Raw genomic sequence first — 57,671 nt, 5'->3', positions numbered from 1 at the left:
CGCGCAATGGAGTGATCCAACGGGTCGTCATGGTTGCGGTACTCCGGTCGGCCTCAGCACTTGGGCTATGACACCATTGCCCAGGAATTCACGCAGCAGCGTAGCGGCAGTTTGGGCGGCCTGGTCTTCGCCCACCACCGTAGCCAGTTGCTCGCACAACGCGCCAAAACCCAGGCCATTTTGCAAGCCCCGAACAAAGGCGGCTTCGGCGGCGCTCAAGGACTTCCACTGCGTCTTCAGTCCCCGGCGCCACACCAGCAAGGTATGGTCCAAGGGGTCTGGGGCCGGCACCTCTTGTTCATCATCCCCGTCCTCTTGCTCGGCCTGCATCGCATGCCAGACCGGGCCTATCGCCCATTGCATGTCTAACAACTGCACGGCCGGGTGCAGGCCAAAGCGCAATTCCAGCCATTCTGCGGGCGCCACGCCGGCCAGGGCATCAGGGGGCAGCGGGTCCACACTGGGCGCATCGAAGGCTGTGCGCAGCGCCCACTCCATGCACGCCAGGTCCAACATCGCCGGGTGGGGGACTAAGTCCTCTTGCTCGGCCATGAAGGTGCTCAGCGCATGGCCAAACCAGCGCAACGAATAATGGGCCGAAGGATGGGCGTCTATGTAGGCATTGGCCAGGGTGTCAAAGTCATCGTCGCCCATCACACGGGACAGCACTTCGAAGTTGTCGCGCAGCGCCCCACGCAGACGGGCGCGGTATGCATGGCGGTAGACATCAAACCGGGCCTCTGCAAAAGGCTTGAGCAGGCCGGCCTGCGCGGGCCGGTCTTGCAGCACGGCGGCTTGAAACGGGTCTTGCAGAGACTGCACGGCGTTGTTGTTGGCGTTCATGCTGCGCAGGCCTCCGCAGCCAGAGCCTGGGCGTGGATGCGCCGGGCCTGGTCCAGTTCGTCGAGCAACTCACCCAACTCAGGGATGTTGTCATCCCGCTCAATCATCGTGGGCACAGAGCCGCAGCGCTGCAGCGTGTAGCCATAGAGCTGCCAAACCGCCTCGCACACCGGGTGGTCGTGGGTGTCAATCAGGAAACCGTCGTCCTGCACCTCGTGCCCAGCCAGGTGAATCTGCCGTACCCGGTCCAGCGGCATGGCGTTGATATAGGTGTGCGGGTCAAAACCGTGGTTGATGCTGCTGACATAGACGTTGTTGACGTCCAGCAGCAGCTCACAATCGGTGCGGCGCGCCATCTCGGCGATGAAGGTCCACTCGGGCATTTCATCGGCGGCAAACGCCACGTAGGTCGATGGGTTTTCCAGGACCAGGCGCCGGCCCAAAAAGTCTTGCACGCGCTGGATGCGCTCGCACACGTGGCGCAGCGTGGCCTCGGTGTAGGGCACGGGCAAGAGGTCGTGCAGGTTCAGCCCATTGATGCCGGTCCAGCACAGGTGGTCGGATACCCAGGCGGGCTCCACCCGCTGGACCAGTTGTTTGAGGTCGCGCAGGTACTGCAGGTCCAGCGCATCGGTGCCGCCGATATTGAGGGACACGCCATGCATGACCATGGGAAAGTCGCGGCGTATACGGTCCAGGTGCCACAGCGGTGCGCCACCGGGAACCATGTAATTCTCGGAAAGGATCTCCAGCCAATCGACCCGTGCTTGGGCCTGGGTTTCAAATGCTGCGTAGTGCTCGGTACGCAGTCCGACACCAAAGCCTTGGATGGATGTCATGGGGAAGAGTGAAAGAAAAAGGCAGTGCTGAAGTAAAACAGGCCCGCTGTGAACAACGGGCCTGTTGACTCTACGGAGTGATTACTTGACGACCGCACCGCCGGCGTCGGTGCAGGCCTTGGCAGAAGCCTTCTTGTTCCAGCCTTGGCCCTTGCAGCCGTTTTGGCCCTTGCACTCGCTCTTGGCGGTCTTGCAGTCGGATGTGCCCTTGCAGCTGTTCACACCACTGCACTTGACCGATGCGTCGTCCGCAGCTTGGACGGTAGTGACTGCACCGCCGATGGCGAAGAGAGCGGCTGCAGTGCTGGCCAATGCGATGGCGGATTTCAGTTTGGATTGCATGGTATTTCCTTTAAAAGTTGAAAACATTAAGAAGAAGTCAATGTGCAATAAAGGCTTTCGCCGAGGGCGCTTTGCTCCCGCTTGCCCCTATCAGTCGGGACAGGCCTCAATAGCTTACAGAGAACTGCAAAAAAAGACAGAAAAAAGTTTCCGACTACACAGGGCGTTACATTTTCGCGGGCAAACTCGCGGGAAAACCCTGATTCGGGTAGCTGACCGTTTGGTCACTCTCAACGGCTCAGTTGTTTCTCGATGGCATCCAAGCGTTTGCTGCGCTGCAACTCCAGATAGCCCGCATCAAAGGCATTCATGAGTTCCTGGGCGTTGGGGGCCTTTTTGGAAACCACGAAATAGATAGGCACCGTCCAAAAGGACTTCTCCTGTATCTGCAGCTGCGCCCAATCAGCCGGCACCAGCGTCTTCATGATCAGGTAGCGGGCCACCGACTCTTCCAGCGGGAACAGGTCGATCCGCTTGTTCAGCAGCTTCATTAGGTTGTTGGTGTCGCCCACAGCCTCTTCCGTGGTCAGCACCTTCTGGGTTTGAAGGTCGGCGAAAGCCTGTGAGTAAAAATTGCCACGGGTGATACCGATGCGCGCACCCGACAGGTCTGACAGCGTGGACCAGTCCCGCTTCTCACTCGCGCGCTGCACAAAGACCATGCGGTAGGTATAGATGGGCTTGCTGGAGAACAGCAGCGCATCGTCACGCTCGGGGCTGTGGGCCCAGCCAAAGCTGCCATCAAAACGGCCGGACATCACACCGACGATGGCGCGGTTGTTAGGCACCCAATCGATGGAGGCCAGCACCTGGCCGGCCTTCAGCGATTCGACGACGATCTCCGTCAACGCGCCGCCGTTGGGCTCGGCCTGGATCTTGAACGGTGGGTATTCGCCAATGCCGATGTGGGCCGTGGTGGCGGCATGCACACCCGGCAGGCAGCACGCCCATGCAAACAGCAGCCCCAGCATCAGACGCGCCATAGCCATCCCCCAGGATTCAGGCAAAGGCAACCACCTGGTTGCGCCCTGCCCCTTTGGCCTGGTAAAGGCCCTGATCGGCCGCAGCCACCAATTGCTGCGCCGACATGCCACTGTCCAACACCAGTGCAGCAACGCCCGCGCTGACGCTGACATGGGAGGCCGACTTGGATTGGGCATGTGCCATCTTAAGCTCAGCCACGGCCATTCGGGCCAGTTCTGCGACACGCATGGCCCCGGCCACGTCGGTATCGGGCAGGATCAGCGCAAACTCCTCACCCCCGTAGCGCGCCGCCATGTCGGCCGGGCGGTTGCTGCACGACTGCAGGGCGGCGGCCACTTGCTTCAGGCACTCGTCACCCGCCTGGTGGCCATAGTGGTCGTTGTAGGGCTTGAAGTAGTCCACGTCGAGCAGCACCAACGCCAGGGCACGCCGGTTGCGAACCGCCAGGGCGATCTGGTCAGACAGGTATTCGTCAAAGAAGCGCCGGTTGGCCAGCTCGGTCAGCCCATCATGGCGCGACAACTGGGCCAGCGCCTTGTTGGCGGTGCCCAAGTCGACCGACATCCGCACCAGGCGGGCGTATTGCCGGCCGTTTTCGACCAGCAGCACCATCAACAGGAAACTCGCCGCCAACAAGCCGTAGATGCGCCCCACATACCAGCCCAGGTCATAGCGGCCGGTGTTTAGCAATGCGGCCAGCGCAATGTCGAACAGCCACACCCCCATGACAACCAGCAGCCACAAGTCCAGCACCGTGTGCGGCTTGCGGCGCCACAGCATCCACAAGGCGGCGAGGCTCAGCAGCCAGATGCCGCACAGCACAGCGCGCCCGAGATCGGTGGTCTTGTTGCCCTGGATAAACGTGGGAACAAAGTCGTGACCCAGCGTAGCGAACATTGAAAACCCGGCCACCAGGATCAGCACCCCAGCCACCACGCAGAGGAGCGCCAGGCGGGTGTTGCCACGCAAACGCCCACCAGGCTTGGGCGTCACCAACGGTCCCGCAGACGTGAGCCCGGCGTAGGCCATGACAAACAACGGAAATCCGCTGTGCCAGAACATGTACATCGCCGAGCTGGTCTGTGGTCCCGGCACTGGCAGACCGGGCAGCGCGAGCAAGCCCGGAAAAAACAGGGCGTAAGCAAAGGTGGCGGTTGCACTGAACAGGTAGCCCGCCGCCAAGACCAGAAGCCGCAACGAGCGCAGCACAGTGAACTGACCAAACAGCAGCGCGGCGGTGATCAGGTCGCAGATCACCAGCGAGGCGACGTACATCGGGATAAAGGCCGGCACCTGCAACAGCGGTGTCTTGGCAAAGGGTGCGGCCGCCAAAAAGACCAGCACGGAAACGACCACGGCACTCAGTGCAAAGCGCATCTCGCGGCGCCCGGCAGGCTCGGTCGAAACGAACGCCCAGCGCTCGCGTGTCAAATCGACGACGTTCATATCTCTATTCTCTTATCCAGCCTTCTTGCGGCTGTTCCAACGTTTCACGCCATGGTAGTACGTCTGGCGGCGGTCGTCCAATCACTATTAGCTATCATTTTAGTAGCAATCAAGCTATCGACACCCCACTCACCCCCCAGCCAGCAACCCTGCCCCATGCATGATGGCATTCACCCGGGGCACGATGTCGTTCAGCGCCTGGGCCGCCGGCTTGGTGCCAGTGATGCCTTGGTGGATGGCGGCGCCCAGCGGGCCTTGGTTGATATCGTCCCAGGGGGCGATGATGGGGCGCCAATCGGGGTCCGCGTAGCGCAGTTGCTCCTTAAGCGTGATGTATTCGGGGTACTGGCGCACGAGGTCTACATCCGACAGCGTGGACAGGCGTGTGGGCGCGCCGCCCAGGCGGCTGACGGCCTTGTCTTGCGCCTCGGAGGTCAGCCACTGCATCAGCAAAAACGCGGCATCGGCGTTGCGCGCATTGCGCGGGATGGCCAGGCCCAGGCCACCGGATTGGGACGAGTGGCGCACGCCCTTGGGGTGCAACACATAGCTGACCTTGCCCTCCACCTTGGACGAGGCGCCTTTGACCGGGCCAAACACCACGGTGGAGTCCAAGTACATCGCGGCTTCGCCTTGCAGAAACGTCTTGATCATCTCGCCCTGGTTCATGCTGGCTGCGCCTGCGGGCCCTGTGTCGACAATCTCCTTCAGCAGCTTCAGGGCCTGCACACCCGCCGCGTTATGGAACGTGGGCCGCCAGTGGTTGTCAAACACCCGCCCGCCCAGCGGGTTCAGGTGCAACAGCCAGGCGTGTACGCACTGGTGGCCCGTCTCGCTGCGCGTGGCGAGTGCGCCCATGCCGGCCTTGTCGCGCAAGACCGGTAGCAGCGCCCGCAGCTCTGCATAGGTGGAAGGCGGCTGCAGGTTGAGCTTGGCAAACACGTCGCGCCGGTAGGCCAGTACCGAGGTCTCGGCCCCATAGGGCAGGCCATACAACTGGGCACCAGGCCCTGGCAAATAGCCCTTGGGGCCGCCGACCAAGCCCAGGTTGGCCAAGTAGCCGGGCACGATGTCGTGCATCTTGTAATTGGGGTCAGCCAGCGCCGGGTTGGCAAAGAACGGCGACAGCGGCCGCAACAGGCTTTTGCTGACGTATTCGGTCTTCCACATGACCACATAACAAATCAGATCCAGCTGCCCCTGGGGGTTGGCCAGCTCGCGCAGTTGGATATGCTTCATGCGCAGGATGGGGTCTTTCATGACCTCGACCTTGATGCCGGTGGCCAGCGTGAACGCGGGCAGCAGTTGCTGCATGGCGGCGTAGTGCGGGTGGTCGGGGATGCTGATGACCACGGTCTGCCCACGGTACGGCGCAAACCGGTCCGCATCGGGCCGGGCCGCCAGCGGCAGGCCGGCGCCAAACACCGCACAGGCGGCTTGGTTGAGCAGGCTTCGGCGGGATGTCATAGGTGTCAACCAGTCAGTTGACGCAGTATCGGCCTGCGCCAACTAGCTTGCAAGCCGTGACTGCAACACGGCCTGGGCCAGCGCGAAGTCTTGCGGGTAAGTGACCTTGAAATTCTGCGCGCTGCCTTCGACCAACAACGGCGCCTTACCTGCAAACTCCAGTGCGCTGGCTTCGTCGGTCACCGCATCGCCTGCGGCTTGCAAAGCCTGTTGCAGCTCGGCAATGCGAAACATCTGCGGCGTCTGGGCCAGCCATTTGTCGGCACGCTCCACGGTCTGGGCGACACGTCCGCCGACCTCGCGCTTCAGCGTATCGGGCAGCTTCAGCGCCAGCAGGCCACCGACCGCGTCGTGCAGGCAGGCGTCGATCAGTGCGTTGATCTGCTCGGGGGTGATCAGGCAGCGAGCGGCGTCGTGCACCAGCACCCAGTCGCTGGGAGCGGCACCTTGCTCCAGCAGCGCAGACAATCCGTTAAAAACGCTGCCAGCCCTCGTCAAACCTCCGCAGTCAGCTACCAAAACAGTAGCACTTTGGGTATCGAAGAAGCGATCCCCTTCCGACACCACCACCAGCACCCCGCTCAAGCGTGGCACGGCGGCGAAGGCGGCCAGCGTGTGCAGCACCATGGGCTGGCCCGCCACCGGCTGGTATTGCTTGGGGCCATCGGACCCCGCGCGGGAGCCGGTGCCGGCACAGGGGATCAGCGCCCACAGGCGGGGGGCAGAAGGCGGTGCGGCGGTGGCCAGATCGGTCATAGCTGGGGTATTTGTTGGGGCGGTGGCCCAGTTGGGGTGCGACATTCTAGAATCGACGGCTCCGCCCCCCATTTTCTGCGCTTTGCCGTGTGACGCTGTCCCATGGAAAAGGCCGGCATTGCATTCACACTTTCCATGGATTTACCCAAACTAACGGTCGGCAAACGCTTCACCCTGCCCCGCCCCGCAGGCTCCGCCGACGCGATGCTGCTGGCCCGCCTGGGCGAGCGCGAAAAGGCGGCCGGCAAGCCCATGACCGTGGTCACGGCCAATGCCAATGACGCCCAGCGCCTGCTGGATGAGATCACGTTCTTCGCCCCCACGCTGCGCTGCGCGCTGTTCCCCGACTGGGAAACCCTGCCCTACGACACCTTCTCGCCGCACCAGGACCTGATCAGCGAGCGGCTGGCCACGCTGTGGCGCATCAGCCAGCGTGACAAGGACACGGGCGCCGATGTCGTCATCGTGCCGGCCACCACGGCGCTGTACCGTCTGGCGCCGCCCAGTTTCTTGGCCGGTTACACCTTTGAATTCAAGGTCAAGCAAAAACTCAACGAGGCCAAGCTCAAGGCCCAGCTCACGCTGGCCGGCTACAGCCATGTGACCCAGGTCGTCAGCCCCGGCGAATACGCGGTGCGCGGCGGCCTGATCGACCTGTTCCCCATGGGCAGCCTGGTGCCCTACCGCGTGGATCTGTTCGACGACGAGATCGACTCCATCCGCACCTTCGACCCCGACAGCCAGCGCAGCCTGTACCCCGTGCCCGAAGTACGCCTGCTGCCCGGGCGCGAGTTCCCGATGGACGACGACGCGCGCGCCCGCTTTCGCAGCCGCTGGCGCGAACTGCTGGAGGGCGACCCGACCAAGAGCCGCATCTACAAGGACATGGGCGCCGGTGTGGCCACGGCCGGTATCGAGTACTACCTGCCGCTGTTCTTTGAAGAAACCGCCACCGTGTTCGACTACCTGGGGCCGGACGCCACGGTGGTGCTGCACGGTGACCTGGAGCCCGCCTTCCAGCGCTTCTGGCAGGACACCAAGGACCGCTACCGCCTGGTGCAGGGCGACCCCGAGCGCCCGGCGCTGCCACCTGAGAGCCTGTTTCTGGGCACTGAGCAGTTTTATGCCCGGGCCAATGGCTACGCGCAGCTTGCTATCAAATCTGCAGCTACACCCGTAGATTCCACGAGGGCTACAGCCGAAATTGGCAATGACGTTCCGGCCTCGCCCTATACGGAACTGGACACCCTGCCCCCCATGGCCGCAGAACGCGGCAGCGAAGACCCGCTGGCCCGCCTGAAGGCCCATGCCCGAAACACCCAGCACCGCATCCTGGTGCTGGCCGAGAGTGATGGCCGCCGCGAAAGCCTGCTGGACTTCTTGCGCGCCAGCGGCATCAACCCGCCGGCCTTTGACTCGCTGCTGGAGTTCCAGACCAGCGACGAGAAATTCGGCATTGCCACCGCGCCCTTGAGCGTGGGCTTCAGCTGGCTGGAATACGGCATAGATCTCGTCACCGAGACCGAACTCTTCGCCAGCGCCCCCACCGCACGCCGGCGCAAGAAGCAGGAACAGGTCAGCGACGTTGAGGCCCTGATCAAGGACCTGAGTGAGCTGAACGTGGGCGACCCGGTCGTGCACTCGGCCCACGGCATCGGTCGTTACCGCGGCCTGATCAACCTCGACCTGGGCAACAAACTGGCCAATGGTGAACCGGAGATGCAGGAATTTCTGCACCTGGAATACGCCGACAAGGCCACGCTCTATGTGCCGGTCAGCCAGTTGCAGCTGATCAGCCGCTACACCGGCGTCAGCGCCGACGAAGCACCGCTGCACAAGCTGGGCAGCGGCCAGTGGGAAAAAGCCAAGCGCCGCGCCGCCGAGCAGGTGCGCGACTCGGCCGCCGAGCTGCTGAACATCTACGCCCGCCGCGCCGCGCGTGAAGGCCATGCCTTCCGCTACTCGGCCAACGACTACGAGACCTTTGCCAACGACTTTGGCTTTGAAGAAACCGCCGACCAGAAGGCCGCCATCCACTGCGTGATCCAGGACATGGTCAGCCCCCGGCCCATGGACCGCCTGGTCTGCGGCGACGTGGGCTTTGGCAAGACCGAGGTCGCGCTGCGCGCCGCCTTCATCGCGGTGACCGGTGGCAAGCAGGTCGCCATTCTTGCGCCCACCACGCTGCTGGCCGAGCAGCATTTCCAGACCATCTCCGACCGGTTCTCCAAATGGCCGGTCAAGGTGGCCGAGATGAGCCGCTTCCGGTCCACGAAGGAAATCAATGCTGCGCTGAAGGGCGTGGCCGATGGCACGGTGGACATCGTCGTCGGCACGCACAAGCTGCTGAGCCAGGACACGCATTTCAAGAATCTGGGCCTGCTCATCATTGACGAGGAACACCGCTTTGGTGTGCGCCACAAGGAGCAGATGAAAGCCCTGCGCGCCGAGGTCGATGTGCTGACGCTGACCGCCACACCCATCCCCCGCACCATGGGCATGGCGCTGGAAGGCCTGCGCGATCTGAGCGTGATCGCCACCGCGCCCCAGCGCCGCCTGGCCATCAAGACCTTTGTGCGCACCGAAGGCAATGGCGTGATCCGCGAGGCCGTGCTGCGCGAGTTGAAGCGTGGCGGCCAGGTCTACTTCTTGCACAACGAGGTGGAGACAATTGAAAACCGCCGCGCCAAGCTGGAAGAGCTGTTGCCCGAGGCCCGTATCGCCGTCGCCCACGGCCAGATGCCGGAGCGCGAGTTGGAGCGCGTGATGCGCGACTTCATCGCCCAGCGCTACAACCTGTTGCTGTGCTCCACCATCATCGAGACCGGCATCGACGTGCCCACCGCCAACACGATTGTGATGAGCCGTGCCGACAAGTTCGGCCTGGCCCAGTTGCACCAGTTGCGCGGCCGCGTGGGCCGTAGCCACCACCAGGCCTATGCGTATTTGATGGTGCCCGATATCGAAGGCCTGACCAAACAGGCCACGCAGCGGCTGGACGCCATCCAACAGATGGAGGAACTGGGCAGCGGCTTTTACCTGGCCATGCACGACCTGGAGATTCGCGGTGCGGGCGAGGTGCTGGGCGAGAACCAGAGCGGCAACATGCTGGAAGTGGGTTTCCAGCTCTACAACGAGATGCTGAGCGAGGCCGTGCGCTGCCTGAAGGAAGGCAAGGAGCCCGACCTGCTGAGCCCGCTGAACGTCACCACCGACATCAACCTGCACGCCCCGGCGCTATTGCCCGACGACTACTGCGGCGATGTGCACCTGCGCCTGTCGTTCTACAAAAAGCTGGCCACCGCCAAGACCACCGACCAGGTGGACACGCTCTTGGAAGAAATCGTCGACCGCTTCGGCAAGCTGCCCCACCAGGCGCAGACGCTGATCGACGTGCACCGCCTGCGTGTGCTGGCCAAGCCCTATGGCGTGACCAAGGTCGACGCCGCGCCGGGCATCATCAGCATCACCTTCCAGAAAAATCCGCCGATCGACCCGATGAAGATCATCCATCTGATCCAGAAGCACAAACACATCAAGCTGGCGGGAAATGAGAAGCTGCGGATTGAGCGGGAGCTGCCCGAGGCCAAGGACCGGGCGCAGATGGTGCGGGATATTTTGAAGTCGTTGGGGCAGCCGGTGGCTCAGTAACCAAACCTCATGCAGCTTACTTCTGCCGAAGCCTTATACGTTGCTCCCAGGAACGGGGCGCGGAGTGGGCGCTGCAGGGTTCTTCCGTGAGGGCCGTTGCTTGAGGCCGAGCTCCTTGAGGACGGTGTCTTCGTCCGTCTTCAGGAAGGGCCGCGCAGCACAGGCAGCAAGGTAGTCCGCCTCGGCGGCCTGCAGTTCTTCCGCAGAGGCATTGAGCGCATCGGAACGTTTGTTGTAGGCGTCGACCTCCAGGTTGCGTGCATCGTTGCGCTTGTTGTAGCCGTCGACGGCAGCCGCGTCGGCACTGTTCAGTGTGCGCAGAATCTGCGAGAGTTCGAGTGCCTCAGCAAGCAGTTTCGAGCCCGTAGGCCGATGGGCTTCCTGCGCTTCACGCAACACAACACTGCGCCGATCAAGGTCCATCTCTCGCAGGAAGCAAGCGCGCAACTCAGCGCGAGACAATAGTTGGCGAGGAGCCGGCTTGGCTGATTCCGCGGGCGCGGCCAGTGCTGCCTGAGCACAGAGGATGCAGACAAGTGCGAGGATGGATGCGCGCATGAAAAGAAAAGGAAAAGGAAATCGGTGGGCGAGAATACCCGAATCCAGACCGGGTAACACCGCCAGATAAATACAAGCATGTTGCACCTATTGGAAGCCACCCCCGCAGACCTGGACCGCATCATGGACCTGGAGCGCGAGGGCTTCGCCGCCGGGCACCAGGAGCTGGCCAGCGCCTATGGACAACGCATCGCCACCTTTCCCCAGGGCTCGCTGATGGCCTGGCAAGGCACAGAGTGTGTCGGTTGCATATTCACAGAAATCTGGCGTTTCCAGCCGCAGCCGGATGCGGCGCATTTCACCCTCGGGCATGACATCCGCGACCGGCACGACCCGGTGCTGGGCACCGAGCTCTACATCAGCTCCATGACCTTGTCCCACGCCGTGCGGGGCCAGGGCCTGGGTGGGCCGCTGCTGGCAGGTTGTTTGGAGCAGATCGCCAACGCCTTCCCGCAGTTGGAGTCTGCCCTGCTACTGGTCAATGCCACATGGCTGCCCGCCAGGCGCATTTATTCGACAGCCGGTTTCGAGCCAATCGCCAGTTTTGACCGGTTCTTCAATCCCCAGGAATCGGTGTACGAGGACGGCATTGTGATGCGGCGGCCTATCCACCTCAGGTGAGCGATTAAAATACCGAACCCGTCGTGGCGCCAATGCCATTGGCGAAATACGCACTTAGCCCTCGTAAATGCTGCATGAGCAGCTATACAAAGAATAGCAACCTTCCATGCAAGCCACAGAATTCTCCCCCGGCCTGGTCCTGCGCAACTTCGCGCCCGGCCAAAAAAAGCTGTCCGACTTCAAGCTGATTGCCTTTGACATGGACTCCACGCTGATCAACATCGAGTGCATCGACGAGATCGCAGATGCCGTGGGCCGCAAGGAAGAAGTGGCAGCCATCACCGAGGCCACGATGCGGGGCGAGATTGCCGATTTTCAGACCAGCCTGCGCCGGCGCGTGGCCCTGCTCAAGAGTGTCACCGTGGCCGATCTGGAGGCAGTGTATGTACAGCGCCTGCAGCTCAACCCGGGCGCGGCCGAGTTGGTGGCAGCCTGCAAGGCGGCAGGGCTCAAGGTGCTGCTGGTGTCGGGCGGTTTCACCTTCTTTGCCGACCGCGTCAAGGAGCGCTTGGGCATTGACTTTGCCCGCTCCAATCGGTTGGAAGTGCGCAGCGGCGCCAACTGCGGCGAATTGACTGGCGGCCTGGTCACCCAGGCCTGGGGCGAGATATGTGACGGCGCCGAGAAGCGCCGCACGCTGCTGGAAGTGGCCTCCCTGCTTGGCATAGAGCCCGAGCAATGCATTGCCATGGGTGACGGCGCCAACGACCTGCCCATGATGGGGGCCGCCGGTTTATCCGTGGCCTACCACGCCAAGCCCAAAGTCCGCGAGCAGGCCATGGTGTCCATCGAATCCGGTGGACTGGACCGGCTGCTGGAAGTCCTGCAGCCGGGCTAAAGTGCGGCTTACACCGCGGCTGCGATCTGCCGCAACGCCTGCTCAAACACCTCGGGCGGCTGGCCGCCAGAGATCAAATGGCGGTCGTTGATGACCACAGCCGGCACCGAGTTGATGCCCTGGCGCAGATAAAACTGCTCTTGCGCCCGCACCTCGGCCGCATAGGTGTCGCTGGCCAGGATGGCCTTGGCACGCTCTACGTCCAGCCCCACTTCACCCGCCACCCGCACCAACAGGTCATGGTTGCTGGGGTCCTGGCCATCGGTGAAGTAGGCCTTCAACAGCGCCTTTTTCAACACCACCTGGTAGTCGCCGCCTAGCTCATGCGCCCAGTGCAGCAGGCGGTGGGCATCGAAGGTGTTGTAGATGCGCGAGCGCTTGTCCATGCTGAAGGTAAAGCCCAGCTCGGCGCCGCGGGCGCGTATGGTCTCGCGGATGGCTGCTGCCTGTTCGGGCGTGGAGCCGTATTTGTTGTGCAGGTGCTCGGTGATGTCCTCACCCTCGGCCACCATCTTGGGGTTCAGCTCGAAGGGCTGGAAGGTGATGTCGGCCTTCACGCCCGGGCCCACGCGGTCCAGCGCGGTCTGCAGCGAGGCCAGTCCCACGGCGCACCAGGGGCAGGATACATCGGATACAAAGTCAATTTTCAGGTTTGTTGGGGTAGTCATGGTTGGTCTGTCCTGGAGGTCAAGGCCGGCAGTTTGGGGCAGTTGCCGAAATTGCATCAGCGACTAGAGCGATAACCCCATTTTTGTGGGGCCATGGCCCTGGATGGGCAGAGGTATCATCGAACGGACCATGACCAACGCCGCGCGCTTCCTGCAATCCGTCACACTGCCCGTGATGCCAGAGGTTGCCCAAGCCCTGATTCGCAGCCTCAACAACGAGGACGCCGACGTGCCCCTGGTCACAGCCATCATCGCCAAAGACCCGGGGCTGACCACGACGCTGATGCGTATGGCCAATAGCGCGATGTTCGGCTTGTCGCGCAGCGTCTACACCCTGGACAGTGCGGTCAGCGTGGTCGGCATGGCCCATATCCGAGCGCGGGCACTGTCTATCTGCATGGCCAACAGTTTTGTGTTCCCCGCTGGGTTAGACCGGCTGGATTTTTGGCGCCAAAGCATGGTCTGCGCGGGCTATGCCCGCTGGTTATCCGGCCAGATCGCCATGGACGAGCAGCAAGCCTGGCTGACGGGCATGATGCTGCGCCTGGGCGAGATCGTCATTGCCCAGCGCATGCCCGATACGCTGCCCCAAATCGAGGCCCAGCCCCGCGCGCCCGGTGAACGCTGGAAGCGTGAGCGGGACGCGGCTGGGTTTGACGAAGGCCAGATCGCCGCGGAGATCGCTCGCCGCTGGGATTTCCCCGAAGCCGTGGCCTTGGCACTGGAATGTGCGACCCAACCCCTGGCGCCGCAAGCACCACGCCTCAGCGGTATCGTGCATCTGGCCGCACTGCTCACCGACCAGGCCACCCCTGCTACCACGCCCCAACTCGCGGACCTGCCCTTCCCGGTACTGCAATCCCTGGGGCTCAATGCGCAGAAACTGGCGCCGCAAATGCCAGATCCGGAGTCTTTCAGCGATATTTCAATGCTGCAAGCCTGATACCGCCGGCAGGGGCGACAATACCGCCATGCCCTTTCTCTCTCTAGGATTGCAGCCCACGCTCGCGCAAGCCGCCCATGCGCTGGGGTTCACAGCCCCCACACCGATACAAAGCGAAGCCATTCCAGCGGTGCTGACCGGGGCCGATGTCCTGGCTTCGGCCCAAACCGGATCCGGCAAGACCGCCGCCTTCACCCTCCCCCTGCTGCAACGCCTGCAGGAACTGCCCGCTGAGAACCGCCACCAGTATGGCCGCGCCATTCGCGCGCTGGTCATCGTACCCACGCGCGAACTGGCCGCCCAGGTGGGCGACGTGGTACGCAGCCTGGTTGAGGCCTTGCCCCAGCGCCCTAAAGTGGTCGTGGCCACCGGTGGCGTGTCCATCAATCCGCAGATGATGGCCTTGCGCGGTGGGGCCGACATACTGGTGGCCACACCCGGCCGCCTGCTGGATCTGGCCCGGCAGAACGCGGTGCAGTTGGCCACCGTGCGCCTGCTGGTGCTCGACGAGGCCGACCGCCTGCTGGATCTGGGCTTTGCAGAAGAACTCTCCGAGCTGCTGACACTGCTGCCACCGCGCCGCCAAAGCCTGTTTTTTTCGGCAACCTTTCCACCCGATGTGCATGCACTAGCCCAGCGCATGCTGCACGATCCGGTGCAGATTGCAATTGCCTCCACCGAGCTGCCGCCCGCCGACATCACCCAACGCGCCATCCGCGTGGACACCGACAAGCGCACACCACTGCTGCGCCACCTGATCAGGGAGCAGGGCTGGAGCCGGGTATTGGTCTTTGTGGCCACCAAATACGCTGCCGAACTGGTGGCCGAAAAACTGTACAAGGCCAAGATCTATGCCACGGCCTTCCACGGCGACCTGAGCCAGGGCGCGCGCAAACAGGTGCTGGCCGAGTTCAAGGACGAGCAATGGGAGGTGGTCATCACCACCGACCTGGCCGCGCGCGGCATTGACATTGCCAAGTTGCCGGTGGTTGTGAATTACGACCTGCCTCGCTCCGCGGTGGACTATGTGCACCGCATTGGGCGCACGGGGCGCGCCGGAGAGCCTGGCTTGGCGGTGAGCTTTGTCAGCGCCGATACCGAAGCCCATTTCCATTTGATAGAAAAACGCCAAGGCCTGAAGTTACCGTTGGAAGAGATAGCAGGCTTTCTGCCCACCGAAATTGCCACACCGGTTACGCCCCGGGTCGCGGACGACCACGGCGGCATCAAAGGCAAACGCCCCAGCAAGAAAGACAAACTGCGCGCACTGGCCGCGCAAGGCAAACCGCCCCCGGCCTCCTGAGCGGGTGGGTGCGTAACCGTTGATTACTTAGCGGTCGCTGCCTTGCGGTCAGCCAGCACTTTTTGAACCGAAGGCCGCTCGCCCAGGAATTTGGCATAGGTCTTGTAATCCACACCACCGGCCAGCAGCAGGTCTTCACCATAAATGGCCTTGGTGGCCATGCCCACCAGCGGCAGGCTGGCAAAGGCCGCGCAATCGGCGATCGTGAAGGTATCGCCCGCGGCATAGGGGGCAAACTTCAGCAGCCGCTTGGCCGCCGCGATGTTCTTTTCGAGCTGCTTGCGGATACGGGCCTGGTTGCTCTCGCTGACCGTGCCGCCGAAGAAGGCTTGGTAGTACAACTCGCGAGCCACCAGTTCGATGTGCAGATCAATGTAAACGCAAAGTTCGCGCACCTTGGCCGCGGCAAACGGATCGGCGGGCAATAGCGGCGGGTTGGGATACGCCGCTTCTATGTACTCCACGATGGCCTCGCTCTCGCACAACGCGCCTTGGGGCGTGCGGATAAACGGGATTTTGGCCAGCGGCGATGCCGACAGTGTTTCCTCATCGGTGCGGCCGGTCATCACATGCTCTTCGACAAAGGGCACGTTCTTTTCCAACAACGCCAGTTTGACTTTGTTGTAGTAGTTGGAAGCGGGGAAACCACACAGCGTCAACATGAAACATTCTCCTGATCAAGCTTCAAAGCAAAATTACTCCAGTGGAGCAGCTCCCGCGGGCCGGGCCTGGCGCCGTCCATGCGATGCCAGAATTTCTACATAAAACTGGTCACCGCCCTCTTTGGCGATACCGTCGATGAGACCTGTGAGCGTAGCAAAGTGGACCACGACAGCCTGCGCTTCGGTGGCACCAAAGCGACAATCAAAGTCCCAGTAGTCCACGCCCTCGGGCAGTTCACGGCGACGTTCACGCTTGACGTATTTGCGGATCTCGTGTTTGACCGCATCCAACACGCGGTCACGGTTCTTGCCTTCGATATTCAGTTTGAATGTTTTTTTCATCCAGGGATTATGCTGCTCCCCTATGCACACCACCCACCCAACCCCCAGTAAGGAAGAAATTGCACTCCTGGAGCCCTTTGAGCGCCTCGGCCTGAACCGCATTGTGCTGGTGGCCACAGCCGAGCAGGCCGGCCGCGCCTGCGACGAACTGGCATCTGCCGAGGTGCTGGGCTTCGACACGGAATCCAAGCCCACCTTCTTCAAGGACCAGGTGTCCGACGGTCCGCACATCGTGCAACTGTCCACCGCCGACAAGGCCTGGGTCTTCCAGTTGCATGACCCGCAGTGCAGTGCCATGGTGGCGCAGTTGCTGGCGGACGCAGGTATTGTCAAAGCCGGCTTCGGCTTGGGTGATGACCGTAAACGCATCATTGCCAAACTGGGCGTTGAGCCCGGTGGGGTGGTGGAGCTCAATACCATCTTCCGTGAGCGCGGCTATCGCAAAGACATGGGTGTCAAAGGTGCGGTGGCGGTATTGTTCAATCGACGTTTTCTCAAATCCAAGAAGGCCGCCACCTCCAATTGGGCCAACCCACGGCTCACCGAGGCCCAACTGGTCTATGCCGCCAACGATGCCTATGCGGCGTTTCGGGTGTTCCAGGCGCTGAAGCTGAGCTAACCCCTACCTCAACTCGCAAGTCGGGTGGGCCGTGTGGCCCTATTCTCCGACCGTGCTGGGGACATACGCGCAGCGGCTCTTGGCCAAACCGGTGCCGCAGCACAATACCCCGATGATCCCGTTTTCCGTACTCGACCTCTCTCCCATCACCGAAGGCAGCAATGCCGCGCAATCGTTTCGCAATACGCTGGATTTAGCCCAGCATGCGGAGCGCCTGGGCTTCAATCGCTACTGGCTGGCCGAACACCATGGCATGCCAGGCATTGCCAGCGCGGCGACTGCGGTACTGATAGGCCATGTTGCCGGTGGCACCTCCAGCATCCGTGTAGGCGCCGGCGGCATCATGCTGCCCAACCACTCGCCGCTGGTCATTGCGGAGCAGTTTGGCACGCTGGAGTCGCTGTACCCCGGTCGTATCGACCTGGGCCTGGGCCGTGCGCCGGGCTCCGACCAGATGACGGCCCGCGCCTTGCGGCGCAACCTCAGTTCGGACGCCGACGAGTTTCCGCAGGATGTGGCTGAGTTGATGGACTTCATGTCGGACCAGCCCCAACAAAAAGTCCGCGCGGTACCCGGCGCCGGCTTGAAGGTGCCAGTGTGGATACTGGGCTCCAGTCTGTTTGGCGCCCAACTGGCGGCCCACATGGGCCTGCCCTATGCCTTTGCCTCGCACTTTGCACCGGCGCAGATGATGGACGCCATCGCCGTGTACCGCGCCCGGTTCCAGCCCTCGGCCCAGTTGGCCAGGCCCCATGTCATGCTGGGCTTCAATGTGTTTGCGGCCGATACCGACGAAGAGGCCCAGATACTGGCTACCTCCATGCAGCAGGCCTTCGTCAACCTGCGCAGCGGCCGCCCCGCCCGCCTGCCACCGCCCAAACCCGGCTACGCAGACCAGCTAGGACCTGCTGAACAGGCTTTGCTGCGCAGTGTGCTGTCGTGCACCACGATTGGCTCGGCCGCAACCATACGCAAAGGCCTACAGGATTTCATTGCCCGCACCGGTGCCGATGAACTGATGATCACATCGCAGATGTTTGACCACACCGCGCGCAAGCACTCTTACGCGCTGACGGCGGCTGCAATGCGGGACTGACTAACCCTTGCCCGGCAGGTGGAAATTCAGCAGCCGGGTGGCGATCAAGGTCTCGGCCAGGAAGCACAGCAAGGCCAGCAAAAAGCTCACTACGCCGGACAGGAAGCCGCCCACGGCCCAGCGGCTGATCTGAAAGCCGGTTGTCTCGCCGACAAACAGCACAATGATGGTGAGGCCAATCAAGAACGAGCAAAAGGTTAGCAAGGCAATGCCACCATTGGCCAGACGGCCGCGCAAGCGCAGCTCGGCGAGTTCCTTGAAGGCGCGTTGCAGGTATTCGGCGTCATCGGACTCGCGGGCACGGTCCTCCACCAAGCGAGCACGGTCAATGATGCGGGCCAGTCGGCCGGCAATGGCGCCGATCATGCCTGATACCGCGGTCAACAAAAACACCGGGGCCACGGCCAATTGGATGCCATGGGTCACTTCGTCTGCATTGAATGTCAGCATAGGGGTGTTGCTCCCAGCAAATCTTCATAGTAGTGAAACCCATGGCAACTGCTGGCCCAGTGGGTATTGGTGGTGCTGCGTGCGCCCAGGCCGACGATACGGCGACCGCTGGCCTTGATTTTCTGCGCCAATGGCATGAAGTCGCTGTCGCCACTCACCACGACGACCGTGCCAATGTGGCCGAAGCGTCCGAGGTCTTCCATGGCATCCAGGCTCAACCGAATGTCGGAGCCATTCTTGGCCCCGCCCCCTGGCGGAAACAGTTGGATCAGCTCGATAGCGTGCTGCAACAGCGCATCGCGGTAGCGGCCAAAATATTGCCAGTTGCAGTAGGCACGGTTGATGGCAAGGGGGCCTAGCGAGGCCGCCAATGCAACGATGGCCTGAACACTTACCAGCGGCTCTTGCACCTTGAAGCGGTTGTCCTGCTTGCCATACGAGCCCTCCAAACGGGCCTCGCACAAAGCTGCGTGCAGGTTTTCAAAATCCCAGTACAGGGCTACGGATGCAGAAGCGGTGCTGTCCATCAGAAAAAACAAAATGTCGGGCTACGGAGCACGAATCGTACCCGCTACCAGAGCGGACCTTAACCGCCGGCGCGTTTGACCGTATAGCCCTGCGTCTTCAGTATCTGCATCACACGCTCGATGTGATCGCCCTGAATCTCAATGACCCCGTCCTTGACGGTGCCTCCGGTGCCGCAGGCCGCCTTGAGCTGTTTACCCAAGTCCGCCAAAGCCACCGCATCCAAGAGTACGCCCTTGACCAGCATGACCGCCTTGCCGCCACGGCCCTTGGTCTCACGCGAAACCCGCACAATGCCGTCACCCGTGGGCGCCACCGGCTGCTTGCAAATGCATTGCGCCACCGGCTGGCGGCAATCGGGGCACATGCGCCCACTCTCGGTTGAATAGACAAGGCCGCCCAAGGCGGCGAGTCCAGAAGCTTTGCTGTTTTTCAGAAGGATTCCCAATCGTCGTCGCCACCCGCGGGCGTTGTCTTGGCCCGCACTGTAGCAGCAGGCTTGGGCAATGCGGATGCCACGGTGGATGGCCCGGTGGCGGGGGCCTTGGATGCCGTTGCCTTGAAGGGCTTGCGCGCTGCGCCAGTGCCTGCTGCGCCAATCGCACGGCGCTCGGCGCCCTGGAGTGCGGGGCTGGCCGCAGCAGAGCGGACCGAAGCAAAGGCGGGCTGCGTGTGGCCCATGTCTGCTTCGCTGAGCCGGAAGGCGGCCACCACATGCACCAAGTCCTGGGCTTGGGACTTCAGCCCGCTGGCGGCTGCGGCCATTTGCTCCACCAAGGCCGCGTTTTGTTGCGTGGCCTGATCCATGTGTGTAACGGCTTCGCCCACTTGCGACACACCCAGCGCCTGCTCGTTGCTGGCCGCACTGATCTCACCGACAATGTCAGTCACCCGCTGGATGCTGCTGACCACCTCGGTCATCGTGACGCCGGCCTGGTCTACCAGCGTCGTGCCACGCTCTACGCGCTCCACGCTGGCACCGATCAGGCTCTTGATCTCTTTGGCGGCCTCGGCCGAACGGCCCGCCAAGGACCGCACTTCGCTGGCCACCACGGCAAAGCCGCGGCCCTGCTCGCCGGCCCGCGCGGCTTCCACCGCAGCATTCAAGGCCAGGATATTGGTCTGGAAGGCAATGCCATCAATGACGCTGATGATGTCCGATATCTTGCGGCTGGACTCGTTGATACCCTTCATGGTCTCAACCACCTCGGCCACGACGTCGCCCCCCTTGATGGCTACGTTGGACGCATTCATGGCCAACTGGTTGGCTTGGCGGGCGTTGTCTGCGTTTTGGCGCACGGTAGAACCCAATTCTTCCATTGAAGATGCGGTTTGCTCCAGTGCGCTGGCCTGTTGCTCGGTGCGGGATGACAGGTCGTGGTTGCCCTGGGCGATCTCCGAACTGGCGGTAGCCACCCCTTCAGAGCCCTGGCGCACATTGGTCACCACCTTGGCCAGCGCCAAGCGCATGGACTCCAGCGCGTGCAGCAACTGGGCGGGCTCGTCACTGCCGCGGGGGTGCAGTGCATGGGTCAGGTTGCCACTGGCAAACTCCTTGGCGGCACCCACGGCAAACTCAATGGGCTTGGTAATGAGCCGGATGATCCACACCGCCATGACGGCAGCCAGGGCGACTGTGACGAAGAGCATCACCACCACACTCCACTTGGAACTGGCATAGGTCGCCTTGGCACCGTCATGGGCCACGTCGGCACCCTGCGCATTGTGCGTGTTCATGAACTCGATGTTCTTGAACAGGCTGCGAAATGCCGTGCGCGACTCGCCGTTCAGCAATTCGGTGGTGGCCAGGGCTTCGGCCGGTCCGATGTCGGACATGGTCAGCAGCTTGGTGCTGACAGCGTAGTAGGCGGTCAGCTCCTTGCCGTACTTTTCCCAGATCTGCTTTTCTTCTGCGGTGTCCATCAGGACTTCAAATTTCTTGCCGACCTCGCTGAGCTTGGCTTTGTCGGCATTGATGCGATCGGCCTCGACCTTTTTCTCTTCGGCGGTGACTGCCATGGCATGCTGGGTTTCAGCCTGACGCAGGTCGTTGAGCAAACCTTGAATCTCGCCTGCATAGCGGATGCTTGGCAGCCAGTTGCTAGCCATCTCTTCGGTACTGGCGTTGATACGGGCCAGTTGAACCAGGGCAAACAGGCCTATGACACCCGTCAGCAACACCATGAGCAAAAACGCGCCACTCAACTTGACGCTGATCTTGGTATTTGACAAATTCATGGTGCAAATTTCCCCAATAAAACGCCCTGAAGTCGGGCAGACCAGCCCAATTATGGGGCGACTATCTGCTCAATCTCGGTCAATATAGACCGATTCGCCCCGGTTTGGGAATCCATGTCGCCCCGGCGACAAAATGCACCGAAAAAGCCCACGCTAGGCGGCGTTGGGCTCAGCCGTGGTTTGCCTGCGCGGTGGGGATGTAGCGGGTCAATAGCGCCACCAACTGTGTCAAATCAAAAGGCTTCCCAATATGATCGTTCATGCCCGCAGCCAGACAGGCCTCGCGGTCCGATGGCATGGCATTGGCGGTCATTGCGATGATGGGCAGCTCGGTCAAGCCCAGTTGCTGGCGTATCAGTTGGGTCGCGCCATAGCCGTCCAGTACCGGCATCTGAATGTCCATCAACACGGCATCAAACGGCGGGTTCGCCGCAGCCACGGCATCCACACCCAATTGCCCGTTTGCGGCCAACGACACCTGGGCGCCCTCGGTCCGCAACAACTCCTGCGCGACCTGCTGGTTGATCAGGTTGTCCTCCACCACCAGCAGGCGTAGCCCCTGCAAACGGCGGGGCCTGCCTGAACGGCCCGGCTTGCGCAGACCGGTGCCGGCCGTATTCGTGTGCAAGGCCGCCCCATGCAGCATGGAGGCCGTAACGGGCCTGGCCAAAAAACCGTCGAGCATGTCCTGCTCTTGCGAGGGGCGTTGGGACAGGGCCGTACGGTTGTACGACGCAACCATCACCACCAAGGGTGGGTTGCCACCCAGACTTTCGCTGAGCAGACGAATCTGGGCCAGCGTCTCCCATCCATCCATGCCGGGCAAGCGCCAGTCCAGCAAGACCACCTGAAATGGAAAGCCACCAGCCTGCCCTTGGCTGCGTATCAGCTCCAATGCCTGCTCGCCACTGGTGGCGATCTGCGTCGGCCAGGCCCAGGCGCGCGTCATACCGGCCAGGTTTTCGGCCGCCAGCGCGTGGCTATCCACCACCAGCACCGTGCGGGGCGATCCGACTGGCGGGACCAATTGGCAACCCGCCCCTTCCGCAGCACCCAGCGCCACCGGCAAGTCCAGCACAAAGCTAAAACGGCTGCCTTGCCCCAGCACGCTGTGCAGTTGTAACTTGCCGCCCATGGCTTCGACCAGTCGCTGGCTGATGGCCAAGCCCAGACCACTACCGCCATAGCGCCGCGTCGTCGAGGCCTCAGCCTGCGAAAAGCCGGAGAAGATATGGCCCTGGTTTTCGGGGGCAATACCGATGCCGGAGTCCTGCACCGCGAACTCCAACGTGGCGATGCGCTCCTGCAGCTTGCGCAAGCGGATGGACAGCACGACCTGCCCCTGGGTCGTGAATTTGACGGCATTGCCGCCCAGGTTGACCAAGACTTGGTGCAGGCGCAGAGCGTCGCCCACCAGCATGGGTGGTACCTGCGCCTCCACATCAAACAACACGGCCATGTTCTTGGTGCCGACGTTGGCGGACAGCACCACAGACAAATCCCGCAGCAAGCGCTCGAGGCTAAACGGCTGCGGATCCATGGACATCTTGCCGGCATCGACCTTGGAGAAATCCAGGATGTCATTGAGCAGGCCCAGCAGCGACCGGGCCGCCCCCTCGGTTTTGCTGGTGTAGTCCTGCTGGCGGTTCGTCAGATCTGTGTTCTGCAGCAGGGACAGCATGCCCAAGATGGCATTCATCGGTGTACGGATTTCATGGCTCATATTGGCCAAAAACTGGCTCTTGGCCAGGCTATTGGCCTCGGCCATGTCGCGGGCCTGGGCCAAGTCATTTTGCAGGCGCGCACTGACCGTCAGCGTCACCATGATGGACAGCCACACATTGAACAGAATCGCCCAAAAATACGGCGCCACAAAGAGCGCACTGGGCGACTGCAAGTATGAGGTAGCGCCAGCGTTTTCTATGGCGGGAAAAACGCGCCCCACAAACAGGCCCACGCCGGCAAAGTAAATCAGGCTCGTGATGCGGTTGGCGATACGCAAAGGTGATGGCCCGGTATGGCGGTCATGGCGCCAGAATTCAAACCCCGTCAGGGCCAACAGTGGTGTCAGCACGGCCGACACGATCAGAATGCGTGCCAACAAATTGGCTTGCACCACGGTAAACCAGGTCAGCGCGGCGAAGGCAAACACACTGAGCAGCCAGATGCCGCGCCGGGGCTTTGGCAGGCGCACCATACCGCGGGAACCCATATACATGAATGTCATTCCCACCGTCAGCAGGGTATTGGCCACGGCTGCGGACACTACATCAGGAATGGTCCCCCGCAGGCCCACCAGCAGCGTGCTCAGCGCGGCCAGGCCGGAGCCCAACGCCCAATCCCTCAGATGCCGCTCCTTGGGCACCAAACGCGCAACCACGATCGACGAAAACGCGAACACCAGCGAACTGACGGCTGTGATGATCGACAGGGTCCGAATGTCAAAGTTCATAGGCCCAAGCCATGGGGTGAATCCGTATCATTGTCTCTGCCTGCATTGTGCTACGCGCAGCTCGATTTACACACCGACACATTGCACTTGCCGCAGTGCAGCGAACGGCTGCCAGAACCGGTGTAAAGTTCCGCCCACGTTCAACCCATAAGGCTCTCTTTTTATGTCTACGATCCGTATTCTGTCCGCCTCCCTGCTGGCCGCCTCCCTGTTGGTGCAGCCCGCCATGGCCCAAAACAAAGACAAGGCCGCTATCGGCAAATCCGTCGCCGAATTTCTGAAGGTGTCGCAAGACCTGGCAGCCGCCCTGACCGACCTGACCAAGCGCACAGGCACCGCATCCCCCAATGACAAGGAGATGCTCAAACTGGTGACCCACCAGCTCGGTCTGGTTGATGCGACCGCCGATGGCGTGGTTGCCCTGGGCGTGGTAGCCGCCGAAATGCGCGATGGCAACGACATGGCTGTGGCCAAGAAGCATTTGGCAACCCGCTGCACCGCGCTCAAATCACTGGCCGACGCCACCGGCAAATACGTAACCAGCGTGGCACCCAATATCGCCGCCGTGGCAACGGCCGCTGAGGTCAACAAGGCCCGCGACCTGGTGGTGGCAATGAGCCAGCACCCCCTGTGCGCCGGTGGAAAGTGATGCTGCAATGACGAAGCAATCCACTGTGCGGGCCATCCGCCTCTCCGCCCTGTTGGCATGCCTGCTGGCCGCCGCGCCCATGGCTTGGTCCCAGACTGCGGCGGCACCGGCTGCCGGGTCGTCTGCACCGGCCGTGCCCGGCATCCGAGCCGATCTGCGTACGCTGCTGCTGGACGCGCAAAACCTGATGGGCGAAAAGAAATTCCCGCAGGTCAAGGAAAAGCTCCAGCTCGCCAACGCGCTGGCCGACAAGACGCCTTATGAAACATACGTCACCTCCCGGGTGGCCCTGTCACTGGCCATTGCCGAAGACGACGCCCCGAATGCCAGCAAGATGCTGGAGCAGGTGCTGCAGCTCAACGCCACCGGCGCCTGGCTCAAACCCGAAGAAACCCTGCCACTGATGCAGGCCGTGGGCATCACCTACTACCGTGTCAAGGATTACGCCCAGTCCGCCGCCTGGATGGACCGCAACATCAAAGCCGGTGGCACCGACCAGGCTGTCAAGGACACCCGCGTGCAGGCCTACCTGCTGGCCGGCAACTTGGCGCGCGGCAGCGAGTTGATCAACGAAGAGATCGCTGCCAGCGAGCAGGCCAAGAAGGCGCCGCCCCAGGCCTACCTGGAAAACCTGGCGCAGGCCCGCAACAACCTCAAAGACACGGCCGGCTACACCCGCGCTCTGGAATTGCTGGTGCAGTACTACCCCAACAAGGACCACTGGCGCTCGTTGATCAACCGCCTGTGGGGGCGCTCGGATTTGGCCTCGCGCCTGCAGCTCGATGTGTTCCGCCTGGCGTTCTATACCGGCACCCCCGAAGAAGCCACGGACTACACCGAGTACATCGACTTTGCGTCCAAGGCCGGATTCTCTGGCGAGGCCCTGCGCGCCTACGACCAGGGCGCAGCCGCTGGACAACTGGGCAGCGCCGATGCGCACAAGAAGCTGCGCGCCAAGCTGGTCCAGGAGAACGAGCAGGACAAGAAGACCATGGCTGCCGACACGGCCGCTGCGCTGAAGAAGCCCGATGGCGTGGCTTTGTTCAACATCGGCCTGAACATGGTTGGCATGCAGCAGTTCGACAAAGGTCTGGAACTGATGGAAAAGGGCATTGCCAAGGGCATCGCGCGGCGTCCCGAAGACGCACGCCTGCGCCTGGGCGTGGCCTACATCCAGGCTGGCCAGAACGACAAGGCCCAGCAAACCCTGGCCACAGTGTCCGGCCCCGAAGGCCTGACCGAACTGGTGCGCTACTGGACCTTGGCCGCACGCAAGCCATAAGCGCAGTGCACTGAAAGGGGCTTTGGCACGTGCTGAAACGGCTGCTTGCCGCTGGGCTGGTGTTGTTGATGGGTGGCTGCGCCTCGCTGGTGCCGCCACCCGAGCCGGCCAAACCCCTGGACTCCGTCAATCCCAAATACGGTTATCGCTTCTCCAACCTCGCACCCGGGCCTGACAATAGCGACGGCCTCTTCATGGTCGTGGCATTCTCGGGCGGTGGCACACGCTCGGCCGCGCTGGCCTATGGCGTACTGGCGAAGCTACGTGATACACCCATACGCTGGAACGGCAAGCCGCGCCGCTTGCTGGACGAGATCGACGTCATCAACTCCGTCTCTGGCGGTAGCTATGCGGCAGCCTATTACGGCCTGTATGGCGATGCTTTTTTCAAGGATTTCCCCGAGCAGTTCTTGAACGCCGACTTCCAGACCGAGCTATGGGACCGCTATATCTCGGTCACCGGCATGACCCAGGTCATGGGCTGGTCCACCAATGACCGCGTGGATCTGCTCAGCGCCATTCTGGAGCGGCGCCTGTTCGCCCACAAAACCTTTGCCGACCTGCTAGCGCGCAAGACCCGCCCCCTGGTCGTGATCCATGCCACCGATCTGAACAGGGGCGCCGATTTCCAATTCACGCAGGACCAGTTCGACCCGCTGTGCACCGATCTGTCCACGCTGCCGCTGGCACGGGCCGTGGCGGCTTCCAGTGCAGTGCCCATCGTATTCGGACCGGTGGTGCTGAAGAACTACGGCGGCCGCTGCGGCTATAAGCGCCCGAGCTGGGTGCAGCCCGCATTGACTGGGCCGCAAGACCAGAGCTGGTCGCTGCGGGCGCAGCGCCATGCTGCCGATGTGGACTCCTACCTGGACTCGAGCCCCGAGACCGGCCGCCCTTGGGTCCACCTGATCGACGGTGGCATCTCTGACAACCTGGGCCTGCGTGGACCGTTGGAGTCCAGCCTGGCACGCGGCGGCTTTGCGCCCCTGCTCAAGCGCATGGGCGTGGGCGGCGTGCGCAAGGTGGTGTTCCTGGTGGTCAGCGCAGAGGTGTTGCCCGAATCGGGTATAGACCAATCCGGCGAGGCCCCCAGCATTCGCCAAATGGCATCGCGCGTGCTGGACGCGTTGATGAACAACATCTCGTTCGAAACCCAGACCTGGCTGCGCTCCAGCTTCCACTACTGGCGCGAAGAGGCCCGTACTCTGGTGGGTACGGCCGATAGCCCTTATGACGGCATGCCAGACTTCTACCTGATAGAAACCAGTCTGCGCGATATTGCCGACCCCGCCGAGCGCAAGACCATGATGGCCATCCCCACCACCTTCAAGCTGGCCCCCGAGCAAGTACAGTCGTTGGAACAAGCGGGGCGAACACTGCTGGAAAACGCACCGGAATTCAAGCGTCTGGTCAAAGACCTGCAATAGCCCCCTTCATACCCTCAACCGGAGACACCCATGAGAATGATGTTGATGAAAGCCCCCTCACTGAAACTGGCCTGGGCCAGCGCCGCTGTGGCCCTGTGCTGCTCTACCAGCCTGCACGCAGCCTCGGTCGCGCCCGTGGCAGCCGAGCATGGCATGGTGGTCAGCGCCCAGCACCTGGCCACCCAGGTCGGTGTCGACGTGCTCAAGAAAGGCGGCAATGCCGTAGATGCAGCCGTGGCCGTGGGTTATGCGCTGGCCGTGGTCTACCCGGCGGCCGGCAACCTGGGCGGCGGCGGCTTCATGACACTGCAACTGGCCGACGGCCGCAAGACATTCCTGGATTTCCGCGAAAAAGCCCCGCTGGCCGCCACACCCAATATGTACCTGGACGCCAATGGCAATGTGGTCAAGGGCCTGAGCACCCATGGCTACCTGGCCGTGGGGGTGCCCGGCTCGGTGGCCGGCTTTGAGATGGCCCGCACCAAGTACGGCAGCATGGGCCGTGCCGCATTGATCGCGCCCGCCATTGCCCTGGCCGACAAGGGCTTTGCGCTGGAACAAGGCGATGTAGACATGCTGCGCACCGCCACCAACGATTTCCGCAAAGACGCGCCTTCAGCCGCCATCTTCCTGAACAAAGGTGAGCCCTTCGCCCCCGGCCAGAAACTGGTGCAGAAAGACTTGGCCAAAACCCTGCGCCAGATCAGCCAGCGCGGGACAGACGGCTTCTACAAAGGCGCTGTCGGCAAAGCGCTGGTGACCGCCAGCACGGCTGGCAAGGGCATCTTGGCCCAGGCCGACCTGGACCAGTACACCGTGCGTGAAATGGCACCGGTGGAATGCGATTACCGGGGTTACCACGTCGTATCCGCCCCGCCCCCCAGCTCCGGCGGTGCCGTCATCTGCGAAATACTGAACATCGTCGAAGGCTACCCGTTGAAGGAACTGGGCTTTCGCTCGGCCCAGGCCGTGCACTACCAGATCGAAGCCATGCGCCACGCCTATGTGGACCGTAACAGCTACCTGGGTGACCCGGACTTTGTGAAGAACCCGCTGGACCGACTGCTCAGCAAGGCCTATGCCGCCAGCGTACGTTCCGCCATCGACCCAGCCAAGGCCGGCGTGTCGCAAGAGATCAAGCCCGGCGTGGCCCCCCATGAAGGCAGCAACACCACACACTACTCCATCGTGGACAAGGACGGCAATGCGGTGGCTGTCACCTACACGCTGAACGACTGGTTTGGCGCCAAGGTCACGGCGGCGGGCACCGGCGTGCTGCTCAACAACGAGATGGACGACTTCACGGTCAAGGTCGGTGTGCCCAATATGTATGGCTTGGTGCAGGGCGAGGCCAATGCCATTGCCCCCGGCAAACGCCCTTTGAGTTCCATGAGCCCCACCATCGTCAGCCGCGATGGCAAGCCCGTCATCGTGGTGGGTACGCCCGGCGGCAGCCGCATCATCACGGCCGTCACGCATACGCTGCTCAACATCATCGACTACGGCATGAACGTGCAAGAAGCTGTGGACGCTCCCCGCTTCCACCAACAATGGCTGCCCGACCTGACCAATGTGGACACCTTCGGCATCAGCCCTGATACCCGCAAGCTCCTGGAGGGCATGGGCCACAAGCTGGGCAACCCCCAACCCGCCAACCACCTGGCTGCCATCCTGGTGGGTGCGCCATCACTGGAGGGCAAGCCGGTCGGTAACAACCGCTTCTATGGTGCCAACGATCCGCGGCGCAATACGGGCTTGGCCAAAGGCTATTGAGCAAGCGCTGGCGTGGCGGCTACTGCCACGCCACGCCGGGACTTCTCAAGGTAGGCACTGACAACCAGCGCATAAAAAAGCGGAAAGGCCAACGACAGGTTGCGCAACTCGTCCCGGAAGCCGATGAACAGCAGCAGAAAGGACGATCCCAGCAAGGCGAAGCAGGCTGCAAAAGCGATGTGCCTGGGCGCGTATTTCCAGCCATAGACATAACCCAGGGCCAGCAGGGGCAACAAGGCCAGACGGGGGAAGAAGAAGCCCCTGCCAATATGGTCGCCCACCGCCCACCAGTTGCCCGTTGTAGACCAGAATTGCAAATTATCGAACAGGGCCAGGCCAATGGCGCTGCCCTGGTTGCCGGCATACCGGAATTGGATGGCCTGCGACAACAGCGCCAGCGAACACACCAGCGGAATACACCAGATTGCGGTTTTCTTCGTCCCCCACTGTTGGTGCCAGATAGGTAGCAAGAAGACGGCATATACCCAGGCAGTCTCCTTGTTGATGACTGCCAAGACCAAGACAACCACCAACACCACAAAGCGCTGGGACAGGCAGGCATAGAGCGCCAGACTCAGCAGCAGCAACTCCGAGAAGTCATAGAAATAGCCACCATTCAGAAAGCTCAACGGCAGGCACATGACCGCAAACACCGGTGCGCTTTCCCGCACCACGCTGACGGCACCATTCGCACCCTGCGCCAAATGCGATGCCACCATGCGTAGCACGTACAGGGAGAGCAACAAGCTGACCCAGCACAGGTAGTACATCAAGACGTAACCGACGCGATACTCCGGGTCCTCCCAGTCCACGCGGGCCTGCTGGGTCATGGCTGGCACCAGCTTTTCGTACTGCGCGATCAGTGGCTGTACGTAAAACCGATGAAACTGTGGCGCAATGGCTTCGCTGAGAAACTGCTTGGCCGTCGCCGGCAGCGCGGAGCGGACGGCATTGACCGTTTCCGGCATCAAACGCCTGAAGACGACCGGCTTGTGGGCCGTGCCGTCCAGCGCAACCCGCAGGCTGTTCCAATTCGTGCCGTCCAGGAAGCTCCAGTTCATCAAGAAGGTGCTCAACAGCATGGTGGTCACCACCACGTAGAGCAAGAAACGAGAAAAGTGCTGAATGATTTTGTCGGCCATGCGATCGTCCGCGCTGAGGTTGGAGGCGGCCCGTGTGCCGTGCAGAATCCACGGTATTCTGTGCGCTGTAGTGGCCGAAATTATGCCAGTGTGAAAGTGATGCCCAATACCCCAACCCGCCTGGAAGCCGCCCTTGCTCTGATCCACGACCATGCCCGTCCACAAGAGCTGGAAGGCATGGCCCGCTTTGGCATCACCGGCGACGGGCGCTTGGGCCTGTCGGTGCCGGCCATGCGGGGCATTGCCCGTACGCTGGGGCGTGACCATGCGCTGGCACAGGCCTTGTGGGACACCGGCATTCCAGACGCCCGCATCGTGGCCAGCATGGTGGCTGAGCCGGCGCTGCTGACGGCGCGCCAGATGGACGCCTGGGTCAAGGGCTTTGCGGCCTGGGACGTCTGCGACCAGACCTGCCTGAACGCATTTTGCAAATCACCGCTGGCTTGGCGCAAGGTCGAGGTCTGGGCTACGCGGCAAGACGAGTTTGTGCGCCGCGCCGCCTTTGCGCTGCTGGCCACACTGGCCGTGCACGACAAGAAGGCCAGCGATACCAGCTTCGTCGCCGCCCTGGCGCTGGTAGAGGCGGCCGCCCACGACGAGCGCAATTTTGTGAAGAAGGCGGTGAACTGGGCGCTGCGCGGCATCGGCAAACGCAACGCCGCGTTGCGCGCTGAGGCCATTGCGGCGGCGCTGCGTATCCAGCAGCAGGGCTCCAAGCCGGCACGCTGGATTGCGGCCGATGCGCTACGCGAACTGGCGCCACAGCAGCAGAAGACGGCCGCCCCGGCGGGTTGACCGTCCAACCGCCTCGGTGTTTTCCCTAGGTTTGGCCCGCGGCGGCTCGGCTGACAGCCAATTGGCAGGTGGGCTGGCTATCGTGCGGCTGGAGCGCCCAACCCACCGCGCTGCACCCAAAAACAAACCGAGGAAGACAACAGCATGAAAATCAACTGGAAGGCCATTGCGCCGCTCATTGTGTGGCTGGTGATTTACCTGTGGCCCACGCCCACAGGCCTCAACGCCAACCAGTGGCACTACTTTGCCGTCTTCGCCGCGGTGATCACCGGCCTGGTGCTCGAATCCATGCCCGTGGGGGCCGTGGGCCTGGTGGGCCTGACTTTTGCGGCCGTCATGGGCTATGTAGAGCCCGACCCCAACAAATCCCTGCGCTGGGCGCTGAGCGGTTTCGCCGAGAGCACGGTATGGCTGATCGTGGGCGCCTTTGTGTTTGCCATCGGCTACCGCAAGAGCGGGCTGGGCAAGCGCCTGGCGTTGCTGCTGGTGCGCGGCATGGGGCGCAAGACCCTGGGCCTAGGCTATGCGGTCATGCTGGCCGACCTGGTGCTGGCGCCGGCTACACCATCCAACACCGCGCGCAGTGGCGGCACGGTCTACCCCATCATCAGCAACATCCCTAAGCTCTATGGCTCCGAACCCGGCCCTACCGCCGGCAAGATAGGGACCTTTGTGATGTGGACGGCGTTTGCCGCCACTGCTGTGACCAGCTCCCTGTTCCTGACCGCGTTGGCCCCCAATGCGGCGGCGCTGTCCATCGCAAAGAAGACGGTGGGCGCCGATGTCAGCTGGTCGCAGTGGGTCACCGGTTTTGCGCCGCTGGGCCTGCTGCTGGTGCTCCTGGTGCCCTTGCTCAGCTACCTGGTCTGCAAGCCCACCGTCAAGGAGAGCCCTGAGGTCGTCAACTGGGCCGCTTCGGAACTGAAAACCATGGGGCCCTTGTCGCGCAACGAATGGATCATGGCGGGCCTGGTGCTGCTGGCGATGTTTTTCTGGATCACCGGCTCCAACCCCAATATCAAGCTGCCCCTTCTGGGCGCCAACTACATCAACGCCACGATGGTGGTGCTGGTCGTGATATCGCTGCTGCTGGTGACCAAGGTGATTGACTTTGCCGACATCGTGGCCGAGAAGAATGCCTGGGAGGTGTTTTTCTATTTCACTTCACTGCTGACCCTGGCTTCGGGCTTGAACGAGATCGGTTTCATCAAATGGATTGCCGAAGGCATCTCCAAGCCCTTGGCTGGCATGTCGCCCACGCTGGCGCTGGTGCTGCTGGTAAGCCTGTTCTTCTGGATCCACTACTTCTTCTCCAGCATCACGTCCCACGCCGCGGCCGTGCTGCCGGTGGTGCTGGCGGTGGGGGCTGGCATCCCTGGTGTGTCGCTACCCATCCTGACGCTGCTGTGCTGCTACTCGCTGGGCCTGATGGGCGTCATCTCCCCCTACGCCACCGGGCCGGCACCCATGTACTACGGTAGCGGTTACATCGGCAAGAGCGACTTCTGGAAGTTTGGGCTGATCTTTGGCGTCATCTACTTTGCCGGGCTGCTGGCGATTGTGTATCCGTGGCTGCAAATGTTGGGCTAAAAAACCCATTTTGGGTTTGTTCGACTGGAAAATCGGGCATTCGGATTGAAAATGACCTCTAGCCCTCGTCAAATCTACGTATATAGCTACAAAATACGTAGCACCTGCAGAGAGACTAGATGTCCACCTCGAAATAGGCCCGTCCTCCCAGCCCATCCAGTTGCTGCAGCTGGTCTTTGAGCTGGCCCAGGATAGCCAAGGCCTTCTTCTTGGACGGGAACTTCTCCGCCGGGTCATCGACCGCGCCCAGCAGGGCCACTACCGTGGGCAGGATGTCGGCCGCCGCACTGCCCGCCTCATCCCCTTCGTCGCCCAAGGCGATGAAGTCTGACAAAGTCGGCACGCCCCGCGATTGCGCCAGCGTGTCCAGCTTGCTCCAGATCTTGCCCAGAGCTGCCGCACTCTCGTCGTCTTGATCCTCGTCCAGCTCCGGCCGCGTGACCAGGTACGTGGGGCGTGACGCCGTGCGGAACAGCGCCACCGCCTCGCGCCGGCGGTTCTGGAGGTCGCGCAGGAATTCGGGGTCTCCGATGGCTGCTAACCAGGCACTGGCAAATGCCTCTTCTTCGGCATGCATGGCGCGGGCCTCTTGCGCAATATCCGCCGGCGCCAGCGCCAGACCCAGGTATTGGGACACCATGACGGTCGCGAAGTGGGTTCTGGCATGGACCTCCAGGACCCCTACGGTATCGGGCTGGCTTTGGTACAGGGTCTTGACGCTGGCATCCATCTCTGCGCGGCTGCGCGCCATGGCATTGAGGGCCGCCACGCGGGCCTTGGAGTAGACCTCGCCCCGCGCATGGCGCTTGGCGATCGCGAATTGCATATAAGCGTCTCGCTGCACCATCAGCGCGGCCTGCAGGGTCAGCAAGTGTTCGACCTTGGCCCGCAGGTCCGGCGTGTCCGCCTTGTCCAAGGCAACAGCCAAAGCCCGCTCCTCCATGTAATGGTTGAGCGAGAGGTCTATGGGTGGTTCGTCAGCAGGGTCCAGAGGCATGGTGACCTAGATGGCTTGGCCCAGACGTGCCACACCCTCCTGGATCTTGTCCACAGGTGCCGTGGCAAAACTCAGGCGCAGCGTGGAGAGATCCGGGTTCTTGGCATAGAAGGGCTGGCCCGGCACGAAGGCCACGCCCTTTTCGATGGCGCGTTTAGCCAGCTCGGCACCGTCCTTGACCTTGCCGCCGGCACCGGTCAGGCGGGCCCAGACGAACAGACCGCCCTGGGGTTGCACAAACTCAATGGCATCGCCCAACTCCTTGCGCAAGGCGTTGCCCATGGCCAATGCGCGCTCGGCGTAGACCTTGCGCACGCGGGCCAGCGTGGCGGGCATGCGGCCGGCCTTCAGGTACTGGGCAGCCGTGGCCTGGGCAAAGGTGCTGGTGTGGGCGTCGCTGAACTGCTTGCACATCGTGGCCTTGGCCAGCAGCTCGGCCGGCGCAATGGTCCAGCCCACGCGCAGGCCGGGGCTGAGCACTTTGCTCAAGGAGCCGCAGTGCACCAGCAGCTCGCGGCTGCCGGGTACGCCAGCGCTCAGCGCCAGCAGCGATGGCGGAGGTGCATCGTTAAAGTACAGGTCGCCATAAGGATCATCCTCGACGATCAGCGTCTGGTGCTTGACCGCCATCTCCAACACCTGCTTGCGGCGCTCCAGGTTCAGCATGGCGCCGCTGGGGTTGCCAAAGGTGGGGATCAGGTAGACGAACTTGGGCTTGTGCTCGGCGATCAGGGCTTCCAGCTTATCGGTCTGCACGCCGTTGCCGTCGATAGGAGCGCTGATCAGTTCGGCACCGTACAAGCGGAAGCACTGGATGGTGGCCAGGAAGGTGGGGCCTTCCACAATGACCTTGTCGCCGGGGCTGATCAGGGTCTTGCCCAAGAGGTCCAGGCCCTGCTGGCTGCCGGTGGTGACGATGAGCTGCTCGGGTGCCAGGTCTTTGACGCCCTTGGCTTGCATGAAGGCGGCCAATTGCTCGCGCAAGGGGTTATGGCCTTCGGTGGCGCCGTATTGCAGTGTGGCGCCCGCCTCTTCAGTCAGGGCCGCATTGACGGCTTCACGTATGCCTTCCACGTCGAACATGGCCGGGTCGGGGAAGCCCCCGGCGAAACTGATGATGCCGGGCTTACCCAGCAGCTTGAAGAGTTCACGGATGGCGGAGGTTTCGACGTTGTCTAGACGACTTGCAAATTGGATTGGCATGGAGGGGGACAGAAGTTGGGGGGTGAAATGGGCCTAATCTGCAATGGTAGCGCCTGGGCGCCACAAGCCCCTAGAAACCCTGGCATTTGCAGCTTAATGCGACTCTTGCATAAGGCCATGAATCGCCCCCTTTGGAGCGCCCCAAAGGCCCTTTGCAAGCCTAGAATCCGCGTCATCCAAAAGATAACCCGGAGCACATAATGACCTCTTCCGCGCTCACCGAGCTGCTGTCCTATACCCAAGAACATGCAGGCCCGGCTTCCGGTCGCATCAATGATTTTGTAGCGGCCTATTTCGACAGCACCGACCCCGATGAGTTGGTGGCCCGTGGCCCGTCCACGCTGTTTGCCATCGCCAACGCGCACTGGCGCCTGCTGGATTCTCCCCGGCCCGCCAACACGGCCAAGATCCGTGTCTTCAATCCCACTCTGGCCGAAGACGGCTTTGTCAGCGACCACACCGTCGTGCAGATCGTCAATGACAACATGCCCTTCCTGGTCGATTCGGTCACGATGGCCATCAACCGCAGCAACCGCACGGCCCACTGGATTGTTCACCCCTTACTGAGCGTGGCGCGTGACCCACAGGGCAAGGTATTGAGCGTGGTCGGCGCCGCTGCTGCAAAGGCCGCAGGCAAACGTGACCCCGTCGAATCCCTGATCCAGGTCGAATGCGACCGCATCGTCAGCGCCGCTGACCAACAAGCCTTGGCCGATGAACTGGCCAGCGTGTTGAACGACGTGCGCAGCGCCGTGCAAGACTGGCACGCCATGCTGGCACGCGCCCAGGCCACAGCCGCAGATGCATCCCGCTCTACGCTGTCACCTACCGGTCGCCAGGAAGGCGTTGATTTCCTAAGCTGGCTGGAAGACCGCCACTTCACCTTCCTGGGTGCCCGTGATTACGACCTGAAGCGCGATGGCGATGTGGTCAGCATGGTGGCCAAGCCCGAAACCGGCCTGGGCATTCTGCGTGGTCCCGTCCATACCCAAGAGACCGTGCTGCCCCCGGAGGCTGTGACACTGCTGGAATCCAATGAACTGGTGCTGGTCACCAAGGCCATGACCCGTGCCACCGTGCACCGCCCCGCCTGGCTGGACTATGTGGCTGTCAAGCGTTTCGACGAAGCCGGCCAGGTCATCGGCGAGGCCCGCTTCCTGGGCCTGTACACCGCTACGGCCTATATGGCACCGGTGAGCGAGATCCCGCAGGTGCGTAGCCGCGTGGCTGCCGTGATGGCTGCCGCCGGCGTGGTACCCGACAGCCATGCCGCCAAGTCGCTGCAATCGATCCTCGACGTGTACCCGCGTGACGAGCTGTTCCAGATCGACACTCCCACGTTGACCGAGCACGCCATCGGCATCCTGCGCCTGCAAGAGCGCCAGCGCACCCGCTTGTTCCTGCGCCGCGACCCGTTTGGCCGCTTCACGTCGGCCCTGGTGTTTGTGCCGCGCGAACGTTTCAACACCGAGCTGCGCATCAAGATCGGCAATGAGCTGATGGCCGCGCTGGATGGGCAGTCCATCGAGTTCACCCCCATGCTGACCGACAGCCCGCAGGCCCGCATCCACTACCTGGTGCGCGCCAAAGAGAATGCCCCGCACGTCGTCAGCTTTGCAGCACTGGAAGCGCGCATCGCCCGCCTGACCCAGCGCTGGGAAGACGATTGCACCACCGAGTTGCTGCGCGCCCACGGTGAAGGTCCGGGCCTGGCCTTGGCCCACCGTTTTGCCGACGCATTCCCCACCGCCTACCGCGAAGATTTCTCGCCCCAGGTAGGCGCCGAAGACGCGGACATGCTGGTGGCTCTGTCGGCCACATCGCCCTTGGCCGTCAAGCTGTACCGTCCGCTGGACGCCGCCGCCGGCATCTTGCGTCTGAAGATCTACAACACCTCCAAGGTAGCCTTGTCCGACTCCTTGCCCGTGCTGGAGCGCATGGGCGCCCGCGTGCTGGACGAGCACCCCTACCGTATCGACAGCGATGGCGACACGCTGTGGATCCACGACCTGGGCCTGCAACTGCCGCCCGACACCGACATCGCCAAGGTCAAGGCCCGCTTCGAGGCTTTGTTTGCCACCGCCTGGCGTGGTGGCGTGGAGAGCGATGACCTGAACCGCCTGGTGCTGGTCACCAACCTGGACGCACGCGCCATTTCGGTGCTGCGCGCCTATACCCGCTACTTCAAGCAGTTGGGCTTTGCTTTCAGCCAAAGCTATGTCGAAGCCGCGTTGAACAAGAACGCCGATATCGCGCAGGCCATTGTGGAACTGTTCATGGCACGCTTTGACCCGGCCTTTGCCGGCGACCGTGCGGCCACGCAGCAGCAGCTCAAACAGCAGATCGACACCGCGCTGGGCAGCGTGGCCAGCCTGGACGAAGACCGCATCCTGCGCCAGTTCGTGGCCACTGTGATGGCCACACTGCGGACCAATCTGTGGCAGACCGCCGCCGCAGGTGGTGACAAGCCTTACATCAGCTTCAAGCTCAACCCGCGCGATGTGCCCGGCATGCCCGAGCCCAAGCCCTTGTTCGAAATCTGGGTGTATTCGCCCCGCGTCGAAGGCGTGCACTTGCGCGGTGGCAAGGTGGCCCGTGGTGGACTGCGTTGGTCCGACCGCCGCGAAGACTTCCGCACCGAGATTCTGGGTCTGGTCAAGGCCCAGCAGGTCAAGAACACCGTCATCGTGCCGGTGGGCTCCAAGGGTGGTTTTGTATTGAAGAATGCCCCCCCGGCCAGCGACCGCGAGGCGTATCAAGCCGAAGGCATTGCCTGCTACAAGCTGTTCCTGTCCGGCCTGCTGGACATCACCGACAACGTGGTCAAGGGCGCTGTGGTGCCCCCCACCAACGTAGTGCGCCACGACGTGGACGACCCCTACCTGGTGGTCGCCGCCGACAAGGGCACAGCAACCTTCTCCGACATCGCCAATGGCGTGTCGGCCGACTACGGCTTCTGGCTGGGCGACGCGTTTGCGTCCGGCGGCTCGGTCGGTTACGACCACAAGAAGATGGGTATCACCGCCCGCGGTGCCTGGGAAGCCGTTAAACGCCACTTCCGCAGCCTGGGTGTGAACACGCAGACCACCGCCTTCACCGTGGCCGGTATTGGTGATATGTCGGGCGACGTGTTTGGCAACGGCATGCTGCTGTCTGAACACATCAAGCTGGTCGTGGCCTTTGACCACCGCCATATCTTCATCGACCCATCGCCGGATGTGGCCAAGTCGTTTGCCGAGCGCCAGCGCCTGTTCAACCTGCCCCGCTCCAGCTGGGACGACTACGACAAGAGCCTGATCTCGCAAGGTGGTGGCGTCTACCCGCGCAGCGCCAAGTCGATCGCGCTGAGCCCCGAGGCCCGCGCCGTCATCGGCATCGAAGCCGAAGAGCTGCCACCGCTGGAACTGCTGAAAGCCATTCTGCAGGCCCCTGTGGACCTGCTGTACAACGGCGGCATCGGCACCTACGTGAAGGCCAGCTTCGAGACCCATGCGCAAGTGGGCGACAAGGCCAGCGACGCCTTCCGCGTCAATGGCAGCGAGTTGCGCTGCAAGGTCGTCGCCGAAGGCGGCAACCTGGGTTGCACGCAAAACGGCCGTATCGAATACGCGCAAAAGGGTGGCCTGATCTACACCGACGCGATTGACAACTCGGCGGGTGTGGACTGCTCCGACCACGAAGTCAACATCAAGATTCTGCTGGGCGGCGTGGTGGAAGCCGGTGACCTGACGCTGAAGCAGCGCAACGACCTGCTGGCATCCATGACCGACGAAGTGGGCCAGCTGGTGCTGCAGGACAACTACTACCAGACCCAGGCGCTGGACATTGCCACGCACCGTCCGCTGTATGTGCTGGACGGCCAGCAGCGCCTGATGCATTGGCTCGAAGGCAGCAACCGCCTGAACCGTGCCATCGAGTTCCTGCCCACCGACGACGAAATCGCCCGGCGCCGTGCCCGCAAGGCCGGCCTGACCTCGCCCGAGAACGCCGTTGTATTGGCCTACGCCAAGATGGCCGTGTTTGATGAACTGGTGGCCAGCAACCTGCCGGACGATCCCTTCTTCAGCCGCGCGCTCAAGGCCTACTTCCCGCAGGTCCTGACGGAGAAGTTTGGCCCCGCCATTGCAGCCCACCCGCTGAAGCGCGAAATCATCGCCACCTTCATCACCAATACCGTGGTGAACCGCACCGGGGCGACCTTTGTCAACTTCATCGCGGCCGAATCGGGTGCGACGGCGGCGGACGTGATCCGTGCCTTCACGCTGGCCCGCGAGATCTTTGACCTGGAACCCATCTGGGACCAACTGGATGCGCTGGACTACAAGATCGACGCCAAGCTGCAGCTGGACCTCCTGTCCAAGCTGATCGCAATCGCCCAACGCGCCTCGCGCTGGATGCTGCGCATCCGCGCCCAGGGCACCGACCTGCCTACGCTGATACAGCGCTACCAGCCTGCAGCGCGCGAATTGCGCAGGAACCTGGCCACCTGGTTGCCACAGAGTGCGCAACAGAGCTGGCAGCAGGCCACCGACGTGCTGGTCACGGCCGGCGTGGATGCGGCCCTGGCGCAAGACCTGACGGCGCTGGACTTCATCTTCCCGGCACTGGACCTGGTCGATCTGGCCCAAAGCGTCAACACTGGCCTGGAGCAAGCGGCGCGTGCCTATTTCGGCATCGAAACCGAACTGGCCCTGACCGACTGGCGCACCCAGATCAACCGCCTACCTACCGACACGCTGTGGCAGACCCAGGCCCGCGGCAGCGCCCGCGACGATGTGTACTCCATCGCACGCCAGATCACGCTGGGCCAGCTGTCGCGCGGTGCGGAAGGCGCAGACGCATGGCGCACCCAGCACGGCCAGGCCATCGGCCGTCTGCAACGCCTGCTGACCACCATCAGCACCCAGGGGCCGGATCTGGCGCCAGTGTCGGTGGCGTTACGCGAGTTGCGGCACCTGGCTTGATTCCAAGCTAGGCAAGTCTCGGGCATGGTGCGCAACGCCACCATGCCCGACAATGGCGTCTTTTTTGCCGGACACTGACTCCAGTAGCCCCTATGCAAGCGCCCCAGATCGACGCCTTCTTCGCCACGCTCAAAGCCGCCAACCCCATGCCGGTGACCGAGCTGGAATACACCAGTGTGTTCGAGCTGCTCACCGCCGTGCTGCTGAGCGCGCAGGCCACCGATGTGGGCGTCAACAAGGCCACACGCAAGCTGTTTCCGGTAGCCAATACACCCCAGGCGATTCTGGACCTAGGCCTGAACGGGCTGGAGTCCTACATCAAGACCATTGGCCTGTACCACAGCAAAGCCAAACACCTGATGCAGACCTGCCGCATGCTGGTGGACCAGCACGGTGGCAAGGTGCCTGGCACGCGCGAAGAACTGCAGGCCCTGCCCGGCGTGGGCCGCAAGACGGCCAATGTCGTCTTGAACGTGGCCTTTGGCGAACCCACGATGGCGGTGGACACGCACATCTTCCGCGTCGGCAACCGCACCGGCCTCGCACTAGGCAAAACGCCCGAGCAGGTGGAGCAGCAACTCCTCCAGCGCATCCCTACGCAATACATGGTCGATGCCCACCACTGGCTGATACTGCACGGCCGCTATGTGTGCCAGGCGCGCAAGCCGCTGTGCTGGCAGTGCGGCGTCATCGCCCAATGTGACTTTGAAGACAAGACGCCGGCCCCTGGGACCGCGTCTGCGCAATAGCCTCGTGTACGTAGTGAATACGCCAAGCTCTGTGGCGACAAAGCCGGCGGCGGTTGAGGCGTGGTTTGGCAATGCCTTCTCCGAGTTGCATCCACTCCTGCAAGCGCTGCACCACAACGGCGGCGCCCTGTCCGGGCGGGTTCAGTTGAAGGTCGGGCAGGGACTGGCTGGGGTGATAGGCAGGCGCCTTGCTCGGCGCCTGGGGATTGCTGGTGGAAATACGACAAATCTTCTGAAAGTATCCATCCGAAGTGAAGGTGGCGTTCTGCACTGGGACCGGCAATTCAACGGGGACTCGCAGTTCAAGTCGGTCTTCGCACCCATAGGGCACTATCCATCGGGGCACTGGGTGGAGTCTTCCGGTCTCTTGCGCTTGCACCTGGGCGTGTCAATCATCAACCGTGGCTGGCATTGGCAGCACCGCAGCACGCGCTTGTGGCACATCCCGCTCCCAAGCTGGTTTGGCCCGCGCACCCTTGCCTTCAAGGAGATCCGGGACGGCCGCTACCATTTCCACGTCGCAATTGCACTTCCGTTGCTGGGCACGGTGTTGTCCTACTCCGGGGACCTGACGCCCGATCCAGCGTAGCCGGTGTATTCTTGCCGTGTCCAACAAGCCCATGCCCCAATCCCTCCGCTTCACGCTGCTATCCATCCGCGACCTGCTGGTATCGGCCGGTCCATTCGTGGCTCTGGCAGTAGTCCTGTTGGCCGTGGCCTACTGGTGGCTGGACCCCAACCCGCCCAAGCACGTGACGCTGGCGACTGGCCCCGAGCAAAGCGCGTATGCAGAGTTTGGCAAGCGCTATGCAAAGCTGCTGGCCAAGGATGGCATCACCGTGCAGTTATTGCCATCTGAAGGCTCTGCCGACAACCTTCGCCTGTTGCGCGAGGGCAAGGCCGATTTCGCTTTTGTGCAAGGCGGCACGCGTGAGGCCGATGGCCCGGACGATGCAGACCTGGAATCCCTGGGCAGCCTGTTCTTGGAACCGGTGTGGCTGTTCTACCGCGAGGCCGCGGCCTCGGCCGACACCACGCCACCCCACACGCTGGATGCACTGACGCAACTGCGCGGCTTGCGAATCAATGTGGGTACCGCCGGCAGCGGCGTGCCCAATCTGATGCGCAAACTGCTGGACAGCAACCGCGTGGACTTGACCTCGCTGACCCTCTCGGAACTGGAGCAGACACCCGCAACGGTGGCCTTTCTGGCCGGTGACTTGGACGCCATCGTGTTTGCATCCGCGCCAGAATCGCAAATGGTGCAGATGCTGCTGCAAACGCCGGGCGTGAAGTTGATGGACTTTGCCCAGGCCGAGGCCTACTCCCGCCGCTTTGCCTTCCTGAGCCCGGCCTTGTTGCCGCGCGGTGTCGTCGATCTGGCCAGCGATATTCCGCCCAAGAACGTGCGCCTGGTAGCACCTACCACCACGCTGTTGACACACGCCAACACCCATCCCGCCCTGCTGCAACTGTTTGCGCTGGCGGGCACCAGCATCCATGGCAGCGCGGGTTGGTTCAAGCATGCGCGTGAGTTCCCCAACGTCAAGAACAATGAGTTGCCGGTGGCCCAGGAGGCCGAGCGCGCCATACAAGGCGGCGCACCGCTGCTGCAGCGCTACCTGCCCTTCTGGGTGGCCAACTTGGTAGAGCGCATGTGGCTCGCCATGGGCATCATCCTGGCCGTGCTGTTACCGCTGTCCCGCGTGATACCGCCGCTGTATGCGTTTCGCGTGCGTTCGCGCATCTTCCGCTGGTATGCAAGGCTACGCGAACTCGAAGCACGGGCAGAGGGTTGCGAGGACACAGCCCCGCTACTGGACGAACTCAATCAGATGGACCGCCACGCCGAGAAGATCGTCGTGCCGCTGTCCTACACAGATGAGCTCTACGCGTTGCGCAACAACATCCAACTAGTTCGTAAGAAATTGTTTCAGCGCAGCGCCTCCCGCTGACAGATCACTAGGCCATTCGGCCCCCAGCCAGTAGACTGGTGCACTTTTTCAACCAGCAGCAGGGAGTCTCCCCATGGATATTGTCGAACGCGCGCGTGCAATGGTCGTCAACCCGGGGCCCACGTGGGTCACCGTCGAGCAAGAGAGCACCGATTGGCAGAAGCTGTATGTGCCCTACATGGTGATCCTGGCGGCCATTCCTGCAGTCGCCAATTTCATCCACTGGAGCATCCTGGGCGTGGGCGGTTTTGGCTTCACGATCCGCGTGCCGTTTCTGACCGGTCTTGGCATGATGGTCAGCCACTATGTGATGTCGCTGGTCATGGTCTTTGTGTGGGGCTGGGTGATCAGCATATTGGCCAACACCTTTGGCGGACAGCCCAATCTGATGAACGGCGTGAAGCTGGTCGTATATGGCTCGACGCCGGCCATGCTGGCAGGCGTGTTCGCGGCGGTGCCGGGCCTGTCCATGCTGGCCCTGATCGGCGTGGGCTACACCATCTACCTGCTGTACCTGGGCCTGCCGGTGTTGATGAAGAATCCGCCCGAAAAGTCGGTGGCCTACCTGGTCGTGACCATCATCGTGGGCATCGTGGGGGCGGTGGCTATCAGCGTCATCACCAATCTGTTCATGCCCTCGCCGGTGACGCGCATGGGTGGCATGGGCAGCATGGACAATGGCAATGGCGCCCTGCAAATCAGCACACCCAAGGGCAATGTGCAGATATCCACCACGACGGGCGCCAGTGGAGACTCCTCGAATGCGACCATGACCATCAAGACACCCGATGGCGAAGTCAAGATCGATACCCAGGGCATGCAGGACTTTGCCAAGCGCATGGAAGCCATCGCAGCCGAGCAGGAAAAGGCCAATAAGAAGCAACAGCAGTAGGTAAATGGCCGACCGCTGCCAGGCGATTGCAACGGGGCTTTAGTAGCCCGCGCTGCGCACTTGGCTGCTGTAGGAGCCCAGGCTGCCCATGGCCTGGATCACGCCGCCTGGTCCCAAGTAGTAGACCGCACCATCCTTGGTGCCGACATAGCTCTGGGTACTGGGATAGTAGCGGTAGTAATAGCCCTGCAGCGTGCCAGACGCCTGGGGCCCTGGCGCCAGGTATTGCGGGTAGACCGCTTCAGCCCAATTGAACGCCCGGTTGGATTCCGCCGTGTCCGCCGCGCCATAGAGCGCCGCGCAGCCATTGGCATCGTCGCCACGCAGCGTGGCCATGTAGGTCACCGAGTTATAGGGGTTGGCGAACATCACCGAGGCCGACACATTGGAGTGGCTCAGTCCCAGCGCATGTCCGATCTCATGGGTCATGATGCCTTCCACCTGGGAAATCGTCCACGATTGGGAGATGTTCATTACGATGTCCGCATCGATCAGGCCCGAGGCAATCCACCAGCTCTTGGTCACGGCCGAGAAGGCCGCATTCTCATTGCGCAACACATCCCAGCCAAACACATTGACCTGGTCTACGGTGGACGCCGGGCCATCCAGATTGGGCAGCGTGGACGTCAGCCCCAGGTAGTTGAAACGGATATTGCACATGCCGGTCCAGCGGGCCGCGGCCACATTGATGGCATTGAGCACTGCGGCCGTGCTGAGGTTGCTGGGCTGGTTCAGCGGGTTGTAATACCAGTTGATCTGTCCGCCGGTCCAGTACTGCTGCGATGTGCCCAGTACGTACTCGGGGCGTTCGCGTTCGCCACCATACAAGGAGGAACTCTTGAAATCTTGCGACTGGCTGGCTGTGCTTGTTGCCACCAACAGGGATGCGAAGATCAGCTTGTGCATGGGGCCTCTGCGCAATAAAGGGGAAGCCCATTATTGGTCAAATATTCGCAGTACGCACGGCGAAAAAAGGGTTAAGACAGCTGTCCGAACCCCGCACCCCACGGAGCTTAGTAGCCCCAGCTATTGACCCAGGGCATGTAGTAATCCAGAGTGCCTAAGTCATACATATCGCCCTTGGCGTTCAAGTAGTACACCCTGCCGTCTAGGCTACCCAGGTAGGTCTTAGTACCGGGGTAGTAGCGGTAGTAATAGCCGCTATAGGTACCTGACACTGCTGGTCCCGGCGACAAGAATTCTGGATAGGCCGCTTCAGCCCAGTTGAAGGTACGCTCCGACTGCGCCATGCTGGTGGCACTGTACAACTGGGCGCATGCCGCAGCATCGTCGCCACGCAACGTGCGCATGTAGTTGAAGTCGTGGTACGGGTCCGCTTGCATCACGGACTCTTGCACATTGGAATGGTTCACGCCGATAGCGTGACCGAATTCGTGCGTTGCCACCCCTTCAAAGCCACTGATGGTCCATCCACCAATCAGGTTGACATTGAAGGTGACATCGGCATCCACGTAGGAGTCCTTGACAGTCCAACCACTGGTAAGGCCTGCGTCATTGGCTGGCACAGCGGACAAAGCGCCCCACCCCACTACGTTTTTGCCATCCACGCCCGTTGGATCTTCCCCGCGATAGGGGTTCATCGTGGTCGTGATTCCCAGATACACAAAGCTGACTCGGCACATGGCGGACCAACGCGACGCAGCCACCTTCAATGCCTCCACCACCGCATCGGTGCTCAGATTGGCGGGCTGGTTGGTGGGGTTGTAGTAATAGTAGTAGCGGCTGTTCAGCCAATGCTGCCGGGACAGACCCACCACAAACTCAGGCCGCTCTCGCTCCCCTGAGGCTGGCAATTGCCGCACCACATGGTCGCTGCTGCCGGCATAGCTGGACACGGCGCCAAGCAGCAGCGCCAAGGAAATTATTGTTCTGCGCATTGCGCCACCCGTCCCTGAAAAAGGGGCAAATCCTATCACGGCCCCAGTTCGAGAACCTGCCACTGGCCCCAGTCTGGGGCCTTTGCCGGCCAGAGCCTGGCGTCGTCCACATGGCGCACCCCCTGGGCCAGCAGCGTGGCCGCACGGATAACGCCGGCATGGGTAATCCACACCGCGGGTTGTTGCAAAGCCAGGGTTTCGTCCCAGGCTGCTGCCACCCGGGCCATGAAATCGCCCACACATTCAGCACCACCGCAGCGCCAAGTGGCAAAGGCTGCTGCCCAGCCATCCAACTCGGCGCGGGGTATGGCATCCCAGGCCTGGCCCTCCCAGTGGCCAAAGTCCATTTCCTGCAGCCTGGCGTCGGCCTTGTATATCAAATCGGGCCGTAGCCCCCGTAGAATCTTCGTAAACTGCTCACATCTTTGTAGCATCGATGTACTAACCACTACCCCACTGGGCAGGGCACCGGCCAGCGCTTCAGCGGCCTGCAGCGTCGCGGCCGGGTCGACGGGGATATCGCTGGCGCCATAGCAGATGCCAGGTGCCACCAGCGGTTGGGCGTGGCGCGCCAACCAGAGTTTCACAGTGCAACCGCCAGGCCCAGGTAAAAGGCCAGTTCGCAAACCTGCTGCGTGGCGCCCAGCCCATCACCGGTAAAGCCCTGCAGGCGGCGCCACAGCAGGCGCCCCATATAGGCCCAGGCCAGACCAGACGCCAGCAGCGCAGGCAACAGGGGTTTGGTTCCAACCGCATCCACAACCCCGTGAATTCCTAAATCGATAGCAATATGTGCAGATACGACGAGGGCTAGCGCCCCAAAACACCAAAGACCTGCCGCCAGAAGGCTGCCTGCGCTGATCTGGTCCGCTAGCGGCTTGGACTTGGAGCCCGCCGCATCTCCCACATGGGGCATGAGCCGAATCAACAACAGCGGCCAGGTGCGCGACACCACATGCGCCGCAAAAATACCCAGCACCATCCACTGGGGGCTCACTGCACCGATCAGCGCCAACAGCGATACCTTGGCCAGCAGCGCCAACACCACCGCCAGCACGCCGAACGCGCCCACGCGTGAGTCCTTCATGATGACCAAGGCCCGCTCGCGGTCGCTGCTGCCGCCCAAGCCATCGGCCACATCGGCCAACCCGTCTTCGTGGAAGCCGCCGGTCACCAACACACTGAGCACCGTGCCCAGCACCGCTGCCACCAAAGACGCAAACGGGCTGACGGGCAATGCGGCCAGCAGCATCAGCGTAGCGCCCGCTACCAACGCTCCCACCACCACACCCACACCGGGAAAATGCCCGGCGCTGGCCCTCAACATGGCTGGGCTAAAGCCCACCCAATCCGCCACGCGCCCGGTCACTGGAATGCGGGTGAAGAACTGCAGGGCCAGCAAGTAGTGGCGCAAGAACTGGAGCATGTCAGGCGGGCTGCGCGGGCGTCGAAGGCGCTGCGGACTTCTCCGACACTCCGGCCGACGCAAAGCTGGCCATGTCACGCAGAATGGTGCACGCCGATTGCAACAGCGGCCAGGCCAGCACGGCACCCGAGCCTTCCCCCAGGCGCAGACCCAGGTCCAAGAGCGCCTGCACGCCCAGGTGCTGCAGCATGAACTCGTGCCCCCGCTCACCCGAGCGGTGGGCAAACACGCAACGCTGCAACACCAGCGGTTGCAGCGCATGGGCCACCAACACGGCGCTGGTCGCAATGAATCCGTCGACGACGATGACGCGGCGTTCATGCGCGGCCTGCAGCACAGCGCCCACCATGGTCGCGATCTCGAAGCCACCCAAGGCAGCCAACGCGTCCATCGGCGCCTTGGCGTCCGCATGGCGGGCCAGCACTTCGCGCAGCACCTCGGTCTTGCGCAGCACGGCTGGCGCATCCAGCCCCGTACCGGCACCCGTGCACTGCGCAATGTCCAACCCGGCTAGGCGCGACAGCAGCAGGGACGCCGCCGAGGTATTGCCGATGCCCATCTCGCCTAGCAGCAGCGCGTTGCCCGGCAGGCCCTTGACCAGTTCGACGCCATGCTGCAGAGCTTCGTCGCGTTGTGCATCCGTCATGGCCGGCTGCACTGAAGAATCCGCCGTACCCTGCTCCGCCCCCTGGGCCTTGCGCACCTGCAAGCCCGGCCGCGTGCTGCCCGCAGGCAGGCCCGCCAGAAAGTCGCGCTTCACGCCGCAGTCCACCACCGTCAGCGCAACGCCGTTCTGCTTGGCCAGCACGCTGACCGCCGCGCCACCGGCCAGGAAGTTCTCCACCATCTGCCAGGTCACATCGCTTGGGAAGGCTGACACGCCGCGCGCCGTCAACCCGTGGTCACCGGCAAACACCACCATTTGCGGCTGCTCCAGCACCGGCGCAATGCTGCCCAGAATCTGGCCGATCTTCAAGGCCACATCTTCCAACCGACCCAGCGATCCCAGGGGCTTGGTCTTGTTGTTCAACGTGTGCTGCAGTGCCTCGGTCAGGGCCGCGTCATGGATGTCGGTCAGTTGGGGAATAAAGGTGTTCATGGTTTGGAATGGTTGAGATGATGGAGAAAGAAAGAATCAAGAAGCAGGTACCGCAGCGCCAGCCCAATTGCTACAGGGCTGCGCCGCAGCCGCCGGGTTGCCCGCGGGGTCCAGCAAGGGCATCAGCGAAGGTGACAAGACCTTCAGCAGTTGCACCGGCAATGCGCTGGTGAAATCGTAGTCCTCAGCTTGTTGGCCGTAGACATAGGCGGTCATGCTGCCAAAAAAGCGTTCGCCGATATTGAAGACAAAGGTGGCCGAGCGGCTGACCACGCGCGAGTCCACGAGTTGGCCCTTGGCACCATAGACTTCAAAGCGGTGGTCCCCGGTGCCGGTCTTGCCGCCCACCGCCATCACCGTGCCATCGGCCAGCTTGAACGCGTTCTTCACGCGCCGGGCCGTGCCCTCGTCCACCACGTCGCGCACCGCACCCAACACGGCCTCTGCCACTTCCGGGGCCAATACCTGTTCACTGGCGCCGCTGTGGTGCTGCAGCACGGTTTCATACGGCGTGCCAGACGCAAAGTGCAGCGCGGCAACGCGCTCCGTGGGCTTGCGTTGGCCTCGGTTGACGAGCACCCCCATCAGCTCCGCCAGCGCCGCGGGGCGGTCCGCCGACGCGCCCAAGGCCGTGGCATAAGAGGGCACGAGCGAACCAAACGGATAGCCCACGCGCTTCCACTGGCGATGGATTTCCAGAAAACCTTCCACCTCCAAGAGGCTCAAGATACGCTTGTCCTGCGCGGGCTTGAGCCTGCCGGCAAACAGCCACTGGTAGACCACCTGACGCTCGGCCGCACTATCGGCCACCACCTGTGACAGCGTGGCACTAGGGTGGGCACGCAGATAGCCCACCACCCACAGTTCCAGCGGGTGCACACCGCCCAGATAACCCCGGTCGGCCAGCGACATCTTCTCGGGCCCGTACTGGGTGTACAAAGCGGCTAACCGCTCCGGCGCCACGGTATCGCGTCCCTCGGGCAGGTTCTCTTTCAGAAAAGCCGCCAGTTGCGCCTTGGTAGCCGTGGGCGCAATGGTGCGAAAGATGCTGGTCAGGCGCACGGGCGTGGGCCGCACGTTATGCAACAGCAACTCCTGCGCCTGCTCGGCCGTCTTTCCCTGGTATTTGCTGACGAAGCGGTTGATGAATTCGCGGCCCTCGCGGTCGGCAAAACGGCTCAGGTACTCCGCGCGGCGCGGGTCGCTGGCGTCTTGCAACAGCGTGGCGGACGAGCCCGGCACCTGGAACATGTAGTGGTGCACCACGTCACGCAATAGGCGCACAAACACCAGGTTCACCGAGTGGCGCAAGCCCTCGCGCACGGTCAGGACTTTGTGGTTGTCCTCACGCTTGAAATTGCTGAAGGTGTGCATGCCACCGCCGGTGTAGAAGCTTTCATCCGGGTTGGCGGAATATTTGCGGTCCAGCGCGGCCTGCAACAGCGCGGGCAGATCGGCGGACGGGCTGTGGGCCAGATAGTCCAGCACCCAACGCGAGAGCTTGTCCTTGGGGTCCAGCACCACCTTGCTGCGCTCGGCAGCGGCCATGCCGCTGTAGCGCTGGTGCAACCCGGCCATGATGTCCAGGTAGGTCACCAGCGTGCGCAGCTTGGCCGTGGAGCCCAGGTCCAGCTTGGCGCCGGCATTGACGTCCAGCGGCTGGTCGAAGTTGTCGGTCTGCAGGCGCAGGTAGTTGGTCTGCTCGCCGCGCTCCAGCAGCGTAAAGCTATACACCACCTGGGCCGGATCGCCATTGCCCAGCATGCCCTTGCCCTGCAGCCCGGCCGACTGCGCCACGTCGGCGTCCCGCAACTGGCGCAGCACGGTGGTCACGGCCTCTTGTGTTTGGCCGTCCAGTGTGCTGGCCACGCCCAGGTCCAGCCGGTCCAGGCTGTAGAAGCTGGGAACACCCATCAGGCCTAACAACTGCCCGCGGATGGCGGTGGACGCCTTGCGCGTCACAAAGGATTGGGCCGCTGTAGCCGCTGGGGCAGGACCACCATTGCCCAGTTTCACGGCCAGTGCCGCATCGCGCAACGCATCGGAGATCACGTCTTGGCTAGACAGCACACGCAAGTGGCTGTCGGTCAAGGCCTCCAGATCGCTCTGGCTATCCGTCAGGTAGTAGGACGGTCGCCGCTGCGCAATGACCAGGCTCAGCGCCTGCTTGAAGGCCAGAGCCTGCTCGGCGCTGGGCTGGGCCGACGTGGCCGCCGCATGCAGCAACGCGTTGACCTGCGCAAAGTCACGCCCATACCAGACCCACAGGCCGTCGCCCATGCCATTGACTTCGCCAAAGCCGGGACGTGCCGCCAGCGGCACCGTGTTCAGGTAGTCCAACACCAGTTGGTGGCGCACCGCAGTCGTGTCCTGACCCGGCTGGTAGGCCCGCACCGTGGCCGACGCCATCTGGCGCAGCTTGTCGTGCAGCGAGGCCGTGCGTCCATCAGGCGAATGCCGGTATTTTTCGATCTGCGTGGCCAGCGTGCTGCCGCCGGGCGTGCGGCCTTCGGCGCCCAGTATCTGGCCCACATGCTCCAACACGGCCTTGCCCAGCCGGCTCCACTCCACCGCAGGGTTGCGCAGCGGGTAGCGCGGGTCCAGCAATTCGCGGTTCTCGATGAACAAGAGACTCTTGACCAACAGCGCCGGCGTCTGCTCAAAACTGGGGTAGCTGCGCTCGGGGTAGCGGACCGCAAACAGCGGCTGCTTGCGGCAGTCGTACACCGACAGGCCCTGCTGCGTCTTCTCGCGATAGGGGGCGAAGAGCCCCTGGTCGATGCCTTCCACCATGGCCGGCGTCATGCGCGCCTGGCTGCTGACTTGAAAGTCCTTGGCCTGCAACTTCGTTAGATAGTCCGGCAGATTGGAATAGCCCATGCGCTGGTCATACGGACTGTCCACCGGATAGCGCACTGCCCCCGCTGGGCTGGGGCCAGGCTCCAGCGCGAAGCCCATGCGCCCTGCCCACTCGGAAAAATACTTGGCCTGCCACTGCGAGGTGCGCATTTCATACCAGGCCAATTGCCCCGCCACCAGCAGCAGTGCCAGCAACACCAGCAGCACAAACCAAACCAGTACCCGCCGCACCGTGAACGGCGCCTTGGCCAGATTCGGCCCCGCCCCAGGGCCCGCCACCTGGGGTGGCAAGGCCGGTACAGGTGCCGCCCGTGGAACCCGCGCATGCTTGTCCCTGAACCCCGCCGCCACTGCCGCCTTGCGACCCAGTGCGCGCACGGCGTGCAAGTAGGTGTTGGGGTGGCGCCAATGGGTTTTTCTACTCATACCGGGGCAATGAGGCGTTCCAGCACCTGGGGTGCAAAGTGCTGTTCGATGTAATCGGCCAAACCGTCAAAAACAGTCTCCAACGTTGGTACGGGTCCACTGAGCTTAGTACCAAAAAGTGACTGCAATACCTGTGCGTCTTCAAACAGACCGTGCAAATACACACCCAGCACATTGCCCGTTGCGTTTTGCCAACCCAGGCCGTCGGGTAGCACCGCGTGTGCGATGTCACCGGCGGCCGCCATGGCCGTATGCTGCTGGGTTTGGCCGTGGTGAATTTCGTAGCCGCTGACTGTCACGCCAGCGAGGGCGGCCCAAGGCGATGGGTGTCCATCGGGCAGTGGAGCGCCTGCACCCACGCGCGGGGCGGCGGGGCCGGGGGGCGATTTGTGCGCGTTTGGCACCATGAGCCCCCCGGCTTCGCCGTCCCGCGCGTGCGAGGAGAGGTCATCTGCAAACCGCGTGGTGGTGTGCCTGACCGTCTTGTCCTCTGCAAACACCGTCACCAAGGGCAACAACCCCAAGCCGGGTGCGTTGCCATCGATGCCATGCCTGTCGATCAATGCCTCACCCAGCATCTGCAGGCCCCCGCATACACCCAGCACCGCCCCGCCCTGTCCTGCATGCCGCGCGATGGCAGCGTCCAACCCCTGCGCGCGCAGCCAGGCCAGGTCGCCACTGGTGTGCTTGGAGCCCGGCAGGATGATCCAGTCCGTTGGCTGGAGCCCGGCCAATTCGGATGGGCTACGTACCCACTGCAGACGCAGGCCGGGAATGTTCTTCAACGGCTGGAACTCATCCAGATTGCTGATACGCGGATAAGCGATGACGGCCACGGTCAGGTTCACCGCGCCCTTGGCGATGCTGCGGTCATCGAATACGCCATCTTCTTCGGGCAGACCGTGGTGCCACCACATGGGCAGCGTGGCCACGGTGGGAATGCCGGTCAGGTCCTGCAGCATCTGCGGCGCAGGCGCCAACAGCGTGGCATCACCCCGAAACTTATTCAGCACAAAGCCCTTGATCAGGCTGCGTTCATCCTCGGGCAACAAGGCCCAGGTGCCATACAGGTGCGCAAAGGCACCGCCGCGGTCAATATCCGTCACCAGCAAACAGGCCGCATCGCAATGCTTGGCCACGCGCATGTTGACGATGTCGCTGCTGGACAGATTGATCTCGGCCGGCGAGCCCGCGCCCTCAATCACCACCACATCGTTCTCTTCGCGTAACTGGTCCAGTGCCGCCGCAATCTGTGGCCAGACCTGCAGACTGCGGCCACGCCAGGGCAAGGCCGTCAACTCGGCGCTGACCTGGCCCATCAGCACGACCTGGCTGTGCGTGTCGCGCTCGGGCTTGAGCAGCAAGGGGTTCATGCGCACATCGGGCACTGCATTCGCCGCAAGGGATTGGAAGTATTGTGCTGAACCAATTTCGCCTTGGCCGTTGTCGGAGGCTACGACACGGGCGTTGTTGCTCATGTTCTGCGCCTTGAACGGGGCAACTTTCAGGCCCTGGCGCGCGTAGTAGCGGCACAGGGCCGTAGTAAGCCAGCTCTTGCCGGCACCGCTGGTGGTGCCCAGCACCATGACGCATTTGGCAGTCATCAGAATAGTGTCCTCATCGTCATCGTCGTCTCAAGGCTTAAGCGCGCATTGGCGCACGGCGGCGTCGGGCCAGGTCAGGGCAAAGGACCGTATCCGCTGCCACAGGGCATCCTGCATTGTTTTCCACGCGGGTAGGTCCTTGGCGGCGTGCATGAATTCAACCCGCATGCCGTCGCGCACAAAGGCATGGCGGCAGCTGGCATCGGGTCCATCACAAGCGATCCAGGTCACGGGTGTACCGCTGACTCCGGTCTCCACGTATTGGATGCGTGGAACCTCGTTCGCCCCGGTGACCACTTCTTGCCGGGCCAGGCCGTTCTGGTCCGTGTCCAGCGTGCGCACCTGGTGCTTGGCGTCGTCGCCCTGGTACCAGGGATGGATTTTTTCGGGCACGCACAGGTTGACCTCCACGCCCTGTGCAATCTGCGTCCATGGCTGGGCGCCACTGCGCACCAGCGGCCCGGTTGGTGGGCCAAAATCTTTGCCCTTTGCGTAGAAGCGCAGACTGGCCGGCTGGTCGTGTCCACCGCCGCCGTAGGCCTGGGGTATGCGCCACTGCCCACCCGCCAACCAGAACACGGTATCCACTGAGGCCAACGCGGCCGGGTCGGGCCACCAGCGCAGCCTGGCGGCAGAGTCGGTCTGCGGCACACAGGTCAGCACACCGCCCATGCTTTCCGCGTCAAATGCGCTCTTGCCATAGGACCAGTAGCGCCATACCGGCGCCTGCACCGTGCCGATCGCCAACTGCGCATGGCGCGTGGAGTTGCCGCGGCCGGCCTGCATGGCAAATCCGGTCGTGTCCCACAGGCTGGTGGCGGGCTGCAAGTCATCACGGGTGGCGACCAGCAGACAATGGGCTTGCCCACCCGCCACAGCCTGGGCGCCCTGCACGACCCGCTGGGCCGACTGCAGCGACCAGGCCAGTGCCACAACCATGGTGACCGCGCCCACCCAGCGCGCCACAGTGGGCGCACCCTGCCACAAACGGGGCAGCAGTAACCACCAGGCCACCGCGCCCATGGCCACCACCACGTGCGTCAACCACGCCGCGGGCAGCCAGGCATTGCAGACCCGCACCAGCACGACGGTCAGCACCGCCGCAGCCGCCATGGCCGCCAGACCAGAACCATAAACCTGCGCGCTGCGGTAGCCCAGGCCTGCCGTGTCCTGCTGCGGCTGTTTGCGCCACGCGAACAGGTAGCGCAGCCCCAGGATGCCCAGCATGGGCATCATCGCCATGGACAACAGGGCTATGCCCATCGCATCGGCTGCATTGGCGTGGATGCGGGTGAAGTCCATGCACGCAACCACCCACACCAGGGCCAGCGTGCCCAGCAGAGCACCGGCCCACGCGCGCGGAACCAGCGTCGCCAGCAACAAGGGCACAACCAGAAAAAGTATCAGGCCCATGGTTCTCCCAACGCCTCGCCCAGGGCCTGCTGCGCCGCGGGCGGCAGGACGCCCAGACGCACGTGGCCGGGCAGACCAAAGGATGCCGCGTCGCGCAGTTTGATGCCACGGCGGCGCAGGGCAGCGCACAGCGCGGGAACAGCTATGCCTTCGGGCGGACGGGCGCAGAAAAACGGCGTGTCGCTGGGCAATACCGTCCAGCCCATGCTTTGCAGCAAGGCCTGCTGGCCGGCCTTCCAACCGCGCAGCGTATCCAGACTGGCCTGCAACCAGGCTTGTGTATCGGCATGTGTCCAGGCCTGCAGCATCGCCGCGCCATGGGCGCCCAGCACCCACGAGGGTGCCAGCGCATCCAACTGTGCGACGCAGGCCTGCGCACCCTGCGGAGCGATGGCATAGGCCGCACGCACACCGGTCAGGCCCAGAGCCTTGTTGGGCGAAAACAGCTGCCACACTTGCCGACGCGGTGCGTCATGCAGGCTAGGGGTGCCTTGCAGGCGCAGCGGTGCATAGGCGCAGTCGACGACTACGGTTTGCCGCAGGGCCTCGCCACTGTGCAACCCCAACGGCCAGGTCGCATGGGCTTGACCCAGCGGGCTCGACGGCTCGCAGGCCCAGACCAGATCGGCAGCCTCTGCATCGGCCACGGCTTGCAAGCCCCAGGTCTGCGCCGCATGGGCATAGTCGCCGTACGCATTAACTGGCAGGCTCACCCTGCTGCCACCCTGCTGCCGCACCCAGGCGGTGATGCGGAAGATGCATTCGCTGGCGCTGCCTGCCAGCAGGATGCGCCCGGTGTCCACGCCGTGAAAATCGGCCAGGTGTCTACGCAATTCGGTGTAGGTGGGGTCTGGGTAGCGCGTTGCATCCGCCTGCCGTACCGCCATCAACGCATGTGGGCACGGGCCGCAGGCGTTGCTGTTGGTGGAGAAGTCGTACTGCGGCGCGCCCAGCGCGTCCGGCCCGCCGTGGATGCGTGGCAAGCCGCTCACCATGCCGTCCACATCACTACCAAAACGATAGCAAACAAATAAACACCCACGAGGGCTAGCAGCGCATTTGACGCATGGCGTATAGCCTGCACCGTGTCAGGGGTCTGCGGCGCGGAGGCATCGCCATTGAGTACGTAGCCACCCGGTTTGCCCAGTCGCACACCCAGCGCCAGCGCCATGGCCGCCATGGGCCAGCCACTGTTGGGCGATGGCGTGCGTGCCGCCTCGGTGCGCAGCTTGGCCAGAGCCATGGTGCCGGTCACCACCATCAATAGCAGTGCCGTCAAACGCGCGGGCACCCATGCCAGCACATCGTCCGCCCGCGCCGCCCACTTGCCGGCCCAGGCCCAGTTGCGGCCCTGGTAGATCCCGGGGTAGCCCCACATGGCATCGGCCGTATTCGCAAAGCGGAACAGCGCCGCGCCCGGCAGACCCAAGAGTGCAAACCAAAACAGCGGCGCGACGACGGAGTCGTTGAGGTTTTCGGCCAGGGTCTCAATAGCGCTTTCGCGCACCTGGGTTTCGCTCAAGGCGCTCACATCGCGGCTGACCAGCCAGCGCAGACGCTCGCGGCCAGATTCAAGGGACCCGTCGACCGAATGGCTGAGTGCAGCTTCGACGGCCAGCACTTCGCTTTTCAGCAGCGCCCAGGCCAGCAGGGGCTTGAGCAGCAGGCCCAGCAGCAGCGCCGCCAGCACCCAGCCCCCTATTTCACCTATCCACACCACACCGGCTTGTAAACCCAGGGTTACTATCAAAACAAGAGCGGCACCACCAGTCCACGCGAGGGCTCCCAGCCAAAATGCCTTACGGTCTCGGACTGAAGGCGAGTCTTGCAGGGTATGGGCCTGCACCTGCCGTCCGGCCCAACCCAGGAAATTGCCCATCCACACCACCGGGTGCCAGCGCACCGGCGGTTCGCCCAACCAGCGGTCCACGGCCAAGGCCACCAGCACAGCCAGGGCCGGAACCACCATGTCCATCAGTCGCGGGGCTGGGGCTGGCCCGTCTTCAGGCCCAGGCGCGCCAACAAATCCAGATCGGAATTACCGGCGGGGTTGGGTGTGGTCAGCAGCTTGTCGCCGTAGAAGATGGAATTGGCACCGGCCACAAAGCACAGGGCCTGCACGGCCTCGCCCATGCCTTGGCGGCCGGCCGACAGGCGCACGCGCGCCTTGGGCATGGTGATGCGGGCCACGGCGATGGTGCGCACGAATTCCAGCGGGTCCAGGTCCGGCTGGTCGGCCAGCGGTGTGCCCTCCACCTTCACCAGGTGGTTGATGGGCACGGACTCGGGATATGGCGACAGGTTGGCCAGCTCGGCGATCAGGCCGGCGCGTTGCAGGCGCGATTCACCCATGCCCACGATGCCGCCGCAGCAGACGCTGACGCCCGCATTGCGCACGCGGGTCAGCGTGTCCAGGCGGTCTTGGTAGTCGCGGGTGGTGATGATGTCGCCATAAAAGTCGGGCGCGCTGTCCAGGTTGTGGTTGTAGTAGTCCAGCCCGGCGTCGCGCAGCGTTTCTGCGTGGCCGTCGTTGAGCATGCCCAGCGTGGCGCACGATTCCAGCCCGGTGGCCTTGACGGTCTTGACCAGCTCGGCCACGGCCTCGATATCGCGATCCTTGGGCGCGCGCCATGCTGCCCCCATGCAGAAGCGGGTGGCGCCAGCGGCCTTGGCAGCCAGCGCAGCTTCGCGCACGGCCTCCACACCCATCAGCTTGCCAGCCTCGACACCAGTGTCAAAGTGCACGGACTGCGGACAGTAGCCGCAATCCTCGGGGCAGCCGCCGGTCTTGACCGACAACAGCGTCGCCAGTTCGACCATATTGGGGTCAAAATTTTCGCGGTGCACAGTCTGGGCCTGGAACATCAGGTCGTTGAACGGCAGCTCCAGCAGGGCCTGGATTTCGGCCACGGTCCACACACGCTGGGCCACGGGGTGGCGGGCAGCGGGGGATTTATGGGGGGCGTGGAAATGCAGGGGCTGTACAGATTGGGTAGCAGGAGCTTCGGGGGCGGCGACGGAGGTATTCATGGGCAGGATGGGATATTTTTTGTCTCTGGGTCAGTCTTCGATACCGCGCTGTGCAGGAATGCCCGCCTTGAAGGCGTGCTTGACCATCTGCATCTCGGTCACGGTGTCGGCCAACTCGATTATCTCAGGCGGGCAACGCCGGCCGGTCAGCACCACATGGACGTGGCTGGGACGGGTTTTGAGCGTCTCCAGAACGTCGTCCAGCGGCATCCAGCCATAGATCAGCGGGTAGGTGATTTCATCCAGCGTGACCATGAAGTAGTCGCCGCTCAGAATGGCGGCCTTGGCCTTTTGCCAGCCGTCGCGGGCGAGCTGGGCGGAGTGTTCCAGATCCTGGCTCTTCCAACTGAAACCGTCGCCTAGGCCTTCGATAGGAATGCCCAACTGTTCGAACATGCGGTGCTCACCAAAGCGGGCTGAGGGTACCTTCATGAACTGGAAAATTTTGACGGCCTTACCGCGGCCGTGGGCTCTGAGCGCAAGTCCAAATGCGGCTGTGCTCTTGCCCTTGCCGTCGCCGGTGTTGACGATGATGATGCCGCGGCGTTCGCCTTCGGGTTTTTCGTATGGCTTTTCGGAGGGTGGGGTTTCTAGTTGCATATGTTTTCTCTTGTTTGGTCGTTGCTTGTGTGCGCTCCGAGGAGACCGGGGCGGACGCCCTGCTCCGTGTCCCCCGCCCGCTGTGCGGGCTCCTCCTTTACCTGCGCAGGACATCCGCCCCGGTCTCCTCTGCGGGTCGCTAGCGCATCCTGCAACCTGACTCGATTACCGCGTTTGCCATTACACGTAGGCCTGGCAAGGGCCGGAGCGGGCGCGGTGGGCGTTTTGCGCAGGTAAAGGAGGAGGCCGAAGGCC

General features: G+C 62.9%; 50 protein-coding genes (1 of these 50 running past the window's edge). 18 read left to right on the top strand and 32 right to left on the bottom strand.

Annotation, left to right across the window (positions count from 1 at the left end; translation table 11 throughout):
* From AC07OO_RS19595 to ispD, 8 genes are all read right to left on the bottom strand, one after another.
* Positions 1 to 31: the 5' end (the start) of a DoxX family protein gene (locus AC07OO_RS19595; RefSeq protein WP_495083824.1), read on the bottom strand. 437 nt of this gene lie to the left of the window's left edge; the window shows 31 of its 468 coding nt (coding positions 1-31); the start codon lies at positions 29 to 31; its stop codon lies beyond the left edge, outside the window.
* On the bottom strand, positions 28 to 843 hold the full coding sequence (locus tag AC07OO_RS19590; protein ID WP_495083823.1) for an HvfC/BufC N-terminal domain-containing protein: 816 nt from the start codon (positions 841 to 843) through the stop codon (positions 28 to 30). The genes AC07OO_RS19595 and AC07OO_RS19590 overlap by 4 nt, the downstream gene beginning before the upstream one ends.
* Positions 840 to 1,682, bottom strand: a complete 843-nt coding sequence (bufB, locus tag AC07OO_RS19585) for an MNIO family bufferin maturase (protein ID WP_495083822.1) — start codon at positions 1,680 to 1,682, stop codon at positions 840 to 842. Before bufB ends, AC07OO_RS19590 begins: the two co-directional genes overlap by 4 nt.
* 81 nt (positions 1,683 to 1,763) lie before the next feature.
* The gene (gene bufA2, locus AC07OO_RS19580; protein ID WP_495083821.1) at positions 1,764 to 2,024 is read right to left on the bottom strand and encodes a BufA2 family periplasmic bufferin-type metallophore; all 261 of its coding nucleotides are present in this window, start codon (positions 2,022 to 2,024) and stop codon (positions 1,764 to 1,766) included.
* 230 nt (positions 2,025 to 2,254) lie between these two features.
* Positions 2,255 to 3,013 carry a substrate-binding periplasmic protein gene (locus AC07OO_RS19575; RefSeq protein ID WP_495083820.1) on the bottom strand — a complete coding sequence of 253 codons (759 nt, stop codon included), beginning with the start codon at positions 3,011 to 3,013 and terminating at the stop codon, positions 2,255 to 2,257.
* 10 nt (positions 3,014 to 3,023) lie between these two features.
* Complete coding sequence (locus tag AC07OO_RS19570) at positions 3,024 to 4,454, bottom strand: sensor domain-containing diguanylate cyclase (RefSeq protein ID WP_495083819.1); 1,431 nt, start codon at positions 4,452 to 4,454, stop codon at positions 3,024 to 3,026.
* Between the two features lie 129 nt (positions 4,455 to 4,583).
* Complete coding sequence (locus AC07OO_RS19565) at positions 4,584 to 5,921, bottom strand: ABC transporter substrate-binding protein (protein WP_495083818.1); 1,338 nt, start codon at positions 5,919 to 5,921, stop codon at positions 4,584 to 4,586.
* 42 nt (positions 5,922 to 5,963) lie between these two features.
* Entirely contained in the window at positions 5,964 to 6,677 is a 714-nt protein-coding gene (ispD, locus tag AC07OO_RS19560; RefSeq protein WP_495083817.1) for a 2-C-methyl-D-erythritol 4-phosphate cytidylyltransferase, read from the bottom strand.
* A 135-nt stretch (positions 6,678 to 6,812) separates the two neighbouring features.
* Here ispD and mfd point away from each other — a divergent pair, with 135 nt between their 5' ends.
* Positions 6,813 to 10,328: a transcription-repair coupling factor gene (mfd, locus tag AC07OO_RS19555; RefSeq protein WP_495083816.1), complete on the top strand. Its 3,516-nt coding sequence runs from the start codon at positions 6,813 to 6,815 to the stop codon at positions 10,326 to 10,328.
* A 33-nt stretch (positions 10,329 to 10,361) separates the two neighbouring features.
* Here the strand turns inward: mfd and AC07OO_RS19550 are convergent, their stop codons facing one another.
* Entirely contained in the window at positions 10,362 to 10,886 is a 525-nt protein-coding gene (locus AC07OO_RS19550; RefSeq protein WP_495083815.1) for a hypothetical protein, read from the bottom strand.
* A 78-nt stretch (positions 10,887 to 10,964) separates the two neighbouring features.
* On the opposite strand from AC07OO_RS19550, the gene AC07OO_RS19545 reads away from it, so the two are divergent.
* The gene (locus AC07OO_RS19545; protein ID WP_495083814.1) at positions 10,965 to 11,507 is read left to right on the top strand and encodes a GNAT family N-acetyltransferase; all 543 of its coding nucleotides are present in this window, start codon (positions 10,965 to 10,967) and stop codon (positions 11,505 to 11,507) included.
* Between the two features lie 106 nt (positions 11,508 to 11,613).
* Positions 11,614 to 12,345 carry a phosphoserine phosphatase SerB gene (serB, locus tag AC07OO_RS19540; RefSeq protein WP_495083813.1) on the top strand — a complete coding sequence of 244 codons (732 nt, stop codon included), beginning with the start codon at positions 11,614 to 11,616 and terminating at the stop codon, positions 12,343 to 12,345.
* Positions 12,346 to 12,353: 8 nt separating this feature from the next.
* Here serB and AC07OO_RS19535 read toward each other — a convergent pair whose 3' ends face one another.
* The gene (locus AC07OO_RS19535; protein ID WP_495083812.1) at positions 12,354 to 13,013 is read right to left on the bottom strand and encodes a DsbA family oxidoreductase; all 660 of its coding nucleotides are present in this window, start codon (positions 13,011 to 13,013) and stop codon (positions 12,354 to 12,356) included.
* A 130-nt stretch (positions 13,014 to 13,143) separates the two neighbouring features.
* On the opposite strand from AC07OO_RS19535, the gene AC07OO_RS19530 reads away from it, so the two are divergent.
* Positions 13,144 to 13,956 (top strand): HDOD domain-containing protein, encoded by an 813-nt coding sequence (locus tag AC07OO_RS19530; RefSeq protein WP_495083811.1) that lies wholly within the window; start codon positions 13,144 to 13,146, stop codon positions 13,954 to 13,956.
* 28 nt (positions 13,957 to 13,984) lie between these two features.
* Entirely contained in the window at positions 13,985 to 15,259 is a 1,275-nt protein-coding gene (locus AC07OO_RS19525; protein ID WP_495083810.1) for a DEAD/DEAH box helicase, read from the top strand.
* Between the two features lie 23 nt (positions 15,260 to 15,282).
* Here the strand turns inward: AC07OO_RS19525 and AC07OO_RS19520 are convergent, their stop codons facing one another.
* Both AC07OO_RS19520 and AC07OO_RS19515 read right to left on the bottom strand, forming a co-directional pair.
* Positions 15,283 to 15,921: a glutathione S-transferase family protein gene (locus tag AC07OO_RS19520; RefSeq protein ID WP_495083809.1), complete on the bottom strand. Its 639-nt coding sequence runs from the start codon at positions 15,919 to 15,921 to the stop codon at positions 15,283 to 15,285.
* Positions 15,922 to 15,954: 33 nt separating this feature from the next.
* Positions 15,955 to 16,263 (bottom strand): DUF6172 family protein, encoded by a 309-nt coding sequence (locus AC07OO_RS19515; protein ID WP_495083808.1) that lies wholly within the window; start codon positions 16,261 to 16,263, stop codon positions 15,955 to 15,957.
* A 22-nt stretch (positions 16,264 to 16,285) separates the two neighbouring features.
* On the opposite strand from AC07OO_RS19515, the gene AC07OO_RS19510 reads away from it, so the two are divergent.
* Positions 16,286 to 16,882 carry a 3'-5' exonuclease gene (locus AC07OO_RS19510; protein ID WP_495083807.1) on the top strand — a complete coding sequence of 199 codons (597 nt, stop codon included), beginning with the start codon at positions 16,286 to 16,288 and terminating at the stop codon, positions 16,880 to 16,882.
* Between the two features lie 112 nt (positions 16,883 to 16,994).
* A complete protein-coding gene (locus tag AC07OO_RS19505; RefSeq protein ID WP_495083806.1) occupies positions 16,995 to 17,978 on the top strand; it encodes an LLM class flavin-dependent oxidoreductase in 984 nt (327 codons plus the stop codon).
* On the opposite strand, the gene AC07OO_RS19500 is transcribed toward AC07OO_RS19505, so the two are convergent.
* From AC07OO_RS19500 to AC07OO_RS19480, 5 genes are all read right to left on the bottom strand, one after another.
* Complete coding sequence (locus AC07OO_RS19500) at positions 17,979 to 18,428, bottom strand: DUF2721 domain-containing protein (RefSeq protein ID WP_495083805.1); 450 nt, start codon at positions 18,426 to 18,428, stop codon at positions 17,979 to 17,981.
* Complete coding sequence (locus AC07OO_RS19495; protein ID WP_495083804.1) at positions 18,422 to 18,955, bottom strand: NYN domain-containing protein; 534 nt, start codon at positions 18,953 to 18,955, stop codon at positions 18,422 to 18,424. The genes AC07OO_RS19500 and AC07OO_RS19495 overlap by 7 nt, the downstream gene beginning before the upstream one ends.
* A 59-nt stretch (positions 18,956 to 19,014) precedes the next feature.
* Positions 19,015 to 19,389 carry a translation initiation factor Sui1 gene (locus tag AC07OO_RS19490; RefSeq protein WP_495084117.1) on the bottom strand — a complete coding sequence of 125 codons (375 nt, stop codon included), beginning with the start codon at positions 19,387 to 19,389 and terminating at the stop codon, positions 19,015 to 19,017.
* Positions 19,386 to 21,191 carry a methyl-accepting chemotaxis protein gene (locus AC07OO_RS19485; RefSeq protein WP_495083803.1) on the bottom strand — a complete coding sequence of 602 codons (1,806 nt, stop codon included), beginning with the start codon at positions 21,189 to 21,191 and terminating at the stop codon, positions 19,386 to 19,388. The genes AC07OO_RS19490 and AC07OO_RS19485 overlap by 4 nt, the downstream gene beginning before the upstream one ends.
* A gap of 169 nt (positions 21,192 to 21,360) precedes the next feature.
* Positions 21,361 to 23,643, bottom strand: coding sequence for a response regulator (locus AC07OO_RS19480; RefSeq protein ID WP_495083802.1), 2,283 nt, complete (start codon positions 23,641 to 23,643; stop codon positions 21,361 to 21,363).
* 163 nt (positions 23,644 to 23,806) lie between these two features.
* Between AC07OO_RS19480 and AC07OO_RS19475 the strand changes: the two genes are divergently transcribed.
* Genes AC07OO_RS19475 through ggt form a run of 4 tightly spaced genes read left to right on the top strand, consistent with a single transcriptional unit; the run spans position 23,807 to position 28,774 of the window.
* Positions 23,807 to 24,292: a hypothetical protein gene (locus tag AC07OO_RS19475; RefSeq protein ID WP_495083801.1), complete on the top strand. Its 486-nt coding sequence runs from the start codon at positions 23,807 to 23,809 to the stop codon at positions 24,290 to 24,292.
* A gap of 7 nt (positions 24,293 to 24,299) precedes the next feature.
* A complete protein-coding gene (locus AC07OO_RS19470) occupies positions 24,300 to 25,574 on the top strand; it encodes a tetratricopeptide repeat protein (protein ID WP_495083800.1) in 1,275 nt (424 codons plus the stop codon).
* A gap of 29 nt (positions 25,575 to 25,603) precedes the next feature.
* Complete coding sequence (locus tag AC07OO_RS19465) at positions 25,604 to 27,001, top strand: patatin-like phospholipase family protein (RefSeq protein WP_495083799.1); 1,398 nt, start codon at positions 25,604 to 25,606, stop codon at positions 26,999 to 27,001.
* 45 nt (positions 27,002 to 27,046) lie between these two features.
* Entirely contained in the window at positions 27,047 to 28,774 is a 1,728-nt protein-coding gene (gene ggt, locus AC07OO_RS19460; RefSeq protein WP_495083798.1) for a gamma-glutamyltransferase, read from the top strand.
* Here the strand turns inward: ggt and AC07OO_RS19455 are convergent.
* A complete protein-coding gene (locus AC07OO_RS19455; RefSeq protein WP_495083797.1) occupies positions 28,768 to 29,916 on the bottom strand; it encodes a hypothetical protein in 1,149 nt (382 codons plus the stop codon). The genes ggt and AC07OO_RS19455 overlap by 7 nt on opposite strands.
* 99 nt (positions 29,917 to 30,015) lie before the next feature.
* Here AC07OO_RS19455 and AC07OO_RS19450 point away from each other — a divergent pair, with 99 nt between their 5' ends.
* Both AC07OO_RS19450 and AC07OO_RS19445 read left to right on the top strand, forming a co-directional pair.
* Positions 30,016 to 30,711 carry a DNA alkylation repair protein gene (locus tag AC07OO_RS19450; RefSeq protein ID WP_495083796.1) on the top strand — a complete coding sequence of 232 codons (696 nt, stop codon included), beginning with the start codon at positions 30,016 to 30,018 and terminating at the stop codon, positions 30,709 to 30,711.
* 144 nt (positions 30,712 to 30,855) lie between these two features.
* Entirely contained in the window at positions 30,856 to 32,301 is a 1,446-nt protein-coding gene (locus AC07OO_RS19445; protein WP_495083795.1) for a DASS family sodium-coupled anion symporter, read from the top strand.
* 115 nt (positions 32,302 to 32,416) lie between these two features.
* Here AC07OO_RS19445 and AC07OO_RS19440 read toward each other — a convergent pair whose 3' ends face one another.
* Positions 32,417 to 33,298 (bottom strand): hypothetical protein, encoded by an 882-nt coding sequence (locus AC07OO_RS19440; protein WP_495083794.1) that lies wholly within the window; start codon positions 33,296 to 33,298, stop codon positions 32,417 to 32,419.
* A gap of 6 nt (positions 33,299 to 33,304) precedes the next feature.
* Complete coding sequence (locus tag AC07OO_RS19435; RefSeq protein WP_495084116.1) at positions 33,305 to 34,495, bottom strand: aminotransferase-like domain-containing protein; 1,191 nt, start codon at positions 34,493 to 34,495, stop codon at positions 33,305 to 33,307.
* A gap of 206 nt (positions 34,496 to 34,701) precedes the next feature.
* Here AC07OO_RS19435 and AC07OO_RS19430 point away from each other — a divergent pair, with 206 nt between their 5' ends.
* From AC07OO_RS19430 to AC07OO_RS19410, 5 genes are all read left to right on the top strand, one after another.
* On the top strand, positions 34,702 to 39,465 hold the full coding sequence (locus AC07OO_RS19430) for an NAD-glutamate dehydrogenase (protein ID WP_495083793.1): 4,764 nt from the start codon (positions 34,702 to 34,704) through the stop codon (positions 39,463 to 39,465).
* Positions 39,466 to 39,557: 92 nt separating this feature from the next.
* Entirely contained in the window at positions 39,558 to 40,214 is a 657-nt protein-coding gene (nth, locus tag AC07OO_RS19425; protein WP_495083792.1) for an endonuclease III, read from the top strand.
* Positions 40,215 to 40,218: 4 nt separating this feature from the next.
* Positions 40,219 to 40,803, top strand: a complete 585-nt coding sequence (locus AC07OO_RS19420; protein WP_495083791.1) for a DUF4166 domain-containing protein — start codon at positions 40,219 to 40,221, stop codon at positions 40,801 to 40,803.
* A gap of 31 nt (positions 40,804 to 40,834) precedes the next feature.
* Entirely contained in the window at positions 40,835 to 42,169 is a 1,335-nt protein-coding gene (locus tag AC07OO_RS19415; protein ID WP_495083790.1) for a TAXI family TRAP transporter solute-binding subunit, read from the top strand.
* A gap of 73 nt (positions 42,170 to 42,242) precedes the next feature.
* Complete coding sequence (locus tag AC07OO_RS19410) at positions 42,243 to 43,061, top strand: Yip1 family protein (protein WP_495083789.1); 819 nt, start codon at positions 42,243 to 42,245, stop codon at positions 43,059 to 43,061.
* 39 nt (positions 43,062 to 43,100) lie between these two features.
* Here the strand turns inward: AC07OO_RS19410 and AC07OO_RS19405 are convergent, their stop codons facing one another.
* From AC07OO_RS19405 to cobO, 12 genes are all read right to left on the bottom strand, one after another.
* Positions 43,101 to 43,967, bottom strand: a complete 867-nt coding sequence (locus tag AC07OO_RS19405; RefSeq protein ID WP_495083788.1) for a matrixin family metalloprotease — start codon at positions 43,965 to 43,967, stop codon at positions 43,101 to 43,103.
* Between the two features lie 107 nt (positions 43,968 to 44,074).
* Entirely contained in the window at positions 44,075 to 44,959 is an 885-nt protein-coding gene (locus tag AC07OO_RS19400; protein ID WP_495083787.1) for a matrixin family metalloprotease, read from the bottom strand.
* Positions 44,960 to 44,994: 35 nt separating this feature from the next.
* Positions 44,995 to 45,546, bottom strand: coding sequence for a histidine phosphatase family protein (locus AC07OO_RS19395; RefSeq protein WP_495083786.1), 552 nt, complete (start codon positions 45,544 to 45,546; stop codon positions 44,995 to 44,997).
* Positions 45,543 to 46,385, bottom strand: coding sequence for an adenosylcobinamide-GDP ribazoletransferase (locus AC07OO_RS19390; protein ID WP_495083785.1), 843 nt, complete (start codon positions 46,383 to 46,385; stop codon positions 45,543 to 45,545). Before AC07OO_RS19390 ends, AC07OO_RS19395 begins: the two co-directional genes overlap by 4 nt.
* Position 46,386: 1 nt before the next feature.
* The gene (cobT, locus tag AC07OO_RS19385) at positions 46,387 to 47,484 is read right to left on the bottom strand and encodes a nicotinate-nucleotide--dimethylbenzimidazole phosphoribosyltransferase (protein WP_495083784.1); all 1,098 of its coding nucleotides are present in this window, start codon (positions 47,482 to 47,484) and stop codon (positions 46,387 to 46,389) included.
* Positions 47,485 to 47,520: 36 nt separating this feature from the next.
* On the bottom strand, positions 47,521 to 50,769 hold the full coding sequence (locus tag AC07OO_RS19380) for a transglycosylase domain-containing protein (protein ID WP_495083783.1): 3,249 nt from the start codon (positions 50,767 to 50,769) through the stop codon (positions 47,521 to 47,523).
* Positions 50,766 to 52,373 (bottom strand): cobyric acid synthase, encoded by a 1,608-nt coding sequence (locus tag AC07OO_RS19375; protein WP_495083782.1) that lies wholly within the window; start codon positions 52,371 to 52,373, stop codon positions 50,766 to 50,768. Before AC07OO_RS19375 ends, AC07OO_RS19380 begins: the two co-directional genes overlap by 4 nt.
* A 30-nt stretch (positions 52,374 to 52,403) precedes the next feature.
* Positions 52,404 to 53,786: a hypothetical protein gene (locus AC07OO_RS19370; protein ID WP_495083781.1), complete on the bottom strand. Its 1,383-nt coding sequence runs from the start codon at positions 53,784 to 53,786 to the stop codon at positions 52,404 to 52,406.
* Positions 53,777 to 54,781, bottom strand: coding sequence for an aminotransferase class I/II-fold pyridoxal phosphate-dependent enzyme (locus tag AC07OO_RS19365; protein WP_495084115.1), 1,005 nt, complete (start codon positions 54,779 to 54,781; stop codon positions 53,777 to 53,779). Before AC07OO_RS19365 ends, AC07OO_RS19370 begins: the two co-directional genes overlap by 10 nt.
* Positions 54,775 to 55,755, bottom strand: coding sequence for an adenosylcobinamide-phosphate synthase CbiB (cbiB, locus tag AC07OO_RS19360; protein WP_495084114.1), 981 nt, complete (start codon positions 55,753 to 55,755; stop codon positions 54,775 to 54,777). The genes AC07OO_RS19365 and cbiB overlap by 7 nt, the downstream gene beginning before the upstream one ends.
* Before the next feature lie 5 nt (positions 55,756 to 55,760).
* Entirely contained in the window at positions 55,761 to 56,816 is a 1,056-nt protein-coding gene (bioB, locus tag AC07OO_RS19355; RefSeq protein ID WP_495083780.1) for a biotin synthase BioB, read from the bottom strand.
* A gap of 30 nt (positions 56,817 to 56,846) precedes the next feature.
* On the bottom strand, positions 56,847 to 57,416 hold the full coding sequence (gene cobO, locus AC07OO_RS19350; protein WP_495083779.1) for a cob(I)yrinic acid a,c-diamide adenosyltransferase: 570 nt from the start codon (positions 57,414 to 57,416) through the stop codon (positions 56,847 to 56,849).
* Positions 57,417 to 57,671: the final 255 nt, after the last annotated feature.

This window comes from Rhodoferax sp. GW821-FHT07G04, assembly GCF_059418585.1.
The sequence above is the reverse complement of the archived record's forward strand: the minus strand, read 5'-3'. Positions and strand labels throughout refer to the sequence as shown.

Coding starts and splice junctions, on each gene's coding strand:
- AC07OO_RS19430 (WP_495083793.1), top strand. CDS start 34,702: ATGACCTCTTCCGCGCTCACCGAGCTGCTGTCCTATACCCAAGAACAT.
- AC07OO_RS19505 (WP_495083806.1), top strand. CDS start 16,995: ATGATCCCGTTTTCCGTACTCGACCTCTCTCCCATCACCGAAGGCAGC.
- AC07OO_RS19380 (WP_495083783.1), bottom strand. CDS start 50,769: ATGAGTAGAAAAACCCATTGGCGCCACCCCAACACCTACTTGCACGCC.
- AC07OO_RS19535 (WP_495083812.1), bottom strand. CDS start 13,013: ATGACTACCCCAACAAACCTGAAAATTGACTTTGTATCCGATGTATCC.
- AC07OO_RS19495 (WP_495083804.1), bottom strand. CDS start 18,955: ATGGACAGCACCGCTTCTGCATCCGTAGCCCTGTACTGGGATTTTGAA.
- AC07OO_RS19365 (WP_495084115.1), bottom strand. CDS start 54,781: ATGGTGAGCGGCTTGCCACGCATCCACGGCGGGCCGGACGCGCTGGGC.
- serB (WP_495083813.1), top strand. CDS start 11,614: ATGCAAGCCACAGAATTCTCCCCCGGCCTGGTCCTGCGCAACTTCGCG.
- AC07OO_RS19405 (WP_495083788.1), bottom strand. CDS start 43,967: ATGCACAAGCTGATCTTCGCATCCCTGTTGGTGGCAACAAGCACAGCC.
- bufB (WP_495083822.1), bottom strand. CDS start 1,682: ATGACATCCATCCAAGGCTTTGGTGTCGGACTGCGTACCGAGCACTAC.
- AC07OO_RS19575 (WP_495083820.1), bottom strand. CDS start 3,013: ATGGCTATGGCGCGTCTGATGCTGGGGCTGCTGTTTGCATGGGCGTGC.
- AC07OO_RS19485 (WP_495083803.1), bottom strand. CDS start 21,191: ATGAATTTGTCAAATACCAAGATCAGCGTCAAGTTGAGTGGCGCGTTT.
- cbiB (WP_495084114.1), bottom strand. CDS start 55,755: ATGGTGGTTCCGGCCCTGGCTGTGCTGGTGGCCTTGGCCGTGGACCGC.
- AC07OO_RS19410 (WP_495083789.1), top strand. CDS start 42,243: ATGGATATTGTCGAACGCGCGCGTGCAATGGTCGTCAACCCGGGGCCC.
- AC07OO_RS19450 (WP_495083796.1), top strand. CDS start 30,016: ATGCCCAATACCCCAACCCGCCTGGAAGCCGCCCTTGCTCTGATCCAC.
- cobO (WP_495083779.1), bottom strand. CDS start 57,416: ATGCAACTAGAAACCCCACCCTCCGAAAAGCCATACGAAAAACCCGAA.
- AC07OO_RS19415 (WP_495083790.1), top strand. CDS start 40,835: ATGCCCCAATCCCTCCGCTTCACGCTGCTATCCATCCGCGACCTGCTG.
- mfd (WP_495083816.1), top strand. CDS start 6,813: ATGGATTTACCCAAACTAACGGTCGGCAAACGCTTCACCCTGCCCCGC.
- AC07OO_RS19530 (WP_495083811.1), top strand. CDS start 13,144: ATGACCAACGCCGCGCGCTTCCTGCAATCCGTCACACTGCCCGTGATG.
- bufA2 (WP_495083821.1), bottom strand. CDS start 2,024: ATGCAATCCAAACTGAAATCCGCCATCGCATTGGCCAGCACTGCAGCC.
- AC07OO_RS19470 (WP_495083800.1), top strand. CDS start 24,300: ATGACGAAGCAATCCACTGTGCGGGCCATCCGCCTCTCCGCCCTGTTG.
- AC07OO_RS19370 (WP_495083781.1), bottom strand. CDS start 53,786: ATGGGCCTGATACTTTTTCTGGTTGTGCCCTTGTTGCTGGCGACGCTG.
- AC07OO_RS19475 (WP_495083801.1), top strand. CDS start 23,807: ATGTCTACGATCCGTATTCTGTCCGCCTCCCTGCTGGCCGCCTCCCTG.
- AC07OO_RS19480 (WP_495083802.1), bottom strand. CDS start 23,643: ATGAACTTTGACATTCGGACCCTGTCGATCATCACAGCCGTCAGTTCG.
- AC07OO_RS19525 (WP_495083810.1), top strand. CDS start 13,985: ATGCCCTTTCTCTCTCTAGGATTGCAGCCCACGCTCGCGCAAGCCGCC.
- AC07OO_RS19570 (WP_495083819.1), bottom strand. CDS start 4,454: ATGAACGTCGTCGATTTGACACGCGAGCGCTGGGCGTTCGTTTCGACC.
- AC07OO_RS19455 (WP_495083797.1), bottom strand. CDS start 29,916: ATGGCCGACAAAATCATTCAGCACTTTTCTCGTTTCTTGCTCTACGTG.
- bioB (WP_495083780.1), bottom strand. CDS start 56,816: ATGAATACCTCCGTCGCCGCCCCCGAAGCTCCTGCTACCCAATCTGTA.
- AC07OO_RS19545 (WP_495083814.1), top strand. CDS start 10,965: ATGTTGCACCTATTGGAAGCCACCCCCGCAGACCTGGACCGCATCATG.
- AC07OO_RS19390 (WP_495083785.1), bottom strand. CDS start 46,385: ATGCTCCAGTTCTTGCGCCACTACTTGCTGGCCCTGCAGTTCTTCACC.
- cobT (WP_495083784.1), bottom strand. CDS start 47,484: ATGAACACCTTTATTCCCCAACTGACCGACATCCATGACGCGGCCCTG.
- nth (WP_495083792.1), top strand. CDS start 39,558: ATGCAAGCGCCCCAGATCGACGCCTTCTTCGCCACGCTCAAAGCCGCC.
- AC07OO_RS19510 (WP_495083807.1), top strand. CDS start 16,286: ATGCACACCACCCACCCAACCCCCAGTAAGGAAGAAATTGCACTCCTG.
- AC07OO_RS19515 (WP_495083808.1), bottom strand. CDS start 16,263: ATGAAAAAAACATTCAAACTGAATATCGAAGGCAAGAACCGTGACCGC.
- ggt (WP_495083798.1), top strand. CDS start 27,047: ATGAAAGCCCCCTCACTGAAACTGGCCTGGGCCAGCGCCGCTGTGGCC.
- ispD (WP_495083817.1), bottom strand. CDS start 6,677: ATGACCGATCTGGCCACCGCCGCACCGCCTTCTGCCCCCCGCCTGTGG.
- AC07OO_RS19400 (WP_495083787.1), bottom strand. CDS start 44,959: ATGCGCAGAACAATAATTTCCTTGGCGCTGCTGCTTGGCGCCGTGTCC.
- AC07OO_RS19440 (WP_495083794.1), bottom strand. CDS start 33,298: ATGCCTCTGGACCCTGCTGACGAACCACCCATAGACCTCTCGCTCAAC.
- AC07OO_RS19565 (WP_495083818.1), bottom strand. CDS start 5,921: ATGACATCCCGCCGAAGCCTGCTCAACCAAGCCGCCTGTGCGGTGTTT.
- AC07OO_RS19590 (WP_495083823.1), bottom strand. CDS start 843: ATGAACGCCAACAACAACGCCGTGCAGTCTCTGCAAGACCCGTTTCAA.
- AC07OO_RS19520 (WP_495083809.1), bottom strand. CDS start 15,921: ATGTTGACGCTGTGTGGTTTCCCCGCTTCCAACTACTACAACAAAGTC.
- AC07OO_RS19500 (WP_495083805.1), bottom strand. CDS start 18,428: ATGCTGACATTCAATGCAGACGAAGTGACCCATGGCATCCAATTGGCC.
- AC07OO_RS19550 (WP_495083815.1), bottom strand. CDS start 10,886: ATGCGCGCATCCATCCTCGCACTTGTCTGCATCCTCTGTGCTCAGGCA.
- AC07OO_RS19445 (WP_495083795.1), top strand. CDS start 30,856: ATGAAAATCAACTGGAAGGCCATTGCGCCGCTCATTGTGTGGCTGGTG.
- AC07OO_RS19375 (WP_495083782.1), bottom strand. CDS start 52,373: ATGACTGCCAAATGCGTCATGGTGCTGGGCACCACCAGCGGTGCCGGC.